The 56,297-nt window shown below is 63.9% G+C and carries 50 protein-coding genes (2 of these 50 only partly in view); 32 read left to right on the top strand and 18 right to left on the bottom strand.

All coding sequences use genetic code 11. The annotated features are described in order from the left end of the window. The 8 genes from ACQ4WR_RS10800 to ACQ4WR_RS10765 all read left to right on the top strand — a co-directional run. Positions 1–690, top strand: partial view of a substrate-binding periplasmic protein gene (locus tag ACQ4WR_RS10800; protein WP_436487187.1) — the 3' portion only. The gene continues 192 nt to the left of window position 1, outside the view; only the last 690 of its 882 coding nucleotides appear in the window; its start codon lies off the left edge, out of view; the stop codon is at positions 688–690. A 261-nt stretch (positions 691–951) separates the two neighbouring features. Then, on the top strand, positions 952–2,634 hold the full coding sequence (gene aspT / locus ACQ4WR_RS10795; RefSeq protein ID WP_436487185.1) for an aspartate-alanine antiporter: 1,683 nt from the start codon (positions 952–954) through the stop codon (positions 2,632–2,634). A 76-nt stretch (positions 2,635–2,710) separates the two neighbouring features. Then, positions 2,711–4,399, top strand: a complete 1,689-nt coding sequence (aspT, locus tag ACQ4WR_RS10790; protein ID WP_436487183.1) for an aspartate-alanine antiporter — start codon at positions 2,711–2,713, stop codon at positions 4,397–4,399. Between the two features lie 73 nt (positions 4,400–4,472). Further along, positions 4,473–6,086: a bifunctional aspartate transaminase/aspartate 4-decarboxylase gene (locus tag ACQ4WR_RS10785; protein WP_436487182.1), complete on the top strand. Its 1,614-nt coding sequence runs from the start codon at positions 4,473–4,475 to the stop codon at positions 6,084–6,086. A gap of 177 nt (positions 6,087–6,263) precedes the next feature. Next, positions 6,264–7,691, top strand: coding sequence for a TolC family protein (locus ACQ4WR_RS10780; protein WP_436487180.1), 1,428 nt, complete (start codon positions 6,264–6,266; stop codon positions 7,689–7,691). Between the two features lie 7 nt (positions 7,692–7,698). Further along, positions 7,699–8,673 carry an HlyD family secretion protein gene (locus ACQ4WR_RS10775; RefSeq protein WP_102293396.1) on the top strand — a complete coding sequence of 325 codons (975 nt, stop codon included), beginning with the start codon at positions 7,699–7,701 and terminating at the stop codon, positions 8,671–8,673. Positions 8,674–8,679: 6 nt separating this feature from the next. After that, positions 8,680–9,873: an ABC transporter permease gene (locus ACQ4WR_RS10770; protein WP_436487179.1), complete on the top strand. Its 1,194-nt coding sequence runs from the start codon at positions 8,680–8,682 to the stop codon at positions 9,871–9,873. Next, entirely contained in the window at positions 9,870–11,018 is a 1,149-nt protein-coding gene (locus ACQ4WR_RS10765) for an ABC transporter permease (protein WP_436487177.1), read from the top strand. The genes ACQ4WR_RS10770 and ACQ4WR_RS10765 overlap by 4 nt, the downstream gene beginning before the upstream one ends. 60 nt (positions 11,019–11,078) lie before the next feature. Here the strand turns inward: ACQ4WR_RS10765 and ACQ4WR_RS10760 are convergent, their stop codons facing one another. Then, the gene (locus tag ACQ4WR_RS10760) at positions 11,079–11,942 is read right to left on the bottom strand and encodes a LysR family transcriptional regulator (RefSeq protein ID WP_436487175.1); all 864 of its coding nucleotides are present in this window, start codon (positions 11,940–11,942) and stop codon (positions 11,079–11,081) included. Positions 11,943–12,041: 99 nt separating this feature from the next. Here ACQ4WR_RS10760 and ACQ4WR_RS10755 point away from each other — a divergent pair, with 99 nt between their 5' ends. The 9 genes from ACQ4WR_RS10755 to ACQ4WR_RS10715 all read left to right on the top strand — a co-directional run bounded on the left by ACQ4WR_RS10755 (position 12,042) and on the right by ACQ4WR_RS10715 (position 21,488). Continuing rightward, entirely contained in the window at positions 12,042–12,899 is an 858-nt protein-coding gene (locus tag ACQ4WR_RS10755; protein ID WP_436487174.1) for an alpha/beta fold hydrolase, read from the top strand. After that, entirely contained in the window at positions 12,896–13,501 is a 606-nt protein-coding gene (locus ACQ4WR_RS10750; RefSeq protein WP_436487172.1) for a glutathione S-transferase, read from the top strand. The genes ACQ4WR_RS10755 and ACQ4WR_RS10750 overlap by 4 nt, the downstream gene beginning before the upstream one ends. Positions 13,502–13,575: 74 nt before the next feature. Further along, entirely contained in the window at positions 13,576–15,156 is a 1,581-nt protein-coding gene (locus ACQ4WR_RS10745) for an AAA family ATPase (RefSeq protein WP_436487170.1), read from the top strand. Further along, on the top strand, positions 15,153–15,626 hold the full coding sequence (locus tag ACQ4WR_RS10740; protein ID WP_436487168.1) for a hypothetical protein: 474 nt from the start codon (positions 15,153–15,155) through the stop codon (positions 15,624–15,626). The genes ACQ4WR_RS10745 and ACQ4WR_RS10740 overlap by 4 nt, the downstream gene beginning before the upstream one ends. Positions 15,627–15,635: 9 nt before the next feature. Next, entirely contained in the window at positions 15,636–16,607 is a 972-nt protein-coding gene (locus tag ACQ4WR_RS10735) for a hypothetical protein (RefSeq protein ID WP_436487167.1), read from the top strand. Further along, a complete protein-coding gene (locus tag ACQ4WR_RS10730; RefSeq protein WP_102293234.1) occupies positions 16,604–18,367 on the top strand; it encodes a VWA domain-containing protein in 1,764 nt (587 codons plus the stop codon). The genes ACQ4WR_RS10735 and ACQ4WR_RS10730 overlap by 4 nt, the downstream gene beginning before the upstream one ends. A 126-nt stretch (positions 18,368–18,493) precedes the next feature. Next, positions 18,494–19,087: a hypothetical protein gene (locus ACQ4WR_RS10725; RefSeq protein WP_436487165.1), complete on the top strand. Its 594-nt coding sequence runs from the start codon at positions 18,494–18,496 to the stop codon at positions 19,085–19,087. Between the two features lie 2 nt (positions 19,088–19,089). Further along, positions 19,090–20,451, top strand: a complete 1,362-nt coding sequence (locus ACQ4WR_RS10720) for a phenylacetate--CoA ligase family protein (RefSeq protein WP_436487163.1) — start codon at positions 19,090–19,092, stop codon at positions 20,449–20,451. Further along, a complete protein-coding gene (locus ACQ4WR_RS10715; RefSeq protein ID WP_436487161.1) occupies positions 20,448–21,488 on the top strand; it encodes an AAA family ATPase in 1,041 nt (346 codons plus the stop codon). The genes ACQ4WR_RS10720 and ACQ4WR_RS10715 overlap by 4 nt, the downstream gene beginning before the upstream one ends. Before the next feature lie 121 nt (positions 21,489–21,609). On the opposite strand, the gene ACQ4WR_RS10710 is transcribed toward ACQ4WR_RS10715, so the two are convergent. Beyond that, entirely contained in the window at positions 21,610–22,167 is a 558-nt protein-coding gene (locus ACQ4WR_RS10710; RefSeq protein ID WP_102293230.1) for a TetR/AcrR family transcriptional regulator, read from the bottom strand. 241 nt (positions 22,168–22,408) lie between these two features. On the opposite strand from ACQ4WR_RS10710, the gene ACQ4WR_RS10705 reads away from it, so the two are divergent. Then, positions 22,409–23,218, top strand: a complete 810-nt coding sequence (locus tag ACQ4WR_RS10705) for an SDR family NAD(P)-dependent oxidoreductase (RefSeq protein ID WP_436487159.1) — start codon at positions 22,409–22,411, stop codon at positions 23,216–23,218. Here ACQ4WR_RS10705 and ACQ4WR_RS10700 read toward each other — a convergent pair. The 11 genes from ACQ4WR_RS10700 to ACQ4WR_RS10650 form a co-directional block, all read right to left on the bottom strand. Then, positions 23,215–24,501: an O-acetylhomoserine aminocarboxypropyltransferase/cysteine synthase family protein gene (locus ACQ4WR_RS10700; protein WP_436487157.1), complete on the bottom strand. Its 1,287-nt coding sequence runs from the start codon at positions 24,499–24,501 to the stop codon at positions 23,215–23,217. The two genes, ACQ4WR_RS10705 and ACQ4WR_RS10700, sit on opposite strands and share 4 nt — an antisense overlap. Positions 24,502–24,596: 95 nt before the next feature. Next, the gene (locus tag ACQ4WR_RS10695; protein ID WP_436487155.1) at positions 24,597–25,508 is read right to left on the bottom strand and encodes a carbohydrate kinase family protein; all 912 of its coding nucleotides are present in this window, start codon (positions 25,506–25,508) and stop codon (positions 24,597–24,599) included. After that, entirely contained in the window at positions 25,505–27,157 is a 1,653-nt protein-coding gene (locus tag ACQ4WR_RS10690; protein WP_436487153.1) for an alpha-amylase family glycosyl hydrolase, read from the bottom strand. The genes ACQ4WR_RS10695 and ACQ4WR_RS10690 overlap by 4 nt, the downstream gene beginning before the upstream one ends. A 1-nt stretch (position 27,158) precedes the next feature. Then, positions 27,159–28,049, bottom strand: coding sequence for a maltose ABC transporter permease MalG (gene malG / locus ACQ4WR_RS10685; protein ID WP_102293225.1), 891 nt, complete (start codon positions 28,047–28,049; stop codon positions 27,159–27,161). Positions 28,050–28,059: 10 nt separating this feature from the next. Then, on the bottom strand, positions 28,060–29,571 hold the full coding sequence (gene malF, locus ACQ4WR_RS10680) for a maltose ABC transporter permease MalF (RefSeq protein ID WP_436487150.1): 1,512 nt from the start codon (positions 29,569–29,571) through the stop codon (positions 28,060–28,062). 162 nt (positions 29,572–29,733) lie between these two features. Then, a complete protein-coding gene (gene malE, locus ACQ4WR_RS10675) occupies positions 29,734–30,954 on the bottom strand; it encodes a maltose/maltodextrin ABC transporter substrate-binding protein MalE (RefSeq protein ID WP_436487149.1) in 1,221 nt (406 codons plus the stop codon). Positions 30,955–31,064: 110 nt separating this feature from the next. Then, the gene (locus ACQ4WR_RS10670; RefSeq protein ID WP_102293223.1) at positions 31,065–32,150 is read right to left on the bottom strand and encodes an ABC transporter ATP-binding protein; all 1,086 of its coding nucleotides are present in this window, start codon (positions 32,148–32,150) and stop codon (positions 31,065–31,067) included. A 221-nt stretch (positions 32,151–32,371) separates the two neighbouring features. Beyond that, a complete protein-coding gene (locus ACQ4WR_RS10665; RefSeq protein WP_436487147.1) occupies positions 32,372–34,012 on the bottom strand; it encodes an alpha-amylase family glycosyl hydrolase in 1,641 nt (546 codons plus the stop codon). Between the two features lie 291 nt (positions 34,013–34,303). After that, complete coding sequence (locus ACQ4WR_RS10660) at positions 34,304–35,317, bottom strand: substrate-binding domain-containing protein (RefSeq protein ID WP_436487145.1); 1,014 nt, start codon at positions 35,315–35,317, stop codon at positions 34,304–34,306. Between the two features lie 441 nt (positions 35,318–35,758). Beyond that, on the bottom strand, positions 35,759–36,976 hold the full coding sequence (locus ACQ4WR_RS10655) for a maltoporin (RefSeq protein WP_102293220.1): 1,218 nt from the start codon (positions 36,974–36,976) through the stop codon (positions 35,759–35,761). A gap of 276 nt (positions 36,977–37,252) precedes the next feature. Then, complete coding sequence (locus tag ACQ4WR_RS10650) at positions 37,253–38,824, bottom strand: MFS transporter (RefSeq protein WP_436487143.1); 1,572 nt, start codon at positions 38,822–38,824, stop codon at positions 37,253–37,255. Between the two features lie 115 nt (positions 38,825–38,939). Between ACQ4WR_RS10650 and ACQ4WR_RS10645 the strand changes: the two genes are divergently transcribed. From ACQ4WR_RS10645 to ACQ4WR_RS10635, 3 genes are all read left to right on the top strand, one after another. After that, on the top strand, positions 38,940–39,872 hold the full coding sequence (locus ACQ4WR_RS10645) for a LysR family transcriptional regulator (protein WP_436487142.1): 933 nt from the start codon (positions 38,940–38,942) through the stop codon (positions 39,870–39,872). A gap of 312 nt (positions 39,873–40,184) precedes the next feature. Next, positions 40,185–41,306 carry a patatin-like phospholipase family protein gene (locus ACQ4WR_RS10640; protein ID WP_436487140.1) on the top strand — a complete coding sequence of 374 codons (1,122 nt, stop codon included), beginning with the start codon at positions 40,185–40,187 and terminating at the stop codon, positions 41,304–41,306. Positions 41,307–41,403: 97 nt separating this feature from the next. Beyond that, the gene (locus ACQ4WR_RS10635; protein ID WP_436487138.1) at positions 41,404–43,050 is read left to right on the top strand and encodes a methyl-accepting chemotaxis protein; all 1,647 of its coding nucleotides are present in this window, start codon (positions 41,404–41,406) and stop codon (positions 43,048–43,050) included. 173 nt (positions 43,051–43,223) lie between these two features. Here the strand turns inward: ACQ4WR_RS10635 and udk are convergent, their stop codons facing one another. Then, the gene (gene udk / locus ACQ4WR_RS10630) at positions 43,224–43,865 is read right to left on the bottom strand and encodes a uridine kinase (RefSeq protein ID WP_102293216.1); all 642 of its coding nucleotides are present in this window, start codon (positions 43,863–43,865) and stop codon (positions 43,224–43,226) included. 85 nt (positions 43,866–43,950) lie between these two features. Beyond that, on the bottom strand, positions 43,951–44,610 hold the full coding sequence (locus ACQ4WR_RS10625) for a hypothetical protein (RefSeq protein ID WP_436487136.1): 660 nt from the start codon (positions 44,608–44,610) through the stop codon (positions 43,951–43,953). A gap of 427 nt (positions 44,611–45,037) precedes the next feature. Here ACQ4WR_RS10625 and ACQ4WR_RS10620 point away from each other — a divergent pair, with 427 nt between their 5' ends. From ACQ4WR_RS10620 to ACQ4WR_RS10595, 6 genes are all read left to right on the top strand, one after another. Then, entirely contained in the window at positions 45,038–45,931 is an 894-nt protein-coding gene (locus tag ACQ4WR_RS10620; protein ID WP_436487324.1) for a creatininase family protein, read from the top strand. A 55-nt stretch (positions 45,932–45,986) separates the two neighbouring features. After that, positions 45,987–47,261, top strand: a complete 1,275-nt coding sequence (locus ACQ4WR_RS10615) for a YncE family protein (protein ID WP_436487134.1) — start codon at positions 45,987–45,989, stop codon at positions 47,259–47,261. A gap of 12 nt (positions 47,262–47,273) precedes the next feature. After that, entirely contained in the window at positions 47,274–47,879 is a 606-nt protein-coding gene (locus tag ACQ4WR_RS10610) for a pyridoxamine 5'-phosphate oxidase family protein (RefSeq protein ID WP_436487133.1), read from the top strand. Positions 47,880–47,951: 72 nt separating this feature from the next. Further along, the gene (locus ACQ4WR_RS10605; protein ID WP_436487131.1) at positions 47,952–48,323 is read left to right on the top strand and encodes a VOC family protein; all 372 of its coding nucleotides are present in this window, start codon (positions 47,952–47,954) and stop codon (positions 48,321–48,323) included. Between the two features lie 36 nt (positions 48,324–48,359). Next, positions 48,360–48,698 (top strand): hypothetical protein, encoded by a 339-nt coding sequence (locus ACQ4WR_RS10600; protein ID WP_102293211.1) that lies wholly within the window; start codon positions 48,360–48,362, stop codon positions 48,696–48,698. 272 nt (positions 48,699–48,970) lie between these two features. Then, positions 48,971–49,624 (top strand): phasin family protein, encoded by a 654-nt coding sequence (locus ACQ4WR_RS10595; RefSeq protein ID WP_436487129.1) that lies wholly within the window; start codon positions 48,971–48,973, stop codon positions 49,622–49,624. A 371-nt stretch (positions 49,625–49,995) separates the two neighbouring features. Here ACQ4WR_RS10595 and ACQ4WR_RS10590 read toward each other — a convergent pair whose 3' ends face one another. Continuing rightward, on the bottom strand, positions 49,996–50,958 hold the full coding sequence (locus tag ACQ4WR_RS10590; protein WP_436487127.1) for an alpha/beta hydrolase: 963 nt from the start codon (positions 50,956–50,958) through the stop codon (positions 49,996–49,998). A gap of 93 nt (positions 50,959–51,051) precedes the next feature. Further along, a complete protein-coding gene (locus ACQ4WR_RS10585) occupies positions 51,052–51,969 on the bottom strand; it encodes a LysR family transcriptional regulator ArgP (RefSeq protein ID WP_436487126.1) in 918 nt (305 codons plus the stop codon). A 203-nt stretch (positions 51,970–52,172) separates the two neighbouring features. On the opposite strand from ACQ4WR_RS10585, the gene ACQ4WR_RS10580 reads away from it, so the two are divergent. Further along, positions 52,173–52,778 carry a LysE/ArgO family amino acid transporter gene (locus ACQ4WR_RS10580; protein ID WP_102293207.1) on the top strand — a complete coding sequence of 202 codons (606 nt, stop codon included), beginning with the start codon at positions 52,173–52,175 and terminating at the stop codon, positions 52,776–52,778. Here ACQ4WR_RS10580 and ACQ4WR_RS10575 read toward each other — a convergent pair whose 3' ends face one another. Continuing rightward, positions 52,779–54,215 carry a coniferyl aldehyde dehydrogenase gene (locus ACQ4WR_RS10575; RefSeq protein WP_436487124.1) on the bottom strand — a complete coding sequence of 479 codons (1,437 nt, stop codon included), beginning with the start codon at positions 54,213–54,215 and terminating at the stop codon, positions 52,779–52,781. A 139-nt stretch (positions 54,216–54,354) separates the two neighbouring features. Here ACQ4WR_RS10575 and trxC point away from each other — a divergent pair, with 139 nt between their 5' ends. From trxC to ACQ4WR_RS10555, 4 genes are all read left to right on the top strand, one after another. Next, positions 54,355–54,807 carry a thioredoxin TrxC gene (gene trxC / locus ACQ4WR_RS10570; RefSeq protein ID WP_436487122.1) on the top strand — a complete coding sequence of 151 codons (453 nt, stop codon included), beginning with the start codon at positions 54,355–54,357 and terminating at the stop codon, positions 54,805–54,807. Positions 54,808–54,877: 70 nt separating this feature from the next. Continuing rightward, a complete protein-coding gene (locus tag ACQ4WR_RS10565; RefSeq protein ID WP_436487322.1) occupies positions 54,878–55,387 on the top strand; it encodes a MarR family winged helix-turn-helix transcriptional regulator in 510 nt (169 codons plus the stop codon). Then, entirely contained in the window at positions 55,384–56,130 is a 747-nt protein-coding gene (locus ACQ4WR_RS10560) for a HEAT repeat domain-containing protein (RefSeq protein WP_436487121.1), read from the top strand. The genes ACQ4WR_RS10565 and ACQ4WR_RS10560 overlap by 4 nt, the downstream gene beginning before the upstream one ends. An 18-nt stretch (positions 56,131–56,148) precedes the next feature. Continuing rightward, positions 56,149–56,297 carry the beginning of a DUF6616 family protein gene (locus ACQ4WR_RS10555; RefSeq protein ID WP_436487119.1) on the top strand. Its footprint extends 187 nt past the window's final position, so only the first 149 of its 336 coding nucleotides appear in the window; the start codon lies at positions 56,149–56,151; the stop codon falls past the right edge of the window.

Genomic DNA, 56,297 nt, shown 5'->3' with positions numbered 1-56,297 from the left:
CTGCGCAGTTCCACGCTGCGCATGGTGCAGGCGCGCGCCATCCATGAAATTGCCACGGACACGGGCACGGTGGACATTGTCTGGGCCGCCACCAGCCGCGCGCGCGAACTGCAGCTGCTGCCCGTGCGCATACCGATCGACCGGGGCCTGATCGGCTGGCGCCTGGCGCTGCTGCATGCACGCCAGCCGCAACTGCTGCGCCAGGCGCGCCAGGTGGCTGACCTGGCGCCGCTGACAGCGGGGCAGATGCGCGACTGGCCCGACACGGCCATCCTGCAGGCGAATGGCTTGCGCGTCGATACCTCGAGCACCTACGAAGGCCTGTTCCAGCAACTGGCCGCCGGGCGCATCGATTACTTTCCCCGCTCCGTGATCGAGGCGCAAAGCGAGCTGGCCAGCCATGCGCGACTGCCGCTGGCGCTCGATCCCCACCTGGTCATCCGCTACCCGGCCGCCCTGTACTTTTTTGTCGGCCGGCACCGGCCCGCACTGGCCCGCCACATCGCAGCGGGGCTGGAAAAAATGCTCGCCGACGGCAGTTTCAAGCAGCTGTTCCAGCGCCATTTCGGCAGCCTGGCGCAGCAGCTGCAATTGTCCCGGCGCCATGTGCTGGACTTGTCCAACCAGGACTTGCCAGAGGAAACGCCCGTGGCGCGCAAGGGCTTGTGGTACGACCCAAAAAATTACTAATAGTATTGTTGAGCAATGTCAAATAGCTCACTCAATCGTGCGCAGCATGTTTGATGAATATCAAGACGAGTTCAACAGAACACCTGTTGACAGGTATATATTTATCGCCGAATATGATTCCACGTAACAACTTTTCCCCAGCGTGAGCCTCCTTGGCAGGCCTTGCGCGGGATGCCATACGCCCGTTCCGCCGGCACGCTGCCGCCAGCCCGCGAACGTCCTGTTTCAGTAACCATCCGTCATCTTTTCGAAGGTCTGCCCATGCTCGATTCGATTGCGTCGGTATTGCACGAGGTGCCGGAACTGGCCTTGTTTCTGGCGCTGGCGCTGGGCTATGCGGTGGGGCAGATCCGCTTCGGCCCGATCCAGCTGGGCGGCGTATGCGGCACCCTGATCGCCGCACTGCTGATCGGGCAAGTGGGCATCAGTCTCGACGCCAGCGTGAAGAATGTGTTCTTCATGCTCTTCATCTTTGCCCTCGGCTATGCGGGCGGGCCGCAGTTCTTCGCCAACCTGAATGCCAAGGGCTTGCGCATGGGCATACTGTGCCTGATCGAAGTGGTGGTGGTGCTGGCGCTGGTCTTGCTGGCCACGCGCATCATGGGACTGGACCAGGGCACGGCGGCCGGCATGATGGCGGGCGCGGCCACGGAATCGGCCGTCGTCGGCACGGCCACTGATGCCATTTCCAAGCTGGCCCTGCCGCTGGAACGCATCGCCGAATTGCAGGCCAACGTCGTCACCGCGTATTCGATCACGTATATCTTTGGCCTGATCACCATCGTCATCCTCACCAGCCAGATCTTCCCGCTGCTGCTGCGCGTCAATTTGCGCGAGGAAGCGGACAAGCTGTGGGCGGGAATGGGCGGCGCGCAGGCCGGTGCGGACGACTTGCAGGCAACGCCGGAAATGGTCGGGCGCGCCTATCGCATCAGCCGTGGCGCGGGCCGCCGCCTCGATTCCCTGCAGCATATCTTCGCGGGCCGCGCCAGCATCACGCGCGTGCGCCGGCACGGCAAGGTGCTGCCTCTGGAGCCGGACCTGCGCCTGCGCGCCAACGATGAAGTGCTGGTGATCGGCCACCGTCCCGCGCTGGTGGCGGCCGAGTCCATCCTCGGCGAGGAATTTGCCGACACGACGGGCTTGAACATGGCCGTCTCCGCCGTCGAAGTGGTGCTGCAGCAAGCCGCGCTGGTGGGCCAGCCCTTGCGCCAGCTGGCCTTGCCCGCCGGCGTGCATGTGGCGGCCGTCATCCGTGGCGAGCACAGCATGCCACCGCTGCCGGACCTGGCCATGCAGCGCGACGACGTGCTGCGCCTGTACGGCACGACGGAAGGGCGCGAACTGAACACGGCGCTGGCCGCCATCGGCAAGCGCGTGCCCACGGGCGACCGCAGCAATATCGTCTACGCCAGCATCGGCATCGTGCTGGGCGTGTATATCGGCGGCTTCAGTGCCAAGCTGGGCGGCATTCCCTTTTCGCTGGGCACGGGCGGCGGCGCCTTGCTGACGGGCCTGGTGTTCGGCTGGTACCAGGCGAGAAAACCTGGCATGCCGGGCATCCACCCCAGCGCGCTGGACATGATGAAAGACATCGGCCTGGCCACCTTCATTGCCTGCGTGGGCCTGGCGTCGGGACCGCAGGCGATCGACCTGATCCGCCAGTACGGCTTGTCCTTGCCCCTGATGGGCGTGCTGATCGCCGCCATTCCCGCCTCGATTTCCCTGTGCGTGGGGCACTTTTTCCTGAAGCTGGAAGCGCCCGTGCTGCTGGGCGCCATCGCCGGCCAGCAGTGCAGCACGCCGGCCCTGTCCGCCGTGCAGAACGCGGCCGGCAATTCCACGCCCCTGCTGGGCTACACGATTACCTATGCCATCTCGAACGTCGTGCTGCCCCTGCTGGGGCCGCTCATCGTGGCCCTGGCCGGGTCCGTACACGCCTGACAGTTGCGCCTGAAGCGGGTGCCGGCCAGGCAAGCAGTAGCAGTAAAGAATTCCTTCAAAACGAAAGGCGGTCAGCATGGAATGGTTGCACGAGTTATTCAAGAAGTCGCCTGAAATTGCCTTGTTCCTCTCCCTGGCAGTGGGCTATTACATCGGCAAGATCAAGTTCGGCTCGTTCCAGCTGGGCGGCGTCGCCGGTTCACTCCTGGTGGCGGTGCTCGTCAGCCAGGTGGGCGTTGCCATCGATCCCGGTGTCAAATCGGTGCTGTTCGCACTGTTCATTTACGCGGTCGGCTATGAAAGCGGACCGCAGTTCTTCAATTCCCTGGGCCGCCAGTCGGTGCGCGAAATCATCCTGGCCGTGGTGCTGGCAGTGACGGCGCTGTTGACGGTGGTCATCATGGCCAAGATTTTTGACCTCGACAAGGGCCTGGCGGCCGGCGTGGCGGCGGGCGGCTTGACGCAGTCGGCCATCATCGGCACGGCGGGCGACGCCATCGCCAAGCTGGGGCTGGCGGCGGACGAAGTGGCGCGATTGCAGGGCAACGTGGCCGTCGGCTATGCCGTCACCTATGTGTTCGGCTCGTTTGGCGCCATCATTGTCTGCGTCAACATCTTGCCCAAGCTTATGGGCCGCACCATCCGCGAAGACGCGATCAAGGCGGAAACGGCGCTGCAGGCGGGCGTGCAGGTGCTGGGACCTGGCCAGACGCCAGCCGCGCCTGACCTCATCGGCCGCATCTATGAAGTGGGTCCGGGCGCCGGGCGTTCCGTGGCGGAAATCGAAAGCGCCAATCCGAACACGGCCATTACCATCGAGCGCGTGAAGCGCAACAGCCAGATCATCGACGTCAGCCCCGACCTGGTGCTGGAGGCCGACGACATCGTGCTGCTGGTGGGCCGCCGCGAAGCCATGCTCAGCGTATCTTCCCAGCTGGGCAAGGAATTGCATGCCGTCGAAGGCATGGAACTGGTGATGCAGCGCCGCGACATGGTGTTGACCAACAAGACTTATCACAACAAGACGGTGGGCGAGATCCGCAACGCCACGGCGCCGGGCGTGCGTCACGGCATCTTTGTCGTGCAGCTGAGCCGCATGGGCAAGATCCTGCCCATGCAATCGGAAACCGTGGTGCAGACGGGCGACGTGGTGACCATCTATGGCGCCGAGCAGGACGTCAAGCGCGTGGCGGCCGAAGTGGGTTACATGATCGTGCCGAGCGCCAAGACGGACTTCGTCTACATGGGCGCCGGCCTGGTCGTCGGCCTGCTGGTGGGCTTGCTGGTGGCGCGCATCGGCTCGATTCCGCTGACCCTGGGCAGCGGCGGCGGCGTGCTGCTGTCGGGCCTGGTGTTCGGCTGGTTCCGCGCCAAGCGCCAGACCTTTGGCTACATGCCCAGCGGCGCCGTGCAGATCCTCAAGGATCTGGGCCTGGCCGGCTTCGTCGCCGTCGTCGGCCTGACTTCCGGCCTGCAAGCGGTGGAAACCGTGCGCCAGCATGGCCTGACCCTGTTTGGCGTCGGTGTTGTCGTGACGATTTTGCCGATGATTTTGACCATGCTGATCGGCCGCTATGTCTTGCGCTATGACAACGTCGCCGTGTTTGCGGGCGCCTTGTCCGGCTCGCGCAGCGCCAATCCCGCGTTTGGCGAAGTGCTGAACGCGGCGCAGAACTCCATCCCCACCGTGCCATTTGCCATTACGTATGCACTGGCCAACGTCTTCCTGACCTTGCTTGGCCCGCTCGTCGTGGCCTTTGTATAGCCAGCAAGTGTTTGCACTACCCGAGCCGCCTGGTCGGGGCTTTCTCACTGTACGTTGATAAGGAGTAGCAGAAATGGATTTCAGTAACCCAGATAAACTCGCCCTGTTGAGCCCATTCGAACTCAAGGATGCGCTGATCCAGACAGCCAAGCAGAGCAACCGCCTGATGCTGAACGCGGGCCGCGGCAATCCGAATTTCCTGGCGACTACCCCACGCCATGGCTTCTTCCAGTTCGGCCAGTTCGCCATGACGGAAGCGGAACGTTCCTACGTGTACATGGAAGGCGTGGGCGGCTTCCCCACGCGCGACGGCATCGAAGCGCGCTTTGAAATTTTTGTCCGCAAGCATGAGGGCACACCGGGCGTGCATTTCATCGAAGCGGCCGTGTCGTATGTACGCGACCAGCTGGGCCTGAGCGCCGGCGACTTCATCTACGAGATGTGCGAAGCCATCCTGGCCTGCAACTATCCGGTGCCGGACCGCATGCTGCGCCTGTCCGAGAAAATTGTCGGCCAGTATATCCACCGCGAAATGATCGGCGAACACCCGTTCGTCGGCAACTTCGACATGTACGCGGTCGAGGGGGGCACGGCGGCCATGACCTATCTGTTCGCCAGCCTGAAATCGAACCACATCATCCAGGAGGGCGACACCATCGCCCTGGGCATGCCGATCTTCACGCCCTACATCGAAATTCCCCAGCTGAACGACTACAAGCTCAATACCGTGCACATCGATGCACCACAGTCGAACAACTGGCAGTTCACCAAGAAGGAACTGGACAAGCTGCTCGACCCGAAAGTAAAAGCCTTCTTCCTCGTCAACCCGAGCAATCCGCCGTCCGTGAAGATCGACGACGAGACCCTGGAATACATTGCCAAGATCATCAAGAAGCGCCCGGACCTGATCATTTTGACGGATGACGTGTACGGTACCTTCGCCGACAATTTCGTCTCGCTGTTTGCCATTTGCCCGTACAACACCATCCTCGTGTATTCGTTCTCGAAATATTTCGGCGCGACGGGCTGGCGCATGGGCGTGGTGGCCACGCATGAAAACAATATCCTGGACGAAAAAATCGCCAAGCTGCCGGAAACCGTCAAGAAGCAGCTCGACGCGCGCTACCACTCGATTACCACCGAGCCGCGCGAGCTGAAATTCATCGACCGCCTGGTGGCCGACAGCCGCACGGTGGCGCTGAACCACACGGCCGGCCTGTCCACGCCCGTGCAGGCGCAGATGACCCTGTTCTCGCTGTTCTCGCTGATGGACGAGGAGCAAAAGTACAAGCAGGCGATGAAGCATATCGTGCTGCGCCGCAAGCAGGCGCTGTACCGCGAACTGGGCTTGCCGATGGTGCACGATGCCAACTCCGTGCGCTACTACCATTTGCTGGACATGGAATCGCTGGCTGCGCAAATGCATGGCGAGGAATTCTCGCAGTGGCTGCTGAAAAAGCTGAAACCGAACGAAGCGCTGTTCCGCCTGGCCGAGGAAACGGGCGTGATCCTGCTGCCGGGCCGCGGCTTCGGCACTTCGCACCCGTCGGGCCGCGTCTCGCTGGCCAACCTGAACGAATACGACTACGCGAATATCGGCCGCGCCATCCGTGGCATGGCGTCCGAGTTCTTCGCCGTGTTCGAGAAGGAAAAGGCAGGCAAGGCGGGCAAGAAGGGCAAAAAATAAGCGGGTACCTGCTTAAATGACCGTCACGGGCGCTCCGCAAGAGGCGCCCGTTTTTGCGTGGAAGCCACACAATCCTCCGGTGCAGGCTGGAATGGACTTCCTTGCCTATAATTGCTATTGTGAAAGTATAAACATGGCAATCCCGTGCTTTCCCCTCATTCATTGACTGGACGCTACATGGGCAGATTGCAAGCAAAATTAGTAGTACTGGCGGCCGCGCTGGGCATGGCATTTCCCGCCCTGGCCCAGTCGCCGGCCGGCGCGCCCCTGAGCTTTAACGACGCGCTGCAGCAAGCCGCCTCCGCTTCGGGTGCCGTGCAGGGCGCCGCGCTCGACGTGCGCGCCAAGACATTAAAGGCCGAAGCCTTGTCGAATATCGACGGTCCCTCGGTGGACTTGACGGCGTTTCGCGGCCGGCTGTCGACGGATTTGAACATCGATACGAGCGGCCTGGCCGGCGTGGTGGGCGGCATCGAATCCGTGCTGCCATCGATTCCCGGCTTGCCCAAGCCACAGATTCCCAATTCCCTCAGCCGCGAAGTGGTCACGGACCTGACCTCGTTCGGCTTGCTGGGCATGTGGCCCATCTACACGGGCGGGCGCCTGGATGCCGTCAAGGGACTGGCCTCCAGCCTGACCCTGGCCGCGCAGGCGGAGCGCATCGAGGCGGAAGAACAACTGGCCACCCTGGTGGCGCAGCGTTACTTCCAGCTGCTGCTGGCCAAAAGAGTGGTGGCCGTGCGCGCCGAAGTGACGGCTGGCGTAACGCAGCACCAGCGCGACGCCGCCAAACTGGAAAAGGGCGGCCTGATTTCGCGCGCCGAGCGCCTGCGCGCCGATGTGGCCTTGGACGGCGCCCGCAGTGACGAGGCGCAGGCGCGCAGCGACGAGGAAATCGCCCAGGTGGCGCTCGACCGCCTGCTGGCCACGAATGGGCAAGTGCGTCCCAGTACGCCGCTGTTCGTCAACAGCTTGCCGGTCGGCACCTTGCAATCGTTCATCAGCACGGGCATGCGTGAAAACGCGAACTGGAAAAAGATCGACAGCAAGCGCGTGCAGGCCGACCAGGCCTTGAAGCTGCACGGCAAGGAATACACGCCCACGGTGTTTGCCGTCGGTAACTACAACCTGAACCGCGGCAGCGAAAAGCTCGTGCGCTCGAACTGGGCCATCGGCCTGGTCGTGGCCGTGCCGCTGGTGCACCGCATCAACACGGGCAAGATGATCGCCGCCGCCAAGCTGGACCAGGAACGGGTGGAAGTGGTGGCGCGCCAGGCCGAGCGCGACATTCCCACCCTGATCGAAAAGAACTGGCGCGCGCTGGAAAATGCGCGCATCCAGTACCTATCCACGGCCTCGTCGGTGGAACTGGCGCGCGAAAATATCCGCTTGCAAACGGTGGCCTTCCAGCAAGGGCAGGTGACGTCGCTGGAAGTGGTCGACGCGCGCCTGAACCTGGCCAAGATCGAGACCCAGCGCGCGCAGACGGCCTACAACTATGTGATGGGACTGGCGCAATTGCTGGAAGCGGCGGGCGAGACGCAACGCCTGGGCAGCCTGGCCGCCTCGGCCGATATCCAGTTACCACTCGATACGACTCAATGAGAATAATATGACCACCTCCAAAAAACCATTGCTGCTCGCCGGCGCCGTCATTGTCCTGGCCTTCGTCGGCTGGGGCTTGTACCAGGCTTTCCAGCCGCAGCGCCTGCCATTGCAGGGACAGATGGATGCGCAGGAAGTCAACGTATCGTCGAAAGTGCCGGGCCGGGTGGGCGAGCTGTACGTCAAGCTGGGGCAGAACGTGGCGAAGGGACAATTGCTGTTCCAGCTGACCAGCCCGGAAGTGCAGGCAAAGATCGCCCAGGCCACTGCCGCCACGCAGGCAGCCGATGCCGTGGCGAAGAAGGCGGAAGCGGGCGCGCGTCCGGAGGAAGTCGCAGCCGCCAAAGCCAACTGGGAGCGGGCGCAAACGGGCGCGGCCATCGCCAAAACGACGTACACCCGCGTCAACAATATGTACGAGCAAGGCGTGATCGCCCAGCAGAAACGCGACGAGGCGCAAGCGCAGTGGCGCGCCGCCGAGCAGCTGGCGCAAGCGGCCCGCGCGCAGTATGACATGGCGCAAAAAGGTGCGCGTCCGGAAGACAAGACGGCCGCCGCCGCCCAGGCGCGCCAGGTGGGCGCCGTGCTGACCGAAGCGGAAATCGCCCTGGCCGAAACGAAGATCGCCGCGCCCGTGGCAGGCCAGGTCAGCAAGATCCAGATCCAGCCTGGCGAACTGGCGCCGCAAGGTTTCCCCGTGATTACCCTGGTGAACCTCGATGACGCCTGGGCCGTGCTGCAAGTGCGCGAAGATGAAATGGCGGCGTTCAGCATGGGCAGCACGCATACGGCCAACGTGCCCGCACTGAAACAGCAGCTGAGCTTCAAGGTCAGTTCCGTGGCCGTGCTGCCCGACTTTGCCACCTGGCGCGCGGCGCGTCCGGGCGGCACGGACTTGCGCACGTTTGAAATCCGCTTGCGTCCCGCCATCAAGGTCGATGGCTTGCGCCCGGGCATGTCGGTCGTGTTTCCGCCGCTCTGATCGCCGATGAACGACGCGGATAAAGGGCAGGGTTCGGGGCAGGGTGGGGTGCTGGCACGCGAGTGGGCGCGCCTGCGCGGCGACTTCTGGGATCTGGGCATGCTCAGCTGGATACCCGTGCTGCTGTGCGCGATCCTGTGGCTGGTATTTTCCGCCGGCATCGCGCGCGACTTGCCCATCGTCGTCATCGACAACGATAATTCCACCTTGTCGCGCCAGCTCACGCGCTGGCTCGACGCTTCGCCCGGTGTCCAGGTCGCTGCCAAAGTGGCGTCCAGCGACGATGCCTTGCATCAGTTGCGCGAACGCACGGCCTTCGGCTACCTGGTGATCCCCGGCGACTTTGAAAGGAAATTGCTGGGCGGACGCCAAGCCACGGTGCAATGGCTGTACAACGCGCAGTTTTCCTCGCACGCGGGCGCCTTGCTGCGCGACGTGCGCACGGTCAGCACGACCTTGTCGGCCGGCATCGAGATGACGGCCCGTGTCAAGAAAGGCATGGCACCCCTGCAGGCGGCGGCCCAGTTCGAGCCGATCCGCACCACCTTGAACAGTTTGTACAACGAAAACATCAGTTATGAAGCGTTCCTGACCCTGGCGCTGATCCCGTCCATGCTGCAGATTTTCATTGTCGTCGCCATCGTCACGAGCATCGGCCGCGAGTTGCGCGACGGTACCGTGCCGCAATGGCTGGCGACGGCCCAGGGCAGCTGGCTGCGCGCCGTGGGCGCCAAGCTGCTGTTTCCCCTCATCGCCTATGTTGTGCTGGCACTGCTGTATCTGCTGTTCTTCAGCCTGGCGCGGGGCTGGGCCGTGGCGGGCAGCCTGCCGGCCTTACTATTGAGCATGCTGCTGCTGGTGCTCGCGTATTGCGGCCTGGGCACCTTGCTGATCGCCGCGACCCTGTCCATGCGCCTGGCCCTGTCCGGCGCGGCCTTCATTACGGCACCGGCGTTCGCCTTTGCGGGCCAGGCCTTTCCCTTGATGGCCATGCCGCCGCTGGCGCGGGCCTGGGCGGAAGCGTTGCCGCTCACGCATTATCTGCAGTTGCAAACCAAATACTGGCTGGCCGGCGCGCCGTGGCGTTATGGCGTGCAGGAAATGCTGATCCTGGCCGGCTTTGCGCTCGGCTGCGGCGCCGTGGGCCTGTTGCTGCTGGCGCGCCGCGCGAATGTCCCGGCCGCCTGGGGGCGCACATGAGCTGGTCCGCCTTTCTCGCCACCTGGCGCGCCATGCTGACGGACAAGGGCGCGCTGACCTTGCTGTTCATCGGCGGCATCATTTACTCGTTTTTCTATCCCTTGCCGTACTCGACGGAAATCGTCCAGCGCGTGCCCGTGGCCATTGTTGACCAGGACCGCAGCGCCATGTCGCGCCAGATGACGCGCTTCGCCATGGCCCACCCGTCGCTGGAAGTGATCGCCGTCACGCCCGACTTGCCCGTGGCGCAGGATTTGCTGTGGCGCGACAAGGTGATGGGCGTGCTGATCATTCCCGACGGCTTGCAGACGGACGTGCTGGCCGGGCGCGCCGCCCATGCGCAAGTGGCGGGCAACGGTTTATATCTGATGCTCAACAAGGTGGCCTTGAATGGCCTGGCCGAAGTGGTGGGCACGGTCTCGGCCGGCATCGAACTCAAGCGTCTGGGCGCGGGCACGCCGTCCGGCATCCAGGCCAACGAACAGCGCGCGCCCATCGCCTTTGACGCCGTGCCCCTGTTTAACGTGAAGGAAGGCTATGGCGCCTATGTCGTGCCCGGCGTGGCCACCCTGATCGTGCAGCAGACTTTGCTGATCGGCATGACCATGCTGTTCGGCACCTGGTACCAGCGTAAAAGTTTCCCGCTGGCGGGCCAGCGCACGGCCGGCGGCTATCTTGGCATGCTGCTGGCGTTCGCCTCGGTGGCGTTTTTGAACTGCTGCTATTTCTTTGGCTTTGTCTTCTGGTTCCAGGATTACCCGCGTGGCGGCAACTTTGGCGGCATGCTCTTGCTGCTGGTGCTGTTCTCCTTGGCCGAAGCGGCGTTCGGCATGCTGCTGGGCATGCTGTTCCGCACGCGCGAACGGGGCACGCAGCTGATGATCGCCACCTCGATGCCCGTGCTGTTCCTGGCCGGCCTGACATGGCCTGTGTCGTCCATGCCCGTCGTGCTGCAATGGCTGCGCTGGCTGCTGCCCTCGACGGCGGGCATCCAGGGCTTTGTCGCGCTCAACCAGATGGGCGCGTCCCTGTATGAAATCCGCCATGAAGTGGCGGGCTTGCTGGCCTTGCTCGTGGCCTGCGTGGCGCTGGGCTGGTGGCGCTGGCGCAAGGGGGAAGAAACGGCTGTTGTCACGCAAGGCTGAGCATGCAGCCAGGGAAAGAGCTGGAGTCCCAACTGCCCGTATCGTTGGCGACGGGATCGATCATGCTTTCTGCAGTGCCGCCAGCAGCAGCTGGCAAAAACCGTCACGCGCGGGGTCGGGCAGGTTGACATTGGCCCGCAGCAGGCTGGCGACGCGGGGCAGCGGTGCCAGCCGCTCCAGTGCCGCGTGCCGGTGCACGCCCTGGCCCAAGTTGCGTGCATTGACCACCGCCATGCCCAGGCCGGCGGCAACCGCGGTCAGCATGCCCGCCACCGATGGGCATTCCAGGCCCACGCTCCACGCCATGCCGGCCTGGCCCAGTTTTTCCTCGGCCAGCCGGCGGTAAAAGCAGTGCGGCCCGTAAGTGATCAGTTTGACGGTGTGTCCCGGCAAAGCCTGCTCTGCCGTGGCAGCGCACCAATGCAGCGTTTCTGTCCATAGCAGCGTGTCGCCCGGCGCCGCCTTGCCGGCAAAATCCTGGTGCAAAATCACATCGAGCACGCCGTCGGCAAAGCGTTCGCGCAATACCTGGCTTTGCTCCACCACCAGTTGCACGTCCACCTTGGGGTGGTGATGCGAGAACTGCGACAGCACCGCGCACACGTCCGCCAATGAAATCTGCTCCGTCACGCCGATGCGCAGACGGCCTTGCATCGCCGATGGCGAAAAATGGGCAACGGCGTCATCGTGGGCGTCGAGTATGTTGAACGCATGCCGCAGCAGCACGGCTCCCTGGTCGGTCGTGCCAAACAGCCCGCCGCTGCGCGCCAGCAGCTGACAATCGAGCTGCTGCTCCAGCCGCTTGATTTTCCAGCTGACGGCCGACTGGCTCAGATGCAGCAAGCTGGCGGCCTGGCTCATGTTGCCGGTTTGTACCACGGCCCTGAATACACGCAGGGCGTCGATGGATAGACGTAAATTCATGGACTATGACAAAAGTTGGATTGAAGGTTAAAAGAATGTCGCTGGCGTCATGTTCAGTCTAGCCTTAGCCTGCAGGTTCTGCAAACAAAAGGACATCTGATGACGAGTCAAGAACCGCTGTTGAATGGCCACGCCCTGATCCACGGCCAGCGTATCGCCACCGGCATCCATGGCGCAGGCACGCCGCTGGTGCTGGTGCATGGCACGCCGGCGCACAGCATTATCTGGCGCGAACTGGTGCCGCTGTTCGTCGATGCCGGTTTCCACGTGCACCTGTATGACTTGCTGGGTTTTGGGCAATCCGAGCGGCCCGCCCAGGCCGATACCTCGGTAGCGGCGCAGGTGACCTTGCTGGCGGCCTTGTTTGATCACTGGCAGCTGCCGGCCACGCATTTGTTCGGGCACGATATCGGCGGCGCCATTGCGCTGCGCCTGGCGTTCGACCACGCGGCGCGCCTGCGCAGCTTGAGCATCGCCGACGCGCCCAGCTACGATTCCTGGCCATCGCCCACCTGGAGGCATCTGCGCGATGACTTCGCCCGGTATGCCTTGACGCCGGCCAGCGAGCATCGCGCCACGATGGCGCGCCAGCTGGGCATGGCCGTTTTTCACAAGGACAGGATGCAGGGCGAGCTTTTGCGCCGTTACCTGGAGCCGCTGTGCGGCGTGGTGGGGCAGCCCTCGTTTTACCAGCACCAGGTGGCGCACTATAACGCCTGCCATACGATGGACTTTGCCGAAAAACTGCCGCGTTTAGCCTTGCCGGTACAGGTATTATGGGGCAAGCAGGACGAGTGGCAGCCGGTGGCTTATGCTCATCGCCTGCAGCGCGATATTCCCGGCGCCACCTTGCACCTGTTTGACGAGGCCGGGCACTTTCTGATGGAGGATGCGCCAGCGGCCGTTGCGGCACAAGTGATCGCGTTTATTCATCAGCTGGAGAGGAGAAAACCATGATATTGATCGGAATGCTCGATTCGCCTTACGTCAGGCGCGTTGCCATTGGCATGAAAGTGCTGGGTCTGCAGCACGAGCACCGGCCCTTGTCGGTGTTTTCCGATTTCGACCACGTACAAGCCATCAATCCTGCCGTCAAAGTGCCGACCCTGGTTACCGGTGACGGCCAGGTGCTGATGGACTCGACCCTGATCCTCGCGTATCTGGAAGAACTGGCAGCGGATGCTCCCCGCATCAGGCCGGAGCCGGGGCCTGCACGCCTGCGCGCGCTGTGCCAGACCAGCTATGCTTTGGCGGCCTGCGACAAAGCCGTGCAGATCGTCTATGAGCGGCGCTTGCGCCCGCAGGAAAAGCAGCACCAGCCCTGGCTGGACCGGATCCAGCTGCAGTTGCATGGCGCCTGGCGGCAGCTGGACGCGTCATTGCGCGAAGAGGCGCCGGACTGCCTGAGTATTGCCGGCATCACCATTGCCGTGGCCTGGAGTTTTGCTCGGCAGATGGTGCCCGACGTGATGGCGGCCGGCGACTATCCGGCCGTGGCCGCGCTGACGGCGCTGGCCGAGCGGCAGCCGGTGTTTCTGACTACGCCGATGGCCGGCTGATCCGCTTTCATCCGAACCGGTATTTGCAGGCGGCTTGTGCAATAATTTCATTTCCTTAACGGAAGAGTATTGCCATGCCGTCTTTTAATCTGTTCCAGCGCCTGTCCCAGGCCCCCACCAAGCCCAAGTCCGCGCCCGTTGCGCGGCAGTTTGACGTGGCCGACCTGTACCAGGGGCCCATTGCGCTGGGAGCGGAAGGCGAGGCGCAAGCGCGGCCTTTCGATGAAAAGCTGCGCCAGGCCTATTTCTGGATCGTCAACCACGCCATCATCAGCCCCCATTACGACATCGAATACAACGATGGCCCGTCGCAGACGTATGCCGTGGGCGACAGCCGCCGCACCCTGAATCTGCCGTCGGCGCAAAGCTATTCCAGCTTCATTTTGCTGCCCCTGCTGACCTTCGCCACGCGCCGCAAATGCCTGTTCGTCGGCGGGCCGGGGCGGGGCAAGACGGCCAGCGCCTTGCTGATGGGCGTGCTGGCAGGTTCCACCGTCAAGGAAGTCAAGCGCGCCATGCAGCACGGCCACCCGCAGATGACGGTGGCCGACCTGCTGGGCAACCCGCTGCCGGCCGATCTGGTCAACGCGCAAAGCATGGACGATATCCGCATCGCCTGGCGCGCCTGGCTGGGCATGCGCGTGAAAATCGTCGATGAATACAACCGCATTCCCACGCGCACGCAAAGCGCGCTGCTCACCGTGATGGGCGACAATTACGCGGAAGTGCTGAACCATATTTACGAGTGCCCGGAAGCGGCCTGGTATCTGACGGCCAACGATGACCAGGGCGGCGGCACCTACCAGGTGATCGAGGCGCTGCGCGACCGGGTCGACGTGACGGTGCAGGCGCTGGCCTTCAACCCGCGCTTCCTGAACGAATTGCTGCTGCGCGTGGAAGAAAACGTGCGCCCCGAAGAATTGGTGCCGCCCGACATCATCTTCACGGAAGGGGAGGTGGACCAGATCGGCGAAGCGATCCGCCAGGTGGCCGTGCCCGACGCCGTGCGCCGGCGCCTGGAATTTTTCGCCAGCCAGTTCGAGCTGTTCGAGACGGCCGGCGGCCAGTTTGAATACATGACCAAGGATACGGCACGCCTTGCTGGCGCTGACCGGGGGCAGGCGCAGGCCGCCGACAATGGGCGCGACCGCCTGAAGGACCTTGGCTGCCAGACCTTGAACGGCATTTCCGTGCGCACCCTGATGGCGCTCCTGATCTACGCCAAGGCCATGGCCTATTTCCGCGGCAATGATGAAGTGGCGCTGGACGACTTGCGCCAGGTGCTGCCGTTCGTCCTGCATAACAAGCTGCAGCCGGACCCGGACGCGCCATTCTTCGCGCTGCCGGAAAACGCCGCCTACCGCAGCGACAGGCTGGGCTGGCTGCGCCGTTTGTTCGATCTGTCGAACGATGAATTCAACCGCCTGGACCTGGACCGCGATGACCCTGTTGGCGTGTTGTCGGCCGAATTCGACCTGGGCCTCGACGGCGTCAGCGAACGCGAGACCCTGGCGCGTTTGAACCGCATCGAAAAGCTGATCGGCGAACGCACGAAAGGGAGAAAACTGTATGGTCCCCTGTACGACGACCTGTTGAAACTCAAGTACCTGCACCAGCGCTATACCAACTACCGCAGCTGGCTGCGTTCTCAATGAGCGTGCTGCGTTGTCAAGGCTTCCTGGAAGCGCTGTCCCTGCTCAATGGCGAAGCCAGTGACCTGTGCGCCAGCTATGAGCTGCGGCGCCTGCCCGATGCGCCCGATTTGGTCACGGCGCTGGGCTTGCGCGTGGAAGATTACGCCTTGCGCGTCATCGCGCCCGCGCGCGACTTGCCTGCGCCGTTGTGGGATATCAAGCTGGCGCCGTGCGGGCGCGCGCAGCTGGAGCAGGTATGCCAGCGCTGGTTTTTCTCGTCGCGGCACATGCAGGCGGCGCCGCCCGGGCGTTTTCGGGCGCAGCTGGTGGCCGCCTTCCTGGAATCGCTTGACGACGCGCTCGGTGGATTTTCCCTGCACGCCGTGACGATGACGCCGCCATCCGGCTTCTGGTATGCGATCCACTGGGACGAGATCGCGTTCGAATCCGGGAGTGAACGCTATCTGCTGCACTTTTCGCACAGCGACTGAGGAAGAACGATGATTTCTCCTGCCTTCGCATCGATACTCGCCAGCGGCCGCGCCCAGTTCAACGGCCGCGCCGTGGAAGCGCGCCGGCGTTTTCCCGCGCTCGACATGGCAGCCTTTGGCGCCTTTTTGCACGATGGCGTCGATCCGCTGGTGCTGGCCGTGGCCGCCGCCGCGCCCGAGCGGGTGGGCGGCGTCACCCTGGCCGCGTATGACATGGCCCTGGAACTGGTGGGCCATGGCCTGGCGGGACCTGCCGCGAAAAATCCCTTGTTGAACAGCGTATGGCGCGAGCTTGCGCCATCGTTTGCGCCAATGCTGGCGACGGCGCCAGTCGACGTGCTGGGCATGCTCAGCAACGCCGCCATCCACCTGGGCGGCGTGGCCGGCGCGCGGCCCGCGCAATGGCAGCGCGAGCTGGCCGCCCTGGCGCCGCAGGTGGCGACGGTGGCGCAGTTGCGCGCCATGGGCCAGGTGCTGGCATGGCGCGCCGGCGTCGCGCATTTTCGGATGGGGGCGATCGCCGCCGCCGACACCTTGCCACCGGTGCTGGCGCTGGCCGCCTTTGGCGAGCCGGGTGCGCAATGGCCGCAGGTGCGTGATCAGTTATTGGCCAATCCCTGGCGCGGCAATGCAGACGGCCGCGAGTTTGGCAGCTTCACTGGCCTGGGCGGCCACTTCGGCACGCCGCCGCAGGTGCGCGCCACGGCTGACGGTTTTGTCGTGCGCAGCGCCGAGCGTCATTATCTGCTGGTGGCCGACGCCTACGGCGCCGTGCTGCACAGCGCCACGGCGGAGGAATTCGCGCAGGCGCCGGCTGGCGTGCCCGCGTCCGTGCGCCTCGATGGCGCCACCGTGCACGTCGGCGCGCGCAGCATCGCACTCGACCTGCCGGAAGGCGACATCGCGCTGGCCGCGAATGCGCATACCCTGGCCATCACCTCGCCATGGACGCATGCCATCCGGCTGCTGCCGCTGGCATGAAGCAGCATGCCGACAGCGCGCTGATCGACGCCTGGCGCGCCGCCTGGCCCGAGGCGCTGGCCGTGTGGAGCAAGTTCACGCGCTTGCGCGACCCCAGCCTGTGCGCCAGCCGCGTCGAGGCCAGCAAGCAGGGCTTGTCCGGCAGCTTCGCCATGATCCGGCTGCTGGACCAGAGCGTGGTGGTGGACTTGCCGCTGGTGACGGAGCTGGGCCTGGACGACTACGCGCTGGAAATCCTCGCCCATGAAATCGGCCACCACATCCTTGCGCCGGGCAGCGCCAGTGACCAGTTCCGCCTGCTGGCCCGCATGCGCCGCGCCTTGCCGACCCTGGAGCAGCACGCGCCCATGGTGGCCAACCTGTACACGGACCTGTTCATCAACGACCGCCTGCAGCGCCAGGCGAATCTGCGCATGGCGGACATCTACCGCAAGCTCGAGCAGGGGCGCTCTGTGGAAGCCAAGGCCAGCGGCGGCGTCTGGACCCTGTACATGCGCATCTATGAAAACCTGTGGCAGCTGGAGAAGGGCGAACTCGGTGGTGGCCAGGCCGACGAGCGCCTGGACACGGATGCCTGGCTGGGTGCGCGCCTGATCCGCGTCTACGCGAACGACTGGATGCTGGCGGCGGGCCGCTTCGCCACCCTGCTGCTGCCCTATCTGGTGGAAGACACGGACGCTCTGAGCCCGAGCCGCTATCTGCTCGACACGCGCGACGCGGCCCGTGGCTGCCAGACGTATGGCGCGCAGCAGATCGAGGATGACGAGGAGGGCGGCGCCATCCATCCCGTGCACGATCAGCGCATTTCCGGCCTGGATGGCGACGAAGCGCCTGCCGAGACGGTGGCCAGGCAGGGCGGCGGCCAGCTGCGCGAACCGTTCGAACTGGGCGACATTTTAAAGGCGTCTGGCGTGGACCTGAGCGACCATGAAATCGCCATCCGCTACTACCGCGAACGGGCCTTGCCGCACCTGGTGGCCTTCCCCAGCCGTCCCGCACCCGAATCGCAGGAGCCGCAGATGGAAGGGTTGGAGCCGTGGGAAATCGGCGACCCGCTGGAAGACATCGACTGGCTGCAATCGGTGATGCAGTCGCCGCGCCCCGTGCCCGGCGTGACCACCGTGCGCCGCGTGTATGGCCGTGAACCGGCGCGCGCCAGCGACGCCGTGCCCGTCGACCTGGACATGTACGTGGACAGTTCCGGTTCCATGCCGAACCCGCAGGCACATACCTCGTTTTTGACACTGGCTGGGGCCGTCATCGCGCTATCGGCCCTGCGCGCCGGCGCGAAAGTGCAGGTGACCCTGTGGAGCGGCAAGAACCAGGTGATGCAAACACCGGGCTTCGTGCGCGACGAAGACCTGATCCTCGGCGTGCTGACGGAATTTTTCGGCGGCGGCACCTGCTTCCCCATCCACCGCCTGCGCCAGACGTATGCGGCCAAACGGGAACGGCCCGCGCATATCCTGATGATTTCAGACGATGGCATCACCACCATGTTCGACAACGATGAACTGGGCAACAGCGGCTGGGATATCTCGGCAAAAGCGCTGGCCCAGGGCGGCGCGGGCGGCACCATGGCCCTGAACCTGGAACGCGGCTGGGAGGGCGCGGCCAGCCACACGTGGCTGCAGAAAACCTATGACGACTTGAAACGCGCGCGGCGCGAGCAGGGCTGGGATATCCACGCCGTCGAACGTTACGAAGACCTGCTGGACTTCGCGCGGGCGTTCAGCCGCAGGCATTATGTGAAGAGCTAAATAAGATGACTATGTGCAGCAAAATTCCGGGGTCAGAGCCGGCGGGGCAATACGGTCCAATGGAACGTATAGCGATTCCGAAGAAACTGACCCCAGCATTTGCCGTTGGGTTAAGGTAACGACATCATGATGCAAATCGGTCCTCACCTCGAAACCCTGACCCACCGCCTGGCCGACATCCCCGTCGAATTCCTGGCCGAACCGCGCATCGCCGGCGTCGCCAACGCGCAGGCCGTGTCGGTGGCGGCGCTCGTCAACGACATTTTGCTGCTGCATGGCGCCCGCGCGCCGTCCGCTTCTCTGCAGGGCTTCATCGGCGCGCAGGTGAAGGCGGACCGCAACCGGCTGGCGCTGGCCATGATCGCGTGCTGGCTGCTGGCCGACGAGTGGTTCATCGCGCAGCGGCTGGCGCAGCAGGATGTGCTGCAGCTGCTGGGCGAGGCGGCGCGCGAGCTGGCCGCTGCCACGCCCGCCCACCAGTTTACGCAAGACCCCGAGCGGCGCGAAGAGCTGGCGCGCATCGTGCTGGCGCGCCTGGGCTTTCGGCCCCGCGACGAAAGCGTGGCGCAGGCCACGGACCGATTGTCCGCCATCAGCGGCACGGAGCGCCGCCGGCTGCTGGAAGCTAGCCGCCTGGCCGAGCAGCGCGCGCGCGAAATCCGCGAAGCGCTGGCGAAAAAGGCGGCCGAGGAATCGGCCGACAAGTGGTCGCGCGAATGAGCGTGGAGAGCAATCTGGCCGCTGGCGCCTGGGAGTCCGACTACGAGTACTGTCCCACCCTGACGCCGGCGGGCGCGCGCATGCTGGAAAAACTGCGCAGCCATCCTTGCGCGCCACAGTACCGCAACCGCAGCGGCAACAAGCTGCTGGCCGGGGAAGTGGAGGCCTTGCGCGCGTATGAGCAGGAAGTCATGGAGGCGGCAATCGGCTGGAGCGCCGCCGCGCCGCCCCCATGGCTGGCCGCTTTCCTCAAGGCCACCTACGCCACGGTGCCGCATTACCGCGCCTGCGGTTCGCCGCCGGCGCGCTTGCAGGATGTCGCGCCGATCAGCCGCGCCGAGCTGGCGCACGACATCGCCGCATTCGTGCCCGACGATGCGGATCTGGCACGCATGATCAATTTCCAGACCACGGGCACTACGGGCCATCCGCTGCTGATCGCTTCGCACCCGCTGGTGGCGGGGCGCTACCTGGCTTTCCACAAGCGCGCGCTGCGGCGCTTTGGCGTGACCCTGCGCCATGGCGCGGGACAGGTGGGCGTGATGCTGCTGGGGCACCAGCGCCGCTGCTTCACCTATGTCTCCGTCACGCCGACGATGGGCGAATCGGGACTGGCGAAGATCAACCTGCACGTGGACGACTGGCGCGATCCGGACGACCGCGCGCGCTACCTCGATGCCATGGCGCCGGAGCTGATCGCGGGCGACCCCATCTCGTTTGCCGAACTGCTGACCCTGCCGATGGCGCACAAGCCGGCCGCCTTGATGTCCGTGTCGATGATGCTGTTGCCGGGCATGCGCGCCCGCCTGGAGCAGCGTTTCTGCTGCCCCGTGCTCGATATCTATTCGCTCAACGAAGTGGGGCCCGTTGCCGTCTACGACGAACAGGCGGGCGGCCACGTGCTGCTGCAGCACCGGCTGTACGTGGAAATCCTCGATGGCGAAGGCAAGGCCGTGCCTGAAGGGGAGCGCGGCGAAATCACGGTGACGGGCGGCTTCAATTTCTGCCTGCCCCTGGTGCGCTACCGCACGGGCGATTACGCGTCGCTGATCCATGGCCCGCACGGTCCCGTGCTGGCGGGACTGGCAGGGCGCAGTCCCTTGCGCTACCGGACGGACAACGGCGCTTGGATCAATAATATCGACATCACGCACGCCTTGAAACCGCTGGCCATCGCCGTGTTCGGCGTGCACCAGCACGCTGACGGCGTCGTCACGCTGCGCCTGGCGCCACATGCGATGCCGCAGGCGGACCAGGCACGCGCTTTGCTCGCGCCATTTTTCGGCGCCATCACGGTCGCGGTCTTGCTGGAGGAAGACAAGATCATTCAATACACCTCGGATTTGCGGGAAGCGGCAGTATGAGCAGCTATAAACGGGGTCTGGTGGTGGGTAAATTCTGCCCGCTGCACCTGGGCCATGAACTTTTGATACAGCGGGCTACGGATGCCTGCGAAGAACTGCTGGTGGTCAGCTATACCAAGCCCGAGTTTCCCGGCCTGGAACCGGCGCGCCGCGAAGGTTGGCTGCGCACGCGCTTCCCGCAGGCGCAGGTCGTCGTGCTAGATGATGGCAGGCTGGCGGACCTGTGCGCGGCGCGCGGCGTGCCGGCGCGGACCTTGCCGCACAACGACGATCCGGGCGACGCGCATCGCCACTTCATGGGCTGGCTGTGCTGGATGGTGCTGGACCTGCCCGTCGACGCCGTGTTCAGCAGCGAAGATTATGGCCCCGGCTTTGCGCAGCTGCTGCAGCGCCATTATGCGCTGGGCGCCGTCGCGCATGTGAGCGTGGACCAGGCCAGGAGCTTGATCCCCGTTTCCGGCACGCGGGTAAGACAGGACCCGCACGCCCACGCCGCCTTCCTGTCGCCGCCTGTGCGCGCCAGTTTCGTCACGCGTGTCTGCGTGCTTGGGGGCGAGTCGAGCGGCAAGACGACCCTGGCGGGCGCGCTGGCGGCGCATTTCGGGACGGGCTGGGTGGCCGAATATGGGCGCGAGCTGTGGGAAAGCCAGGACGGTGTGCTGGCCTACGACGATCTGCTGAAGATCGGCCGGGAGCAGCTGCGGCGCGAAGCCGCCGCCGCCGGGCAGGCGCGGCGCTGGCTGTTTTGCGACACTTCGCCCATGACCACGTATTTCTACTGCGTCGAGATGTTCGGCAAGGCCGAGCAGGAATTGGCCCAGCTGGCCGAACACCGCTACGATCTGGTGGTGCTGTGCGCGCCCGACTTCCCCTTCATCCAGGACGGCACGCGCCGCGACGAGAATTTCCGCGCGCGCCAGCATGCGTGGTATCAGCATGAACTGGCACGGCGGGGGATTGCATTTATCAATGTGTCCGGTTCCGTCGAGGATCGGATCGGGCAGGTGGCCCAGTTGCTCGCGCGTAGGTCGGATTAGCGCAGCGTAATCCGACATCACCGCATACGTCAGCAATGTTGTCTGATTAGCGCAGCGTAATCCGACATCACCGCATACGTCAACAATGTTGTCGGATGACGCGCTTGCGCGCTAATCCGACCTACGTCGTAAAAGCCGTGTTCACCGCTTTCAGTATCTCGTCCGAAAACGCGTCGTCATCGACGGCGCGCGACAGCGCCACGGCGCCCACCATGGCCGACAGCATGACGATGGCTTGCTGGCGCGGGTCGCGTTTTTTCTGCCACGGGAAATGCGCCGCCAGCTTGCCGATGATGGTTTTCAGGTGAAAGGTAAAAGCGGGGCGCACGGCGGGCTGCTTGCGCACATCGCCGGCCAGCGCGGCCAGCAGGCAGCCGTCGCCGGGCGCATCGCGGTGGGCCGTGCTCACATAATCGCGCACATACTGGCGCATGGCTTCCGGGCTGGCGCTGGCCGCATCGAGGGCCACGCGCGAGTGTTCCGAACCATGCAGGGTGCTTTCCGCCATCAGCGCTTCCTTCGAGGCGAAGTGGTTGTAGAAGGGGCCGTGCGTGAGCCCCGTCGCCTGCATGATCTGTCCCACCGTGACGCCGTCAAAGCCCTGTTCGCGGAACAGGCGCGCCGCTGCCGTCAGGATGCGCTGGTGTTTTTCTGCCGTTTCGGCTGCCGGGTATCGCATGCTGTTCTCCGTTTGCGCAAATAATTTCTGTTGACATCATACATGATGTTCGTCATGCTAGCGACACTATGCATGATGGTCGTCATGTTTAGCGCCGTTTCAAAGCATGATGGTTGTCATGTTTAATTCGTGATTCTTCTAAACCCAGTAACAGAATCCGGTGTCGGACCCTCAGGGGCCAGGCCCGGTCTTTGCAGCGGGCTTAAGCGGACACAATAAAAATCTCAGTAAAGGAATCACCATGAGCACAAGCAACACACAAGGCACGGCCCTCATCACCGGCGCATCGTCTGGCCTGGGCGCCATTTACGCAGACCGCCTGGCGGCGCGCGGTTTTGATTTGATCCTGGTGGCGCGCAGGGTCGAGCGCCTGGGCGTGCTGGCCAAGGCGCTGGCGGAAAAATACGGCGTGTCCGTGCGCGCCATGGCGGCGGATCTGTCCGCGCCAGGCGACCTGCAGCGGGTGGCCACGGAACTGGCCACCAATCCCGCCATCACCATGCTGGTGAATAACGCGGGTGCCTCGACCCTGGCGCCGGTGCTCGATACTTCCCCGGAAAATATCGCCATCATGGACAAGGTCAACGTGACGGCCGTGGCGGAACTGAGCTACGCCGTGCTGCCGCAGTTCAAGCAGCGCGACAGCGGCACCATCATCAACATCGGTTCCGTGCTGTCCTTCCACATCCTGCCCGTCAGCACCGTCTACAGCGCCACCAAGGGCTATGTGATGAATTTCACGCGCGGCTTGCAGCAGGAACTGGCCGGCACGGGCATCACGGTGCAGCTGGTGCTGCCCGCGTCGACGGCGACGGAAATCTGGGAATTGAGCGGCGTGCCGCTGGCGCAACTGGACCAGGCCACCATCATGCACGCGGAAGACTGCGTCGATGCGGCGCTGGCGGGCCTGGACCAGGGCGAGCTGGTGACCTTGCCCTCCGTTGAAGACCAGGCCTTGTGGGAGCAGTTTGACGCGGCCCGCCTGGCCCTGTTCGCGGGCGCGATGCGCGGCACGCCGGCATCGCGCTATGGCGTCAAAGCCCGCGTTTAAGCAGCGTTGAGCGCCTGTTCCAGGTCTTCGCGCAAGTCGTCGATATGCTCGATGCCGACGGACAGGCGCAGCATGTCTTCCGACACGCCCGCCTTCGCCAGTTCCTCGGGATTGAGCTGGCGGTGCGTGGTGGAGGCCGGGTGCGTGGCCAGCGACTTGGCGTCGCCGATGTTGACCAGGCGCGTGAACAGCTGCAGTGCATCGAGCACGCGGGCGCCGGCCGCGCGCGGATCTTCCGCACTGGCCAGTTTTAGGCCGAAGGACAGGATGCCCGAGGCGCGGCCACCCATGTATTTTTTCACCAGCGCGTAATCGGGGTGGTCTTCCAGGCCCGCGTAGTTGACCCACGCGACTTTCGGATGGTTTTTCAGGTGTCTGGCCAGGGCCAGCGTGTTGTCGCAGATGCGGTCCATGCGCAGGGCCAGGGTCTCGATGCCCTGGATCAGCTGGAAGGCGGAGAGCGGAGAAATGGCCGCGCCCATGTTGCGCAGCGGGACGACCCTGGCGCGGCCGATGAAGGCGGCGGGGCCGAAGGCTTCCGTGTAGACCACGCCGTGATACGACACGTCCGGCTCGTTCAGGCGCTTGAAGCGCTCCTTGTGTTCGGCCCACGGGAATTTGCCGCTGTCGACGATGGCGCCGCCCACGGTGGTGCCATGGCCGCCCAGGTATTTGGTCAGCGAGTGGACGACGATGTCGGCGCCATGCTCGATCGGGCGGAACAGATAGGGGCTCGGTACCGTGTTATCGACGATCAGCGGGATGCCGTGCGCGTGCGCGATCTCGGCCAGCTTGGCCACGTCCGTTACATTGCCCAGCGGGTTGCCGATCGATTCGCAGAAGATGGCCTTGGTGCGGCTGTCGATCAGCGCGGCGAAGGTCTCGGGCTGGCGCGCGTCGGCGAAGCGCACTTCGATGCCGATCTGCGGCAGGGTGTGGGCAAACAGGTTGTAGGTGCCGCCATATAGCTGGCTGGCGGAGATGAAATTGTCGCCCGCTTCGGCGATGGTCTGGATCGCGTAGGTGATGGCCGCCATGCCCGAAGCCACGGCCAGCGCCGCCACGCCGCCTTCGAGCGCCGCGACGCGCTTTTCCAGCACGTCCTGCGTGGGGTTCATGATGCGCGTGTAGATATTCCCGGCCACCTTCAGGTCGAACAGGTCGGCGCCATGCTGGGCGTTGTCGAAGGCGTAGGCCACCGTCTGGTAAATGGGGACTGCCGCCGCCTTGGTGGTGGGGTCGGGGCTGTAGCCGGCGTGCACGGCCAGGGTTTCGATTCTCATGAAGGTCTCCGGTTGCTATGGTATGCGGTGGTGAAATCCGCAGCCATTGTGCCATGCGACCATTGGCGCGTTGCTACGCTTGATAGAATATTAAGTCATAAGCTAGTGCGGGCTTGATATAAGTCATGCAGTTCTTCGCGTCCGATAAACCGTTCATGCGTGCCATGCTGGGTGCAGGCAAACGCGCCGGCGATGGCGCCGCGGTGCATGGCCTCGTCCAGCGGCCGTCCATCCAGCCAGGCGTGCAGGAAAGCGGCGACAAATGAATCGCCGGCGCCGTTGGTATCGACCACGGCTTGTGTCAGTGGCGCCGCAGGGAAGTGGCGCACCACATCAGTATTCCGTTCCAGCAGGTAGGCGCCGTGCGCGCCCGCCATGGCCACGACGAGCTGCGCGCGGCCTTCCGAACGAATCGTACGCATGACGTCGTCCCGACGCTCCCCGAGTGCCGCCGTGCTGAGGAACACCAGGTCGGCGCGCAGGGCAAAGGCCTTGTGGTGCGGGTTGACGCCATCCCAGTCGTGCAAGTCGGTCGATACGGTCGTGCCGCACACCAGGGCGTCGTCGAACAAATCGGCGACCCAGCCCATGATGGAAAAGTGCGCGTGGCGCGCCGGACCCAGGTAGGGCAGATAAAACGCGGCCGGCATGCGCACGTCTTGCGGGTGGCGGCCATCGTACAGCGACAGCCGGCGCCCTTGCGGGTCGACCAGGTTGACGCTGCGGCGCGTGCCGGACGGCTCGACGATGTGCGAGAAATCGAGCTTGGCATCTTTATAGCGCTGCAGGATGGCCGCGCCCTGCGCATCGTCGCCGATGAAGTCGATGAACTTGCAGCGCAGGCCCAGCGCATGGCAGCCCAGCGCCACGCCATTGCCCGTGTGCGCCACGTAGTCGCGGATGGGCGGCACGTGCACGGAATCGGCGACCGGCAAGGGCAGGCCAGGGACGCGCACGATGGTGTCGATGCCGGCGCCGCCGACCACTAACATGTCATAGGTACTCATGGTGCAGCTTTCTCCAGCAGAACGGTGCCTGCCGCCTGTACCGCGACGGCGCCGTCTTCGACTAAGTAGGTTTGGTTTGTGTAGGCGTCGCGCAGCGGGGTGCCGTCGGCGAACACGCCGTGGACTTTCAAGGAAACCGTGCCTTGCGCTTCCGGCACGGCGATGATGGCATCACCGTCCAGCACGCGGGCAAACGCGTATGGTGTTTCTTCGATCAGGCGATGTTCGCCGCGCGCCAGCGCGGGGTGGCGCAAGCGGAACTGGCCCAGCTTGCGCGCATGCGCCAGGGTGGCGGCGTCCAGCGAGGTCCAGTTCATGTCGGAGCGCGTGGCCTGCTGCTCGTCGCCGGCGGGCGCCGCGCCAGGCTGGCGCGCGCTTTCATCGCCGTAGAACAGCTGCACGCCGCCCGGTGCCAGCAGCAGGGCGCTCAAGCCGTGCTTCAATCGCTCGCGCGGGAACAGGCTGGTGTCGTGCGAGGAGATATACGACAGGATGTCGTAGCGGGGTTCATTGCCAGCGCGCTTGCCCAGCAAAGTCGCGTACTGGCGGTAGACGCCGTCGATGCTCTTCCAGTCGCCGCCCGCGCGATTCTGGAAATCGAAATTGATCATCGAATCGAAGCCCGCGTCATGCCAGCTGCTGCGTTCGGGGCCATGGCCCCACGCTTCGCCCGTCATCCAGAACGGCGAGTCGTCGATTTTCTGCTGCGGATGGCGCGCCTTCCAATCCTTGAGCGCATCGGTGGCCGCCGCGCGCAGGGCCAGCCAGCTGGCCGGCTCCACATGCTTGACGGTGTCGGCCCTGAAACCGTCGACGCCGAATTCTCGCACCCAGTCGGCCAGCCAGCTGACAAGGTAAGTGCGCACTGTCGCCTCGGGCAGGGCCACGGCACGTGTGTCGCTTTTACGTTGCAGGATTGGCGGCAAGCCCACGGCCTTGCCGCTCTCCGTGCGGAAGTCGGGCAGGTAGGCCAGTTGCATCGTGTAGTCGTCCTTGCCGCCATCGGAATAGCCGGGCAAGCCGGCGCGCACCCAGTCCGGACCCCACCACTGGGTGAACTCGAAGTTGTTGTAGTCGATGAAGCTGTGGTAATCGCGCAGGCCAGCTTTCTCATGGCCGGGCCACAGAACCGGCACCTTGTACTCTGCCAGGGTGCGCAGGTCCGCGTAGCCGGGGTGATTGAGCACCACGTCGAACAGCACGCGGATGCCTTGCGCGTGGGCTGTGTCTATCATTTCGCGCAATTGCTCGCGCGTGCCCATGTTGGCATCCATGGTGGTGTAGTCGAGTGCCCAGTAGCCGTGGTAGGCGTAGTGCTGGAACTGCTGCTTGCCGCCCACCACCCAGCCGTGTATCTGCTCGTACGGCGCCGTGATCCACAGGGCGTTGACGCCCAGTTCGCGGAAATAGCCGGCTTTCAGCTGCTGCGTGATGCCGGCGATGTCGCCGCCATGGAAGCTGCCGACATCGCCGCCTTGCGGGTCGGCGGCGCGGCCATAACTGTGGTCGTTGCCGGGATTGCCGTTGGCGAAACGGTCTGTCACGGCGAAGTAGACGATGGGGTTATCCGCGAATTTATCTGTAACCTTGCCCGCCTGCGCCGGCAGGCTGACGAGCAAAGCGGCGAGGGCGGTCAGCACGGTCTGCATGTCAGCCCTTCACGCCGCCAGCCGTCAGGCCGGAGATCATCCATTTTTGCGCCAGCAGGAACACGGCCGTGATGGGCAGGCCGGACAAAATCGCCGCCGCGGCGAAGTCGCCCCACAGGTATTTTTGCTCGTACAGGAACAGTTTGGAGCCGACGGCCAGGGTCAGGTTGTTCTGTTCATGCAGCAGCACGGAAGCGATCGGGTATTCGATGATGGCGCCAATGAAGGACAACAAAAACACCACCATCAGGATGGGCACCGTCATCGGCAGCAGCACGTAGACAAAGGCCTGCCACTGCGTGGCGCCATCGACCTTGGCCGCTTCCTCGATTTCCACGGGGATGGTTTGATAGTAGCCCTTGATGGTCCAGATATGCAGGGCGATGCCGCCCGTGTAGGCCAGCACCAGGCTGCCGTGGTGGTCGATGCCCAGCCACGGCACGTAGCTGCCCAGCACGTCGAAGATGGCGTAGATGGCCACCAGGGCCAGCACGGCGGGGAACATCTGCAGCAGCATCAGCGCGGACAGCGTCTGCGACTTGAAGCGGAACTGCATGCGCGCGAACGCATACGCGCAGGTGGTCGAGAGCAGCACGGTGACGGTGGCGCTCATGCTGGCCACCTTGATGGAATTCCATAGCCACAGCAGCACGGGGAAGTCCGGCTCGACCAGCGCGCCATTGGCGTCCTGGTAGGACATGCCCAGCGCCAGACGCCAGTGCTCGAAGCTGATCTCGGGCGGTATCAGACTGCCCGAGGCGAAATTGCCGGGTCGCAAAGAAATCGACAGGATCATCAGGAAGGGGAACATCACCAGCGCGATCAGCGCGATCACGGCGACGTGGGCCGCCAGGATGCGCCAGCGGTTGGAACGGTCGACAACGATAGCCATGGTCTGTCCTTTATGCTTTGTTCATGCGCGTCAGGCGCATGTTGACCAGCGAAATCGCGGCCACGAGGAAGAAGATCAGGGTCGAGATGGCGGCGGCCAGGCCAAAGTTCTGGCCGGAATCCTCGAACGCGATGCGGTAGGTGTAGGACACCAGCAAGTCCGTCGTGCCGGCAGGCAGGGTGGTGTCGAGGAAATCGGGACGCCCGCCCGTCAGTAAGCTGATCAGCACGAAATTATTGAAATTGAAGCCGAGGCTGGCCACCATCAGCGGCGCCAGCGGCTTGATGATCAGGGGCAGGGTGATCTTGAAGAAATTCGTCAGCGGTCCGGCGCCTGCCAGGGCCGACGCTTCGTACAGGTCCGCCGGAATCGCCTTGATCAGGCCCATGCACACCACCATCATGTAGGGGTAGCCCAGCCAGGTATTGACGATCAAAATCATGGCCTTGGCCAGGGTGGTGTCCGAGAACCAGGCGGGCTTGATGCCGAACAGGGCATCGAGCACCAGGTTGATTTCACCAAAGTTATTGTTGAACAGACCCTTGAAGACGAGGATGGAAATGAAGCCGGGCACGGCGTACGGCAGGAACAGCAGGGTGCGGTACAGGCCGCGGAAGCGCAGCGCATCCCAGTTCAGCAGCACGGCCAGTACCATGCCCAGGCCCGTGGTGGTGGCCACGCTGATCAGGGCGAAGACGATGGTCCAGACGAAAATGCGCAGGAAGGGGCCGCGGAACGCTTCATCGGAGAAAATCTTGACGAAGTTGGCGAAGCCCACATTGACCTTGAAGCCCGGTTCCAGTTTCGTGCCGTCCGGCATTTCATAAAAGCCCGTCTTGAAGTTCGGCGTCACCAGTTCACCGGTGGCGATCTTCTTGAGGTTCTTGTCGGGCAATTGCTTGTAGACGTGCGCGACGGGGCCGAATTCGCGCAAGCCCACCATGCGCAGCTCGATCTTGTTCGGCAGCACGAGGGTCAGCAGTTTCAAGTCTTTTTGCAGGGCGATGATGTCCTTGATGGGCAGCGGCGGGGCCAGCACGGGCGCCTGCACGGGATCGAGCGGCGCCACTTCCACGTTCAGCGGTACGGCGCGCTTGAGGGCCAGCGCTTCCGTCAGCAGCACTTCGCCCGTGTCCGGGCTTTCCAGGCGCAAGCGGTATTCTTTATTGTCCGGATGCACGGTCAGGGCGTAGCCCGTGCTTTCCACGCGCTGTGTCTCGTCCAGCAGGTATTGCGTGGCGCGCTCATAGGTGAGCAGGTTGCGCGAACTGAAATTGGTAAAGCCGATCGACACCGTGTACACCATCGGCAGCAGCACGAAGACGATGACCGCCGTGATGCCGGGAAACAGATAACGGTAGGCATAGGCGCGCGGCGACGTGAAGACAAACGTCGTCAATGTCAGCAAGCCGAGGAAAACGGCGGCCAGCATGGTCTGGCCGGAAATGTACAACATGAAAAGCAGATACAGACCCAGCGCCATGCTGATGGTCAATACCGTAGGGCCGATAAACTTGCGCACGATGGATACCTGTGAAGATGGATGCTGGATGAAGGCGTTGTGGTGCAGGTCGGATCAGGCCCGAAGGGCCGTAATCCGACAACATTGTTGGCTGCACATGTCGGATTACGCGCAAGCGCTAATCCGACCTACGTGAAGTCACGTGATGCAGCGCGATACTGATTAATTCGCCGTCGTAATCCGCTTCGCCGCCGCATCCAGGCCATCCTTGGTCGTCTGGCGGCCTTGCGTGATGTTTTCCAGCGCCGATTGCATCGACGACCAGAAGCGGCCCATTTCCGGGTTGTTCGGCATCGGGCGGCCCGCTTGGGCGCTTTCCATCGTCGCCTGGATGTTCGGATTGGCTTTCAGTTCCGCGAACAGCACTTTATTGGCTGGCGTGCCCAGCGGGACGTCGGCGTTGATGGTTTTCAGGCCATTGAGCTGCAGCATCTGGTTTTCCAGGAATTCCGTCGCCAGGTCCTTGTTCGGGCTGGCCTTGGAAATCATCGCGCCCAGCACGCCGACGAATGGCGTGGCCGTCTTGCCTGCCACGGTCGGGATCGTTGCCACGCCGAAATTGATCTTCGACTTGCGCGAGTTGTCCCACGACCAAGGGCCGTTGATCATCATGGCGATCTTGCCCTGGTTGAAGCCCGCTTCCATTTCCGCGTAGCCGGCGCCCTTCGGCATGGCGCCGCTGTTGATCAGGGTCATCAGCGCATTCACGCCGGCTTGCGAACCGGCATTGTTTACGCCCGTCTTCGCCGCATCGTAGCGGCCGTCGGCCTTGACTTCAAACGGGAAACCGCCGCCCGCGCCCAGCAGAGGCCAGGTGAAATAGGTATTCGTGTAGTCCCACAGGATGGCCTTCTTGCCTTGTCCCGACAGTTTCTTGTCCAGCGCGGCGATTTCCTCGAAGGTTTTCGGCGGGTTCGGCACCAAATCCTTGTTGTAGACAAGGGCGACGGCTTCGATGGACATCGGGTAGCCCCAGGTCTTGCCACCGACCGTGAAGGCATTCCACGCCAGCGGCAGGATGGCGGCGCGCGCTTCCTTGCTTGGCGTCAATGGCTGCAGCAAGCCGGCGTCGATCCAGGTGCCGATGCGGTCATGCGGCCAGATCCAGATGTCCGGACCCTTGCCGGCGGCCGCCGCTTGCTGGAACTTGTTTGGCGCATCTTCCGGATGCTCGACGACGACCTTGACGCCCGTCTTCTTGGTGAATTCCTCGCCGACCTTGGCCAGGCCCTTGTAGCCCTTGTCGCCATTGATCCAGATCAGCAGGGTGCCCGCTTCGGCCGCGCTGGCCAGGCTGACGGCGGCCAGGTTGCCGATGCCGGCCAGGGCGGCGGCGAGCACGGTGGTTTTGATGAAGCTGCGTTTCGTGTGGGTGTAGGACATGTCAATCTCCAGTATCTTTTTTTATGCTAAGTTTATGTTGAATATCAAGGCTGAAATCATGCAACCAGGCCAGGCGGCGCCTGTAGCGCCTGGCCCCTGAAACGGGTGGATCAGGTGCGGGTCTGGCCGTGCTCATCGAACACGTGGACGCGCGCGGGCGCCACTTGCAGGGCCACGGACTGGCCAATGGCCCAGTCCGTCTCGGCATCGGCGCGCACCACCAGCGGCTCGTCGCCGCCCGGTACCTGCACGTACAGATAGCTGATGTCGCCCAGTTTCTCGACCGCCTGCACGCTGGCCGTAATGGCGGCCGTGGCGCCGGGCGCGCACGCCTGCACGTGTTCGGGACGCGCGCCGATGGTGACGGGGGTGCCGCTGGCCAATGGCTGCGTCAACACGGCCTGCAGCATGCCGCCCGCGTTGGTGGCGATGGTGGCCACGCCGTCGGCGTAGCTGTGGATCTTGCCCTTGAGGAAGTTCATGCGGGGCGAACCGAGGAAGCCGGCGACGAACAGGTTGGCCGGGTGGTGGTACAGCTCCAGCGGCGCGCCTACCTGTTCGATGCGGCCCGCGTTGAGCACGACGATGCGGTCGGCCAGGGTCATCGCTTCGACCTGGTCATGGGTGACGTAAATCATGGTCGAACGCAATTCACGGTGCAGATTCGCCAGTTCGATGCGCATTTGCACGCGCAGCGAGGCGTCCAGGTTGGACAGCGGTTCGTCGAACAGGAAGACGTCGGGCTTGCGCACGATGGCGCGGCCGATGGCCACGCGCTGGCGCTGGCCGCCGGACAGATCCTTGGGTTTGCGTTCCAGCAAAGGCTCGATGCGCAGGATTTGTGCGGCGCGCTGCACGGCATCGGCAATTTGCACCTTGCTCATGCCGGCCAGTTTCAGGCCGAAGGCCATGTTCTGCGCCACGCTCATGTGCGGGTACAGCGCGTAGCTCTGGAACACCATGGCGATGCCGCGCTTGGCCGGCGGCACGTCGTTCATGCGGGTCTTGCCGATGAACAAATCGCCGCCGCTGATTTCTTCCAGGCCGCAGATACTGCGCAGCAAAGTAGATTTACCGCAACCCGATGGCCCCACGAAGACCATGAATTCGCCATCGGCGATCTCCAGGTCGATGCCGTGCAGGGTTTGCACGTCGCCATATGCCTTTTTCAGGCCTGTTAACTTCAGTCCAGCCATGTCTGTCGTCCTCAATCTCACTGAATGTGCCTGGCCAAATCTACTGCGCGTCGAACTGGCGGCTGGCGATGCTCACTGTGCATTCGCACAGCTGCGCTTCTCAGCCACAGCTTTCATCCGCTCGCTACGATTTTGCCAAGCACTGATACTCTGTTGTTCGGCCCCGCTGATGCGCGGGGCTCGTTATTGTAATTGGCGGCATGTCCGCCAAAGCCTGCGATTTATGCCAGGGTGCCGAACCAGCCGCCATGGGCGGGCAGGGTGACGCTGCCGCCTTGCTGGCTGCCCGGCAAACCGTGGCCTGCCAGGTCGGTCGCCTGCGCCGCGTCCGGCCAGGCGAAGGTGACGGCTTGCGTGCCCAGGTTGAAGGCGGCCAGCACGGATGGTTGGCCTGGCAGGTCGCGGCGCAAGGCCAGCACGGGTTCCGGGGCATCGAAGAAGACGATGTCGCCACTCAGCAGTTGCGGCTGGGTGCGGCGCCAGGCGAGGATGTTCTGGGCAAAGCGCAGCGGCGAGCCGCTATCGCGCTCCTCGGCGTCAACGGCGCGCTCCAGGTGCTCGGGCGGCACGGGCAGCCAGGGTTTGGCCGTGCTGAAACCGCCATGCGGCGCGTCGGCCACCCACGGCATCGGCGTGCGGCAGCCGTCGCGGCCCTTGAACTGGGGCCAGAACGGGATGCCGTACGGGTCTTGCAGCGCTTCGAAAGGAATGTCCGCTTCCGTCAGGGCCAGCTCGTCGCCCTGGTACAGGCACGGCGTGCCTTTCAGGGCCGCCTGCACGGCCAGCACGACCTTGGCCAGGGATGGCGACGGGTTTTCGCCGCCCCAGCGTGTCATCACGCGCACGCTGTCGTGGTTGCCCACGGACCAGGAAGCCCAGCCGTCGGCCACTTTGGCTTCGAATTCCTCCACCTGGGTGCGGATGTGGCCGGCCGAGAATTCCGCCGTCAGCAGGTTGAAACTGTAAGCCATGTGCAGCTTGTCGCCGCCCGTGGTGTAGGCGGCCATGGTAGCGAGCGCGTTGTCGTCGCCCACTTCGCCGATGGAAATGGCCTTGTATTCGTCGAGCACGGCGCGCACGCGCTGCAGGTAGGCGATGTTTTCCGGCTGCGTCTTGTCGTACAGGTGCGACTGCATGCCGTAGGGATTGATGGCCGACACGCTGCTGGCATCGCGCTGGGCGGCCGGCGGATTGTCGCGCAGCAGCTGGTCATGGTAGGGGAAGTTGCACGAGTCAAAGCGGAAACCGTCGACGCCGCGCTCGAGCCAGAAGCGCAGGTTGTCCAGCTGCGCCTGCTGTACGGCCGGGTTGTGGAAATTCAGGTCGGGCTGGCTGGCGAGGAAGTCGTGCAGGTAGTACTGGCCGCGGCGCGGCTCCCATTGCCAGGCCGAGCCGCCAAACACGGACAGCCAGTTGTTCGGCACGGTGCCGTCCGGTTTCTGGTCGGCCCACACATACCAGTCGGCTTTCGGATTGTCGCGGCTGGCGCGGCTTTCCACGAACCACGGGTGGATGTCGGACGAGTGCGACAGTACCTGGTCGATCATCACTTTCAAGCCCAGCTCATGGGCGCGCGCCACCAGGCGGTCGAAATCGGCCAAAGTACCAAACATGGGGTCGACGTCGCAGAAATCGGCCACGTCGTAGCCGAAGTCTTTCATCGGCGACGTGAAGAAGGGCGAGATCCAGACGATGTCGGCGCCCAGGGCGGCGATGTAATCGAGTTTCGAGGTAATGCCGGGCAAGTCACCGATGCCATCGCCATTGCTGTCGAGGAAGCTGCGTGGATACACCTGGTAGATGACGGCGCTGCGCCACCAGTCGGCGGGCAGGGTAGCGAGATTGTTCTGGATGGTCGGCATGAATGATTTCTTAAAAGTTGCCTGTAGCCTTGGCTATCAGGACGGCGCTGCTGGTTGGTAGGCGAACGTCTTATTTTAAAATTCAAAGCGCTTTGGGTATGAAATGAGTATAGTTCAAAGCGCTTTGAAAAGTAAAGCGATACACGTGCCAGACATACGATTTTTTTATGGGGGTGATTCAGGGAAGGGATGTGCATCCCCTGGGCGAAGACGAAACCCCATGCAAGGGCCGGGGTCAGAGCCTCAGGGCCTGACCCCGGTAGTCAACGGGTTTCGCAATGAAGAGGTAAATCAGGTGCTGAGGACAGGCCCGGCCGACTCGCCCGGCAGCAGCTCGCACGGCCACAGTTCCTGCAGTTCGGTGACGGGCGTGCCGTCCATCAGGGCCAGCAGCATGTGGATCATCTTCGCGCCGGCGCCGCGCGGGTCGGGCTGGACCACGGTGGTGACGTTGTGGCCGGCCAGGGAATCTTCCATCACGCCCCAGACGATCAGCGACATTTCGCTGCCGATGGCGATGCCCGCGTCGAGCAGGGCGCGCACGGCGCCCACGCCGGACATGTGATTGTCGACTATGACGGCCGTGGGGCGGGGCGAGCGGGCCAGCAGGCGTTGCATGGCCTGGTAGCCGGCGCGGCGGTCGTGCGCGTTGTCGACCAGGTTGTCCGGATCGACGGCCAGGCCGCCCGCCTGCATGGCGCTCTGGAAACTCTCGACGCGCTGGCGCACGAAGTTCAGGTCCGGCGTGGCGCTGATCAGGCCGATACGCTGGTGGCCCAGCTGCGCCAGGCGCTCGACGGCCAGGCGCATGCCGGCCTCGTTGTCGTAGTCGAACCAGGCGTGCGGCTGGTTCAGCTGCGTGCGGCCATGCGCGACAAACGGCATGCCCTGCTGCGCCAGGTAGGCGATGCGCTCGTCGAACGGTTTCGTGCGCCCGACCACCAGGCCATCGATGCGGCGGCCCTTGACCATGCGCTCATAGGTATGGAATTCGTTGGTGGCCGAGGCGGGCGCGATCATCATGTCCATCTGCTGCGCCTCCAGCGCTTCGGACATGCCGCCGACGATCTCGATGAACATCGGGTCGGCCAGGTCGTTGGGCATCAGCGGGTAGATGATGCCGACGATATTCGTGCGCCCCACGGCCAGGCTGCGCGCCATGGGATTGGGCCGGTAGCCGGCCGCCTGCGCGGCGGCCATTACCCGTTCGCGCGTGCGTTCACTCACTTCCGGATAGCCATTCAAGGCGCGGCTGACGGTGGTTTCGGAAATTCCTAGCGTTTTGGCGAGATTTTTGAGGTTCATGGATGCTGCAGTCGGGAGCTATCTTGGGTGAGTCCAGCCGCTGCCGGCGTCCGGCGGGTTGGCGGAGGCGGCGCGGTGCGATGTCGGGTAGTTTATCTGATAAATGCCAGAACGATCAGGCTAACGATCGCCGGCGGCGCGGCCAAAAAAATACGCGGGCAAACCCAGGGGCGCCCGCGCTAAAAGAGGATACTGCTGAATCACTACATTGAAACTGCCGGCCATCGCGTGCAGCGGCGCGATGGTGGGTCCGGATACTGCCTGCCCCTGTACAAGCAGGCGGTGTTGCTGCCATTGGCTGCTGCCTTGCGGCATCAGCCAGTGTTGGATGCCGCTGAATAAGGCGCGTGCGGCAATACGTTCAGGGCAAGGTGCGCCGTCGCAAACTGTACGCCGGTACGGCAAGACCGTGCAACGCCGCCAGCGACGTTTTCGGTGCTCTTACCACCAGGACTCGACCTGGACGCCGATCGAGCTGCCATTGGTCTTGCCGCCAAACACGCCCGTCGACGACAGCGCCGATTCCGCGGCGGCCGCCGACTGGGCCGCCTTGTTCCATTTGGCATAGGTGTAGAAGGCGCGCAGCACGGGGCGCGACCAGAAGCTGTTGCCGGCCGACAGTTGCGGCGCGAAGGTCAGCTTGGTCAGGTTGCGGCTTTCGCCGCCTTCCGGCTTGACGATGTCGTGGCCCAGTTCCACTGCCAGGCTGTAGTTGTCGCTGAAGTGGTAGACGGGACGCGCGCCGATCGACGTCCATTTGCTGCTGACGCCCGCCGTTTCCTTGTCTTCGTAGACGAAGGTGGCCATGCCCGACCAGGCGCCTTTCGGCTGGATCATCAGTTGTTCCGTCAGGCGCACCACCTTGTCGTCCTTGCTGGCGCCCAGGCTGAAGCCGCCCGTGTTGGCGCCGCTGCCTTTGCCGAACTGCAGCGCCACCTTGTTGAAGCCGCCCAGCAGGTTGCCTTGCGTATGCATGATGGTCAGCAAATGGCCGCTGGCGATGGGCGCGGCGCCGTCCGCGTTGCGCTTCTGGTTGTACTGCACGCCCAGGGTCAGTTCGCCATCGGGGTTGACCTTGATGCCGGAAAAGCGCAAGTCGTGGGACAGGCCCATGCGCTTGCTGTCCGTGTCGTCGGCCGTGCGCACGATGGCGTAGGCCAGCTTGGCGGCGCCCAGGTCGATGTTTTCCAGGCCGGCGCCAGGGCCGCTGTTATTCCAGAAGTAGTAATCGGTGATGTGCACGTCCTGGCGGTCGTAGTAGCGCTTGCCGACCCAGGCGCGCGCTTCGGCGAAGGCGCCCGTGCCGATCTTGTCGGCCACCACGTTCATTTCACGCCACGACGGGTCCGACTGCTCCCAGTCCTGGTTCTGGTTGACGGAAAACGCCACCAGGGTATTGATGCGGAAGGTGGTGCCATTGGCTGCCTTGAACGCTTCGCCGCCGAACTTCAGCTCGCCGTAGGTTTCGCACTCATTGCCCAGGCGATACTTGGACGAGGCGCCGGCCAGGCCGAAGCAGGCTTCCTTGCCGCCTTCGCTGCTGGTGCCGAAGCCCGAGCGGATATAGCCGCCGAAGTCGATCGGCAGGGCAGCCTGGGCCGACGCGCTCAAGGCCATGAGCACTGCCGCTGGCAACGCTTTCAAGAAAAATGTGTTCATTGTGTCTCCAGTGTTTTTATAGGTTTATAACCGCAGGATCGGCGTGCATCACTTTGCACAACCAAAGCGCTTTAACTATGTTTCAAAGCGCTTTGAGTATAGTTCAAAGCGCTTTGATAAGTAAACTCGTTTTATTCCTTGCATCTTCCGGAGACATCGAAGGTGTTGCGAAGAAACATCAATGGCAGGGGGCGGCGCGTGGCCGCCGCCATGCACGGGATGGGAAGCCGCGCCGTGCTTTCAGCGCGGCGGGGGAGGTGTTGCGGCGCGTGCCGCTCAGGTGGATGTGTTGCAGGCGGGCAGGGTCGACGTGGACTCCGCGGACGGGCTGCCGGCCGGATGGCGCAGGAATGCCAGGATCAGCAGGGCCGATGCCGTGGTGATGCTGGCCAGCACATACAGCAAGTGGCGGAAGGCCGTGCCATACGCTTGTGCCAGCTCGGCGGCGCCGGCCTGCGGCAACAGTTCGCCCGCATGGCGCAGTTCGCCCAAGGCCAGGAAGGGGGCGGCCAGTGACGCCTGTTGCGCGGCGATGCCGGGAACCTTGCCCAGCGCGGCCACGGTGAGCGTACCCAGCAGGGCGCTGACGATGGCCAGCGCCAGGCCTTCGCCTGCCACGCGCGTGGTATTGAAGATGCCGGCCGCCATGCCGGCCCGCTCGACGGGCACGACGCTGATGGCCAGGCCATCCATCAAGCCCCACGGCAGGCTGATGCCGCAACCGATCAGCAGCAGCGGCCCCAGCAGGGTTGCGGCGGGCAAGCCTGGTGCGCACATTGACAGCCACAACAGGCCGCCCGCCGCCAGCAGCAGGCCGCTGGCGCAGATGTGCGCGGCGGCGATGCGCTGCGCCGCCAGACCGGCCAGCATGGGCAGCACCAGCATGGGGGCGGACAGGGCGATCATCATGCGGCCCGCATCAAAAGCGCTGTAGCCCTCGATGCCGATGAAGCGGGCCGGCAGCAGCACCAGCAGCACGACGAAGGAAAACGCGGGCGCGGCGGCCAGCAGCTGCACGCCGGCAAAAGCGGGCAGGCGGAACAGGGACAAGTCCAGCATGGGCCGCGCGGCGCGGCGCTCCACATAAATGAAAGCGGCCAGCAGCAAGGCCGCGCCACCGAACAGCCCCAGGCTGGCCGCGCTGCTCCAGCCACTGTCGGGCGCCTGCAGCAAGCCATAGGTAAACAGGGAAAGGGCGCCCGTAAACGTCAGGGCGCCGGGCCAGTCCACGCCACGTGCCTGCGGGTCGCGCGATTCGCGCATGGCGCGCGCGGCCGCCAGCAGGGCGGCCAGGCCAGCCCCGGCTGCCACGATAAAGATGGCGCGCCAGCCCGTGCGGGCGATCAGCACGCCCGCGAGGAAGGGGCCAAAGGCCAGGCCTATGCCAAAGGCCGTGCCGATCAGGCTGAAAGCGCGTGCGCGGGCCGGGCCGTCGAATTCCTGCGCCAGCGCGGCCAGGCCGCTGGACAGGGCCATCGCGCAGCCCAGTCCCTGCACGGCGCGCAGCACGTCGAGCAGCACGATGGAGGGCGCGGCCGCCAAGGCCAGCGCGGCGGCGGAAAATACGCTCATGCCCATTAAAAACACGCGCTTGCGGCCATAGCGGTCGGCCAGCGCGCCGGCGGCCATCAGGCAGCCGCCAAAGCTGAGCATGAAGGCATTCGTGATCCAGGCCAGCGCCAGCGGGCTGCCGCGCAGTTCGGCGGCGATGGCGGGAATGGCGATGGCCGGACCCGTAAAGCTGAGCGGCATGCACAGGGCGGCCAGGCAGACGGCGGCCAGGACCAGCGCGCGCCGGGCCGGGGCCGGGCCCTGTTCAGGGCTTGCTGCGGGGAGATTCGTATCCATGGGAGTGATTCCAGAAAGAGGGAATTCGATGATAATATGGACGCAATGCGTGAAAAAGTGGTTGAAAATCCGCTCATAGCGGACAAATATTCCTTAATTGAGCGATCGGGGTGGCATGGATAATCTGAACGGCATTACCGCCTTCGTGCGCGCGGCGGAAACCTCCAGTTATGTGGCGGCCGGGCGGCTGCTCGGTGTGTCGGCCTCGGCTGTGGGCAAGAGCGTGGCGCGGCTGGAAGAAAAGCTGGGCGTGCGGCTGCTGAACCGCAGCACGCGGCGCATCAGCCTGAGCAACGAGGGCGCACTGTTCTACGAGCGCTGCCAGCGCATCCTGGCCGACCTGGGCGATGCCGAGGCGGAACTGTCGCACCTGGCCGAGGCGCCGCGCGGCAAGCTCAAGGTGAGCTTGCCCGTGATCGGCTACCGCATCATCCTGCCCGTGCTGGCGGACTTTACGCGGCAGTATCCCGAGATCGAACTCGATCTGGACTTCAATGACCGCCTGGTCGACGTGGTGGCCGAGGGCGTGGACGTGGCCGTGCGCAGCGGCACGCTCACCGATTCGCGGCTGATGGCGCGCGAACTGGGGCCGTTCGCCTTTGCCATCGTGGGATCGCCCGCGTATTTCGCCCGCCACGGCGTGCCGGCCACGCCGCGGGCGCTGGAAGGGCACGCCTGCGTGCGCTATAAATTTCCTACCACGGGCAAGTTGCAGGAATGGATGCTGCAGCATGGTGAGGGCGGGGGCGACGTCGGCGGCGAGCCGCGCCTGCCGACCGCCTTGACCTGCAACAATATCGAAGCCCTGATCGGCGCCGCCGCGCAGGGCGTGGGCCTGGCCTATCTGCCGGACTTTATCGTGCGCGACGCCATCGCCCGTGGCGAGCTGCAAGCCGTGCTGGGCGACTACCTGCAAGCGGCCAGCAAGTTCTGGGTGCTGTGGCCGTCAAGCCGCCATTTGTCGCCGAAAATCCGCGTCTTTGTTGACTACGTGTGTACCCATCTGCATTTTTCCACGCCACTTCCTGTGCCACGCTCCGCCTCCTGAGTGCTCTGGACGCCGCCGTGGCAGCCAGTTGAGGAATATTCCTACCCAAAAGAGATTTTTCCTAACATTGCGGATTTTTTATTTGCTGCGATGCACCACGCTACGCCGCGTGCTGTCAGCTTATGGCCTTTCTGAATACCCGTTATGCGTTATTGAAATTGCCATATGGCATTTATTTATGTTAATTTCATATCTGTTTCTGCAACATTGTAACAACGCGGCAGTTGCGGGAACATGAAGATGATTAAGCGTCATAAGCGCGTAGTAACCAACAATTAGGGGCGCGAGCCCGGTTCCATTCAGGGAGTGAGCATGAAGACAGTCACCACGACGCCGCCACATCAGGCCGCCGCCGCGACGCTAAAACCAGCCCGTAAAACGGGCTTGCTGCTCGGTGGCGGCGCACCAAATTCCACCTTGATCGCGGGCGCCCTGGCGGCGTTTCTCGACGAGGGCATCGAGTTCGACGTCATTTCCGCCTCCGGCGCGGGTGTCTTGATGGGCTTGCTCTACACGACGCCGCACGAAGCGACGCCGCGCCAGGCGCTGCAGAGTTGGGCGGACACGGGCGTGGCCGACAGCATCTACAAGATGATCCCGATCAACTACAAGGTGTTCCAGAAGCCGGGCATGCACGCGAGCACCTTCCGCGACGCCTTCCAGCCACCGGCCAACAATCCTTTCTTCCAGGCGTTCAAGCAAACGTTTGCGGGCGTACCGACGGCCTGGTCGGACTGGGGCAAGCTGATGGTGTCGTCGCTGTCGCCATCGGACCTGTCGGCGAAAAGCCTGGGCCTGTGCGCGCATTTGCCGTTCCTGGAAAAGGCCGTGGATTTCTCGGGCGTCGCGCACATGCGCCCCGCTTTCTACATCAACGCCTACAACCTCAGCGCGCACCGCATGCAAATCTGGGGCAAGCACGAGATCGAACCCATCCACGTGCGCGCGGCGTTGTCCTTTCCCTTCCTGTACGCGCCCACCACCATCGATGGCGAGGACTACATCGAAGGCGCGGCCCTCGACACGCTCAATTTCGAGCCGTTTATCGAAGGCAAGGGCGAGCACCATGACGCCGACACCCTGGTCATCCTCGACATCCTCGGCGACGAGCGCCTGCTGCGCAAGCCGCGCAACCTGTACGACGCCTGGGTGCGTTCCATCATCACGCCGCTGGTGAAAATTTCCAAGAGCGAACTGCGCCTGTTCGAACTCGAGCACAACACGGATGCGCGCACGGGCCAGCCCAAGCGGCGTTTGCTGAAGCTCGACCTGATGGGCTGCATTCCCGAGCAGCACTGGCCCGACACCCTGGACTGGTCCAGCTCGAACATGCAGCTGCTGTTCGACGTGGGCCACAAGGCGGGCCTGGCGTTTTGCCTCCAGCACGGCGACTTGCTGCGCCGCACGCCGGACGCCGCGCCGCTGGCGGCGTAAGTCCGCCCGGCCGGTTCCCAACTGCGATTTCCGGCCACCTGATCGGCAGCTTTTATCCTGCCTGGCCTTGCCAGGCTACTTTTTACTGTGAAACACCATGAATATTACCAAGCAACTAATACTGACCCTTTCCATCGCCTTGCTGGCCCTGCTGGCACTGGGGGCAGGCGGCGCCATGCAGCTGCAGCGCGCGCAGGAGCGTTTTGACACCGTGCAAAACCGCATCATTCCCAGCATCCAGGGCTTGAATGCGGCCAAGGGTTTCCTGGCCGACTCGCGCCTGGCCGGCTACCGCCTGTCCGTGTTCTCGAACCTGGCCGACAAGACGGCGCTGGACAAGGCCGTCGCCGACGCCAACACGAATTTCGACAAGGTCATCGCCACCTACCGCGCCGAGCGCCTGTACGACGCCACGGACAGCAAGATGCTCGACGCCGACAAGGCCGCCATGGAAGCCTACCGCCGCGCGCTGGTGCCGTTCTTTGCCGCCGCCTACGCGGGCGACATGGATGGCGTGCGCGCCACCTTGCTCGCTGGCACGCCGCTGGCCATCACGGCCGCCGCCGCCAAGAAAAGCATGGATGACCATATTGCCTACAACAACAAGCTGGTCGATGACGTGAAGGCCGAGAGCCTGGCCGCCTACGACACGGCCTTCAACACCATGCTGGCCGTGCTGGGCGTGGCCGTGCTGCTGACGGGCGCGCTGGCCTGGCATATCTACCGCACCATCAGCGGCGGCCTGGGCAATATCGAACATACGCTGGAGCGTGTCAGCGCCTCGCTGGACCTGTCCGCCGCCATGCCCGTCGAGCGCATGGATGAAGTGGGCCGCACGGCCACGGCGTTCAATAAATTCCTCGAACGCATCGTCGACGTGATCGCCACCGTGCGCACTTCGGCCGATACGGTCAGCGTGGCGGCCGCGCAGATTTCCGCCGGCAATGCGGACCTGTCCGTGCGCACCGAGCAGCAGGCCTCGTCGCTGGAAGAGACGGCCTCCAGCCTGGAAGAGCTGACCTCGGCCGTGCGCCAGAATACGGACAATGCGCGCCAGGCGAATACCCTGGCCGTGTCCGCCTCGGACGTTGCCCGCAAGGGTGGCGCCGTGGTGGCGCAGGTGGTGGGCACCATGGGTTCCATCAATGAATCGGCGAAGAAAATCGCCGACATCATCGGCGTGATCGACGGCATTGCCTTCCAGACCAATATCCTGGCGCTGAATGCGGCCGTGGAAGCGGCGCGCGCTGGCGAGCAGGGCCGAGGCTTTGCCGTGGTGGCCACGGAAGTGCGCAACCTGGCGCAGCGCTCGGCCGCAGCCGCCAAGGAAATCAAGGGGCTGATCGAGGATTCCGTTGACAAGGTCAACACGGGCAGCGTGCTGGTCGATCAGGCAGGCGCGACGATGGAAGAAATCGTCGCCAGCATCCGTCGCGTCACCGACATCATGGGCGATATCGCCAACGCCAGCCACGAGCAGAGCGCCGGCATCGAGCAAGTCAACCAGGCGATTTCGCAGATGGACCAGGTGACGCAGCAAAACGCGGCCCTGGTGGAAGAGGCTGCCGCAGCGGCGTCCTCGCTGCAGGACCGCGCCGTGGAGCTGGTGGATGTGGTGGCCGTCTTCCGCCTGCGCGGCGACGCGCAAGGCAAGTCGTTGAAACTGGCGGGCGGCTTGCCGGCCCCGGCAGCGGCGACAGCCAGCCGGCGCCTGGCACTGCCCGGCCGCAGCGCCAGCGCTTGAACGCTTGAACGGTGAAACATGAAAAAACCCCGGCATGCCGGGGTTTTTCTGATGGATAGGTCAATGGTGGGAACGCCGCCAGCGTTGCCTTCAGTGATTACTTTGGCAAACGCCTGCGCCCGGCACCGGGTAGCAGGCAAGCCGGGCCAGCGCCCGGCCGCCATGGCATGACATCAGGGGCGCTGCATCCGGCCGATCACGCTGGCCACCTTGGCGGTGATCATGTCGACCGCAGGGCCGTTGGCGCCGTGCGGCAAGATGACATCGGCATTGCGCTTGGTCGGCTCGATGAATTGCTTGTGCATCGGGCGCACTGTTTCCAGGTACTGCTCGATGACGCTTTCCACGGAGCGGCCGCGTTCGGTAATGTCGCGCTGCATGCGGCGGATGAAGCGCACGTCGGAGGCGGTGTCGACGAAAATCTTCAGCGACATCATGTCGCGCAAGTCTTCGTCATACAGGGCAAACAGGCCTTCGATCACGATCACCGGGGCTGGCTTGACGGAAATGGTCTTGTCGGAGCGGTTGTGCAGCGTGAAGTCGTACACCGGCATCTCGATCGATTCGCCGTTGCGCAAGGCCTGAACATGTTGCACCAGCAACGGCCACTCGAACGCCTGCGGATGGTCGTAATTCTGCTGGGGACGGACGTCGGGGGACAGGTGGGTCTGGTCGCGGTAGTAGTCGTCCTGCATCACGACAGAGACCATGTCGGCGCCAAACGACGCGAGCACTTGCTGGGATACGGTTGACTTGCCGCTGCCGCTGCCGCCAGCGACACCAATGACAAATGGTTGGAAAGGAATATTATGCATGCCGAATGATACCGGAAACGCGCCCGGGCCGACAGGGGGCGCCTGATCGCAATGGGCATTCGGCAAGCGGGCGGCACCCGTGCGCCTAGCGCTTTTCCTTGTTGATCTGTTGCAGCAGCTTGAATGCTTCGTGCTCGATCGCCGCTTCCGCTTCCGCCAACTCCTTGCTTGCCTTGACATAAGCGGCGCGCTTGCGCTCCTTCTTTTCCTCAGGCGAAACGGCCGCCGTCATCCCCGGCATGATGAGCTGGGCGCCGGAATTGTACTTCTTGTGGATGACCTGCTTGCCGTAAGGCGTGCTGTAAAAACGGCTCATTTCGGTCGCCGTCTCGGCGGAAATGCTGCGCGCCAACGCGGGCGCCAGGCGCTGGTAAATCTCTGCCGGCGGAACTTTCGCCAGCTTGGCGAGCACGGCCTGCTTCTGGGCTTCGCTGGCGTAGCGGCTGCGGGCGGCGACACCATTGAGTACCTTTTCAATCTGCATCGTGCCCAGCAAATCCTGCACGGCTTTCAGATGTGCCGGGCTGGGTGCAGCAGCTTGTGCTGCCGGCGCCGCGGGCGTCGTGGTGGCGGCAAAGGCGGGTGCGGCGAAGGCCAGCGAGAGACCGAGTACGGCGTGGACTGCAAACTTCATAAGTTCCCTTTGGATGAGGAGGTAAGCGCGAACCGCGCGGTGCATGAACCAGGCATGCCGGGCGAGGCGATACTGCGCAAAATGACAGGGCGGCAGGCTGCTTCCGCCCATTTTTAGTTCCGTAATTGTAATTTAATCATTTTCATGCGGATGCCAAGTGAGTTCCGCATTGCGTGATGGACTCGCTTTGCATTGCTCCGTTGCCGCGTGTTACGCAAGGCAAGATTGCGCAATCGTTGTCACGCTGCACATGGAACGCTCCGGAAATGACACCGCACAGCCATGCTTTATTGCCAAGGATATCATCTTGCTCGCATAGCAAGCGCATTGCTTCCTGCCGTTGCCGTTCCGTCCCGGCATGTCGCCATCGAATCAGCGCCTTGTGGTTTGCCGCCCACCGTCAATTCTTTGTCAGCCGGCGCGCCAAATTAACGTGCCGATCCCGTCATGATGGAATACAATTCTTGCGTGGCAGCCAGCTTGCCTGGCCAGGCCGGGTACGGCGTCACGCTAGACGACCACGGAAAGATGTTTGCTTATGACTCTGCAGTTCCCCCTGCCGGATGTGTCCCCCGCGCCCCGCGCGCACTCTGTTCAGTCCTTGCCGCTCGGCGCCCTGTTTGCCCTGACCCTGTTCTGCCTGGTGCCTGCCGCGCCTGCCATTGCCGCTACGGCTGCCAGCGGCAGTGTCATGCTGGAAGAACTGACCAGTACGGAATTGCGCAGCCGTATCGAGCATGGCGCCACCACCGTGCTGATCCCCATTGGCGGCGTGGAGCAGAGCGGGCCCTACATCGCCCTGGGCAAGCACAATGTGCGCGCGGCCATCCTGGCGCGGCAGATCGCGCAAAATCTGGGTAATACGATTGTCGCGCCCGTTGTTTCCTACGTGCCGGAGGGCAGCATCTCGCCGCCAGCCGGCCACATGCGCCACGCGGGCACGATCTCGATTCCACCGGCCGCCTTCGAGGCCGTGCTGGAAGGGGCGGCGGCCAGCCTGCGCCAGCATGGTTTCCGCGACATCATTTTCCTCGGCGACCATGGCGGCTATCAAAAGAATGAACAAAACGTGGCCAGCAAACTCAACCGCGCCTGGGATAAAACGCCCGCTGGCAAGGAGGCGCGCGCGTACGCCTTGCTCGACTACTATGACATCACGCAATCGGCATATGTTGCCGAGCTGCAAAAGCGTGGCTACAGCGGCGCCGAGATCGGCCTGCACGCGGGCTTGGCGGACGCGGCCCTGATGCTGGCGACCGATGCGTCGCTGGTACGCAGCGAAGCCATGGCGCACGGCGGGAAACCAGGCGTGGCGGACGGCGTGCGCGGAGATGCCACGCGGGCCACGAAGGAATTGGGGCAGATCGGCATCAAGCTGCAGGTCGACACCTCGGTGGCGGCCATCAGGCAATGGCTGCAACGGCATAAATAATTTCCGCTGGAAGTGTATAAATTCCGGCATTTGCAACGAAACGACGCGAAATCACATGAAAAAATCTCAACGACGCACCATCGTCACCTTGTCCGCCCTGGCTGCCGCATTGGCCGGCCTGGGCGTGGCCAGCCAGGTCATCGGCGCCAGCACACCCGCTCCGGCCGCTGCCGCGGCACCGGCTGCCGCGTATTCGCCGCTGCCCGGCATGCCGCCGCTGGTCGACCCGAAAAACGTGTATGGCAGTATTGCCAGCAGCAACATGAGTCCCGTGGTCAAGGATCACCTGCGCAGAGTCTATGTGCCGAACCTGCGCTCGAACGACGTCTACGTGATCGACCAGGACAGCCTGAAAGTGGTGGACAAGTTCAAGGTCGGCAGCGGCCCGCAGCACGTCGTGCCATCGTGGGACTTGCGCACCCTGTGGGTGGCGAATAATGCCGAGCGCACGGACAAGGGCAGCCTGACGCCGATCGACCCTTTGAGCGGCAAGCCGGGCAAGGAAGTGCCGGTCGATGATCCCTACAATATGTATTACACGCCGGACGGCAAGTCGGCCATCGTCGTGGCCGAAGCGCGCCACCGCCTCGATTTCCGCGATCCGAAGACCATGGCCGTGCAGTATTCGATCGATACGCCCCAGTGCGGCGGCATCAACCATGCGGATTTCTCGAACGATGGCCGCTACGCCATGTTTACCTGCGAATTCGACGGCACCATCGCCAAGATCGACCTGGTGGGCCGCAAGGTCGATGGCTACCTGAAATTGCAGATGCCGGCCAAGCGCTTTGCCGAATCCGGTCCCGTGGGCGGCCCGGCAAATGAAATCTGCAGCGTCAAGAAGGGCATGCCGCAAGACATACGCATCTCGCCGGACGGCAAGAAATTCTTTATCGCCGACATGGACGCCGACGGCGTGCACATCGTCGATGGCGCCAGCCTGAAGGAAATCGGTTTCATCCAGACGGGCGTGGGCGCGCACGGCCTGTATCCGAGCCGTGACGGCAAGAAACTGTACGTGGCCAACCGCGGCACGCACCGCATCCATGGCAAGCCGAAGGGCAAGGGCAGCGTCAGCGTGATCGATTTCGCGACGGAAAAAGTCGTGGCGAACTGGCCGATTCCCGGTGGCGGCAGCCCCGACATGGGCAACGTTTCCGCCGACGGCAAGTACCTGTGGCTGTCCGGCCGTTTCGACGATGTGGTGTACCGCATCGACACGAATACGGGCGACGTCTCCAAGGTGAAAGTCGGACAGGAACCGCACGGCCTGACCGTGTGGCCGCAGCCGGGCCGCTATTCGCTGGGCCATACGGGCAACCTGCGCTAAGCCGGGAGGCGCATGGACATCGATACCTTGGAGCAACTGCGCGAGCACTATCCGCCCGCGCAGGGGCGGGCCTTGAGCAAGCAGCTTGACCACCTGGATCCGCACTGCATCGCCTTTATCGGCCTGTCGCCGTTCGCCGTGCTGGCGACGGGCGGGGCTGCAGGCCAGCTGGACGCTTCGCCGCGCGGCGGCGCGCCCGGCTTCGTGCAGGTGCTGGACCGGCATACCTTGCTGTTACCCGATGCCAAAGGCAATAACCGTCTCGACAGCTTCAGCAATATTGCCGAAACGGGGCGGGCAGGGCTGCTGTTCATGATCCCCGGCGTCGATGAAACCTTGCGCGTGAACGGCGAGGCCAGCCTCAGCGACGATGCCGCGCTGCTGGCGCTGTTTGCCGGCGAGCGCAACCCGCCATGCCTGGTCATGCGCCTGCGCGTGGCGGAAGCCTACCTGCATTGCGCCAAGGCCCTCATGCGTTCGCGCTTGTGGGACAGTGCGGCGCAGGTCGAACGCTCAGTGCTGCCGAGCATGGGCCAGATGATCAGCGATCAGACGGGCGGCAGCGCGACGCTGGAAAGCCAGGCGCAGATGCTGGCCCGCTATGCGGCCGATTTGTAGTGCTCTCTTGGCAAGTATGCAGCGCTGGCGCATACTATGCTTTCCTCTAACACACTGTCATCCTTACTTATCATGATTCTTGATCACATCGGTTTGTGCGTCAGCGATACGGCGGCCAGCAAGGCCTTCTTTGCAGCAGCTCTGGCGCCTCTGGGCGTTTCGGTCGTCATGGAAGAGCACGGCTGGGTAGGCCTGGGCAAGGATGGCAAACCTGATTTCTGGTTCGGTGCTGGCGGCACGCCGCATGCCGGCATGCATCTCGCCTTTGCGGCAGGCAACCGCGAGCAGGTGCGCGCGTTTTACGCGGCGGCGCTGGCCGCCGGCGGCACGGACAATGGACCGCCAGGCATCCGTGAAATCTACCACCCGAACTATTACGGCGCCTTCGTGCTGGGCCCGGATGGCCACAATATCGAAGCCGTCTGCCACCTTGCCGAGGACTGACATCACTTACACCACTTATTACCTGAAGAGAACGGCATGACGCACGGCGCCACCCTGTTTGCCAACGATGCTGGCGGCTATGTCTACGTGAAGTCCGGATTTTCCTGGCCGGCACTCTTGCTGGGCTCCTTCTGGGCCGTGGCCAAGCGCCGCTGGTGGCTGTTGCTGCTGATGCTGGCGATGGATGTCTGCCTGTGGTTTGGCAGCCAGCTGGCAAGCGGCTTGCAGATCGGCCCGATGGTGCTGCTGATGGGGGCGGCGGAGCTCAGCTACCTGCTGGCGCGCGGCTGGTATGGCAACCGCTGGCTGGAAGCGTCGCTGCGCAGCCATGGCTACAAGCCTGTCGTGCCGGCCACCGATGCCGGCCTTTCCTGACATAGTTTTTTCCTTCTGATACTGACGCTCGCCAATGGCGGGCCGTCCAGCCAAAACTTTCTGCGCAGCCTCGCGCACCTTTGATCCAGATCATCCCTCGCGGACTGTGCTCACGTAGCCTTGGGACTCGCGTTGCAAAGCATCTCTCCACCAATCGGATATGTTTTTCGCGTCTCGTGGCACAGCCCGGCCGTCTGCCCAACCGTTCGACAGCCGGTGGTGTCGCCATATATTTTTATGTCCACCCAACTGTTCTTTAATGAGGAAACTCCATGTATCCATATTCCCGTAGTGTTACCCCTGCCGCCAAAAACCATCTGGAAGCCCAACTGGCCTTTTTCAACGGCCTGTCGAAGTCGCTGTTCCAGTCGGCACAGCAATTCAATGACCTGAACATGCAGCTGGCGCAAGGCTTGCTGGAAGAAAGCTCGATCACCGGCCAGAACCTGCTGACGGTCGAGCGCGCGGAAGATGCGTTCCAAGTGGCGGCCGCCTCGGGCCAGCCGGCTGCCGAGCATCTGCGCAAGTACCAGCAGCAACTGTCGCGCCTGGCCGCCGATACCCAGGTCGAACTGGCCAATGTCGCCGAGCAGCATGTGAATGAAACGAGCCGCACGGCCAAGGCACTGGCTGAAGAAGTGGCCCGCACGGCGTCGGAAGAAACGGAGAAAAACGTGCGCAAGCAACAGGAAGCCATGCAGCGCATCGCCGAACCGTTCCAGTCGTATCACCAGAACGGCGCCAACCGCGACCAGCAGCGCGGCGCGCAAAGCCGTGACGGCCAAAGCCTGCAAAGTGCCGGCCAGCAAGGCAGCCAGCAAGGTAGCCACCAGTCGGCCGGTAGCGAAAGCTCGGCCAGCGGCAGCGCAACGCAAGCAGGCGGCGCACAAGGCAAAAGCAGCAGCAGCGCCAGTCGTAAAGAGTAAGCCTGCCGTTGCCGGCGCCTGAACCGTCCCCCAAGGGCCGAGCCTTGGGGGGATGGCGAGTGTGCCGCGCAACGCTTTGCTGGCCGTAGTGCAGGCAGTGGCTCGGAGCGGGGTTTGCGCTGCATGGCAGGCTGTATTTCAGAGCATGTTTCAGGCCCTGTTTCAAGCCAGGTGGCAGGCTGTCTTTCCGCCTGCGCGGCGGCGGGCAATGCCGTTCTTGCCGGTCGTCGTTTGCGCGCACTGCTTGCGCGTCCTGCTTGCGTGTTGCCTGCCCCCTGTAGCCTGCCGCTAGTTGTTACTTGTCACTTGTCACTTGTCACTGCTACTTGTTACTTGCTGCTTGTTACTTGCCCGGGCAGAACGCCCGTTCCTCAGGGGACGGGCGTTTTGCTGTCCGCGGCTTGCATGGTGGTGTTGGCGGTGGCGCTGGTCGTTGGCGAGGCGTTTGCGGTGACTGGCGCGCTGTTGGCGTTGATGAAAGCGCTTACGGCATCGAGCGTAGGCGCCAGCATGCGCAAGGGGCCGGCCAGCGAGGCGACCAGGGTGGTGTGGCTGACGGTATCGAAATACGTTTCCGTCACGGGCCGCTGTCTGGCGCGCAAGGCGGCAGCCAGGCCCCCGGTGTTGCGTTGCGGATTGACCAGCTTATCCTTGCCCGGTACCGGCGCGATCAGCAGGGCGGGCGGGGCTTCGGCCGTCACGTGGTGGATGGGTTGCGAAGACGTGGGCGTATCCGGGAAGAAAAAGACGGGGCGGGCCGTCGGGTTTTCAATGGGCAGGAAGTCATAGGGCCCGGCCAGCCCTATCCAGCCGCGCAAGTCGTGCGGGTGCATGCCGTGGCGGGCCAGCAGGCTGGCATCGAGCGCCACCATGGCCGCATTGTAGGCGCCGGCGCTGTGGCCCATGATGAACAGGCGCGCCGGATCGCCGCCATGCCGGCTCGATTCCATGGCGGCCCAGGCCACGGCGCGGGCCGCATCCTGCAGGATCTCGGGATAGTGCACGTCCGGATACAGGCGATAGTCGGCGATGACGGCCAGATAGCCGCGCGATGCGAGCGCATGGCCGACAAAGGCGTAGTCGGCCCGGTCGCCCGAGGTCCAGTTTCCGCCATAAAAGAAAACCACCACGGGCACGGGTCCCGCATGGATTTTCGGCGCATATACATCGAGTTTTTGCCGGGGCAGGGGGCCATACGCGAGGCCGTGGGTCACTTGCGAAGCGCTGCCCGACGACAGGGTGTTGATGGCCGTCAAGGGTGAGCAGGCAATCAGGCCGGCCGCCAGCGGAATGCTGGCCAGCAAACCGAGCAAGGTGGTGCGCAGGATCGTCATGCTTGCCCCTGGTGTGGATGGATGATGTGTGCAGTGTAGGCCAGGCAGGGCAGGGTATGCACGAGGAAGTTGTATTCAAGCATATTTAATTGGTTAAAGTGTTACATCCGGCTTGCTCTGGCCATCTTGCAGCAGCCATTTGCGGGCCGTGGCGATGACGGCATCCGACAGGGTGCGCGTCAGCGGCGTCTGGATATCCCAGGCATGCCAGATCAATGGCACGTCAAGCGCCTGGCCGGCTGCCACATCGACCAGCCGGCCGGCTGCCAGCGCCGTTTCCGCCTGCAGCAGCGGCACCATGCCATAGGCATAACCCGCTTCGATGAAGCGCACGAAGTCGCGCGCCGAGCCCAGCACGTGGTGCGGATAGCGTCCCGCATAACCGAGGCGGTGCTGCAGATAGCGTTCATGCAGCGCGTCCTTGCTGCCGAAGGTGATGGCGGGCGCCAGGCTGACGGCTTCGACTGTAAAACCCTCCGGAAACCATTGCTGCGCGAATGCGGGCGAGGCCACGCACAGATAGCGCATGCCGCCCAGCGGCGTGGCCGTGGTGCCGGCCACCAGGTCGGTGGCGCTGGTGACGCAGGCAAACACGCGCCCTTCGCGCAGCTGGCTCAAGGTGTGGTCCTGGTCGTCGAGGCGGATGTCGAGCAGGCAGGACGGCGGCGTCAGCAGCGGCCCCAGCGCTTCCGGAATCCAGGTGGCGGCGCTGTCGGCGTTGACGGCGATGGCCAGTTCCGGCAATTGGGTGGTGGGTCCCGGCTGGGCGTCGAGCGCCGCTTCCAGCAGCTTGACCTGGCGGTAATGGGCGATCAGGCGCTGGCCCGCCTCCGTCGGCGCGGGCGGATGGCTGCGGATGATCAGCAAGGTGCCTTCCAGGTTTTCCAGGGTACGGATGCGCTGCGACACGGCCGGCTGGCTGATCGCCAGCGCATGCGCGGCCTTTTCAAAGCTGCCCAGGCCGATGACGGCGTCGAGGGCGGCCAATCCACGGTAGTCCACGACGCGCATAAGTTTCTCTTATATATGTTTAGAATCATTCATTATACTTATATTTACTTTTTCTTTACACTGTTGAAATAGGGTAACAACTCCACTCCTCGCGCGGTCCTGCTGGTACCGCTACACCCTCCACCTACCTCTGATGACTTTGCCGTTCGCGGCAGAGCGTGGGCGGCCGTGCGCGTGATGGAAAGCAATAGAAAGGAATCGATATGGACAGCGCAATTTTCTTGAAAGGCATGGGACTCGGGGCCAGCCTGATCGTGGCCATCGGCACACAAAACGCCTTCCTGCTCAAGCAGGGCTTGAAACGCCATTACGTGCTCACCTGCATCCTGGTGTGCCTGGTGTGCGACGCCATCCTGATCACGGCCGGCGTGGCCGGCATGGGCACCTTTATTGCCGACAACCCGAATTTCCTGCTGTGGGCCAAGGCCGGCGGTGCCACCTTCCTGATCGCGTACGGCTTGCGGGCCGCCAAATCGGCCTGGCGTCCTTCGGCCATGACGGTCTCGGCCGCCAAGTCGCCGGAAGGCTATTGGGCCGTGATTGGCGCGGCACTGGCGTTCAGCTTGCTGAACCCGCACGCCTTCCTCGACACGGTGATACTGCTCGGTTCGATCGGCGGCCAGCATGAAGGCATGGGACGCTTCTACTTTGCCGGCGGCGCCATCATGGCCTCGGCCCTGTGGTTCTGCCTGCTGGGCTTTGGCGCCCGCTACCTGGCGCCCGTGTTTGCCAAGCCCATGGCCTGGCGCGTGCTCGACGGCATCATCGCGCTCGTCATGTGGGCCATTGCAGCCTCGCTGTTCCTGTAATCAGCGGGTCAGGAAGGCCAGCATGCGGCTGGCCAGCTTGCCATATGGCGGCCGTAGCAGCGTCAATGGGCTGTAACGGGCCTGGTAAAACACGGGCCGCAGCTTGCTGAACGTGTGGAAACCTTCGACGCCGTGGTAGTGGCCCATGCCGGACTCGCCCACGCCGCCAAACGGCAAGTCGTGCTGGCCTACGTGGAACAGGGCGTCGTTGACGGAGACGCCGCCCGACATTACCCGGTCGATCAGCCGCTGCACCGTCCGTGCATCGTTGCTGAATGGATAGATGGCCAGCGGACGCGGTCCCGCGTTGATGCTATCGATCACGCTTTGCAAATCGGTGTACGCGCGCAGCGGCAGGATGGGTCCGAAGATTTCGCGCGTCAGCAGCAGGCTGTCCTCGGGCGCGCCGAGCACGATGTGCGGTGCGATCTTGCGCGTGGCGCGGTCATATGCCGGGCCGGGCAGCAGTGAAATCACTTTTGCGCCCCGCCCGCGCGCCTCGTCGAGTGCCTGCAGCAGGCGCTCGAACGCAGGCTGGTCGATGATGGACGTGTAGTCGGGCGTGTCCAGCCGAGGGTAGCGTGCCGGCATGATGGCGCGGGCATGCGCGACGAAGGCGGCGATGCTTGCCTTGGGCAGCCAGGCGTGGTCGACGCTGGTGCAGATTTGCCCGGCGTTCATGTATTTCACGTACAAGATGCGCTCGGCTGCCGTGCGCACGTCGAAGTCGGTGCAGACGATGGCCGGCGCCTTGCCGCCCAGTTCCAGTGTCACGGGGCACAGATTCTGCGCGGCGGCCGCCATGACGGCGCGTCCCGTCTGGCCGGAGCCCGTAAACAGCAGGTGGTCGAAAGGCAGTTGCGAAAACGCGATGCCGACGCCACCCGTCTCATCAAAAAACTGCAGCTTTTCCGGCGCGAAATAGGCGGGCATCTTTTCGATCAGCAAGCGGGCCAGGTGGCGTGAATTCTCGCTCATCTTGACCATGGCGCGGTTGCCGGCGGCGAAGATGTAGCTCAAGGGTACCAGACTCAGGTTCACTGGAAAATTCCATGGCACGATGACGCCGACCACGCCCAGCGGCTGTGGGATGACGCGGTTGCGGGCGCCGGGAAAGTTGCGCCAGTCCACGCTACGCCGCTGCGGCCGCATCCATTTTTTCAAGTGCTTGAGCACATGGTCGATGCCATCGATAGCGGGAAAGATCTCCGCCAGCAAGGTTTCGTGCCTGGAACGGTTGCCGTAGTCAGTGCTGATGGCCTCGCACAAGGCCTCGGCATGATCGCGGATGAAGCGCTGCAAGGCCAGCAAGTCGCGCTTGCGTTCGGCGAACGTGGGCGCGGGGTGGGCCAGGCAGGCGGCGCGCTGCGCGGCCAGGGCGGCGTCCAGTTGCGCGTGTGGCGGGATGTCGGGCAAGTCGTGTGCGACAGCGCGCATGTTTCTCCTTTGCCGGCTCAGCAAACCGCAAGCCGTTGCGGGCTACTATAGTGGAGTATTTGCAAGCGTGCCAACGGCGCGCGGCGTTACGCCGTAAAATATTCCGCATGCACTTTCCGGCACGCTTACCAGGATCACCATGACCACTACCACCACAGACTCCCTGCACATCGTGTGCCCCCATTGCGACGCCGTCAACCGCCTGCCGCAGAGCCGTCTGCGCGAACAGCCTGCGTGCGGCAAGTGCCAGAAGGATTTATTTACGGGCCAGCCCGTGGACCTGGCCAGCGCGCGTTTCCTCAAGCATGTCGAGCGCAGCGATATCCCTGTGCTGGTGGATTTCTGGGCGCCGTGGTGCGGACCGTGCCGCAGCATGGCGCCATTCTATGCCCAGGCCGCCAAGACCCTGGAACCCGCGTTTCGCCTGGTCAAGGTAAATACGGAAGCGTCGCCCGACCTGGGCGCCCGCTTCAATATCCGCAGCATTCCCACGCTGGCCCTGTTCGTGGGTGGCGTGGAAGTGGCGCGCCAGCCGGGTGCCACCGATGCGAACGGCATCATTGCCTGGGCCAGGGACAAGGCCCGCCTCTGAAGCGGCAGGAAAACCGCTGAGGTTTTCCATTTGACATTTAATATGGCGCCATATTATATTGCGCCATATGATAAAACTTGAACAGAAATATACGGCCCTGCTGGGCGACGTGCAGCGCCGTGCCAGCGGCCTCGACATGGCACAGTCCACGGCGCGCTTGCGCCTGTGCTTTGAAGTGCTGGGCCTGGCATCGGCCATCGATGGCGATTGCGCCACGCGCCTGGGCCGGTATGGTTTGTCGGAAGGCAAGTTCGTCCTGCTGTTCCTGCTGCGCGGCGAGCCGCAGGGCTTGCCGCCGCATGTGCTGGCTGAACGGGCAGGCGTGACGCGCGGCACCGTCACGGGTTTGCTCGACGGCCTCGAACGCGACGGCTTCCTCACCCGCCACGCGGACCAGCTCGACCGGCGCAAGCTGCTGGTACGCCTGAGTGTCAAGGGCGAGAGCGTCGCCGCCACCTTGGTGGATGAACATGCGCAATGGATCGCCAGCCTGTTTGCGGATTTCACGGCGGAAGAAATGCAGTTGCTGAGTTCGTTACTGGAAAAAGCCTGGCGCAAGACGGACCGGGGCGTGCAATGAGCCGGGGCGTCGCCGATATCGATCCCGCACGGCTGGCTTTGCTAAACCTGGGCAGCGTGCCCAGCACCACCCTGACGGAAGGGCTGGCCATCGATTTTGCCGTGTTGCTGGAAGCTGCCGCGCCTGCCGTCGGCAGTGCCCGGCTTGCCTGCATGCGCGCGCAAGCGGATGCCGGCATCACCCGGCGCATGGCGCTGGCGGCGCAACTGCTGCTGGACGCTGAAATGGACCTGTCGCCGTTGCAGGCGCACGCGTCCGATACGGTACGCGGCTGGGTCTGCTTCGCCATCGCTGCGCAAGCTGATCTGGATTTGCCGCGGCAGCTGGCCGCCATGCGGCCCTTGGCCGACGACGGGCATTTCGGCGTGCGCGAATGGGCCTGGCTGGCGCTGCGGCCCCGGCTGGCCGGAAATCTGGCACAGGCCATCACGCTGCTGGCATCCTGGACGGCGGATCCATCGGAACGCCTGCGCCGTTTTGCCTGCGAAGCGCTGCGCCCGCGCGGCGTGTGGTGCGCGCATATTGCCGAGCTAAAACAGCAGCCGCAGCTGGCCTTGTCCCTGCTGCAGCCCTTGCGCGCCGATCCGGCCACCTACGTGCAGGATTCCGTCGCCAACTGGCTCAACGACGCGGCCAGGAGCCAGCCGGATTGGGTGCGCGCCCTGTGCGCGCAATGGCTGGCGGAAAGCCCCCATGCCGCCACCGTGCGCATTTGCAAGCGCGCCCAGCGTTCGATTTCGTGATTCTTTGGAGGAAACAATATGCATTATCTGCTGGAACTGTATAGCCCGAAACCAGCCTGGCTGGCCCTTGACGTCGCCGCGCGCCAGGCGTATTTCGCCACCGTGGGTGAAGGCACGGCGGCTTTGTCCGCCATGGGAGCGGAAGCACTGGCCATGGGCGCCATCGA

This window comes from Janthinobacterium amylolyticum (assembly GCF_051380655.1).
GTDB lineage: Bacteria > Pseudomonadota > Gammaproteobacteria > Burkholderiales > Burkholderiaceae_D > Janthinobacterium.
The sequence above is the reverse complement of the archived record's forward strand: the minus strand, read 5'-3'. Positions and strand labels throughout refer to the sequence as shown.

Bases quoted from the DNA above. Each gene is read 5' to 3' on its own strand.
- ACQ4WR_RS10770 (WP_436487179.1), top strand. From the start codon at position 8,680: ATGAACGACGCGGATAAAGGGCAGGGTTCGGGGCAGGGTGGGGTGCTG.
- ACQ4WR_RS10640 (WP_436487140.1), top strand. From the start codon at position 40,185: ATGAAGACAGTCACCACGACGCCGCCACATCAGGCCGCCGCCGCGACG.
- aspT (WP_436487185.1), top strand. From the start codon at position 952: ATGCTCGATTCGATTGCGTCGGTATTGCACGAGGTGCCGGAACTGGCC.
- ACQ4WR_RS10705 (WP_436487159.1), top strand. From the start codon at position 22,409: ATGAGCACAAGCAACACACAAGGCACGGCCCTCATCACCGGCGCATCG.
- ACQ4WR_RS10760 (WP_436487175.1), bottom strand. From the start codon at position 11,942: ATGAATTTACGTCTATCCATCGACGCCCTGCGTGTATTCAGGGCCGTG.
- ACQ4WR_RS10715 (WP_436487161.1), top strand. From the start codon at position 20,448: ATGAGCAGCTATAAACGGGGTCTGGTGGTGGGTAAATTCTGCCCGCTG.
- ACQ4WR_RS10660 (WP_436487145.1), bottom strand. From the start codon at position 35,317: ATGAACCTCAAAAATCTCGCCAAAACGCTAGGAATTTCCGAAACCACC.
- ACQ4WR_RS10785 (WP_436487182.1), top strand. From the start codon at position 4,473: ATGGATTTCAGTAACCCAGATAAACTCGCCCTGTTGAGCCCATTCGAA.
- ACQ4WR_RS10635 (WP_436487138.1), top strand. From the start codon at position 41,404: ATGAATATTACCAAGCAACTAATACTGACCCTTTCCATCGCCTTGCTG.
- ACQ4WR_RS10560 (WP_436487121.1), top strand. From the start codon at position 55,384: ATGAGCCGGGGCGTCGCCGATATCGATCCCGCACGGCTGGCTTTGCTA.
- ACQ4WR_RS10650 (WP_436487143.1), bottom strand. From the start codon at position 38,824: ATGGATACGAATCTCCCCGCAGCAAGCCCTGAACAGGGCCCGGCCCCG.
- ACQ4WR_RS10625 (WP_436487136.1), bottom strand. From the start codon at position 44,610: ATGGGCGGAAGCAGCCTGCCGCCCTGTCATTTTGCGCAGTATCGCCTC.
- ACQ4WR_RS10775 (WP_102293396.1), top strand. From the start codon at position 7,699: ATGACCACCTCCAAAAAACCATTGCTGCTCGCCGGCGCCGTCATTGTC.
- ACQ4WR_RS10670 (WP_102293223.1), bottom strand. From the start codon at position 32,150: ATGGCTGGACTGAAGTTAACAGGCCTGAAAAAGGCATATGGCGACGTG.
- ACQ4WR_RS10600 (WP_102293211.1), top strand. From the start codon at position 48,360: ATGACGCACGGCGCCACCCTGTTTGCCAACGATGCTGGCGGCTATGTC.
- malE (WP_436487149.1), bottom strand. From the start codon at position 30,954: ATGTCCTACACCCACACGAAACGCAGCTTCATCAAAACCACCGTGCTC.
- ACQ4WR_RS10595 (WP_436487129.1), top strand. From the start codon at position 48,971: ATGTATCCATATTCCCGTAGTGTTACCCCTGCCGCCAAAAACCATCTG.
- ACQ4WR_RS10610 (WP_436487133.1), top strand. From the start codon at position 47,274: ATGGACATCGATACCTTGGAGCAACTGCGCGAGCACTATCCGCCCGCG.
- ACQ4WR_RS10740 (WP_436487168.1), top strand. From the start codon at position 15,153: ATGAGCGTGCTGCGTTGTCAAGGCTTCCTGGAAGCGCTGTCCCTGCTC.
- ACQ4WR_RS10655 (WP_102293220.1), bottom strand. From the start codon at position 36,976: ATGAACACATTTTTCTTGAAAGCGTTGCCAGCGGCAGTGCTCATGGCC.
- ACQ4WR_RS10780 (WP_436487180.1), top strand. From the start codon at position 6,264: ATGGGCAGATTGCAAGCAAAATTAGTAGTACTGGCGGCCGCGCTGGGC.
- aspT (WP_436487183.1), top strand. From the start codon at position 2,711: ATGGAATGGTTGCACGAGTTATTCAAGAAGTCGCCTGAAATTGCCTTG.
- ACQ4WR_RS10725 (WP_436487165.1), top strand. From the start codon at position 18,494: ATGATGCAAATCGGTCCTCACCTCGAAACCCTGACCCACCGCCTGGCC.
- ACQ4WR_RS10605 (WP_436487131.1), top strand. From the start codon at position 47,952: ATGATTCTTGATCACATCGGTTTGTGCGTCAGCGATACGGCGGCCAGC.
- ACQ4WR_RS10585 (WP_436487126.1), bottom strand. From the start codon at position 51,969: ATGCGCGTCGTGGACTACCGTGGATTGGCCGCCCTCGACGCCGTCATC.
- ACQ4WR_RS10695 (WP_436487155.1), bottom strand. From the start codon at position 25,508: ATGAGTACCTATGACATGTTAGTGGTCGGCGGCGCCGGCATCGACACC.
- ACQ4WR_RS10735 (WP_436487167.1), top strand. From the start codon at position 15,636: ATGATTTCTCCTGCCTTCGCATCGATACTCGCCAGCGGCCGCGCCCAG.
- ACQ4WR_RS10745 (WP_436487170.1), top strand. From the start codon at position 13,576: ATGCCGTCTTTTAATCTGTTCCAGCGCCTGTCCCAGGCCCCCACCAAG.
- ACQ4WR_RS10665 (WP_436487147.1), bottom strand. From the start codon at position 34,012: ATGCCGACCATCCAGAACAATCTCGCTACCCTGCCCGCCGACTGGTGG.
- malG (WP_102293225.1), bottom strand. From the start codon at position 28,049: ATGGCTATCGTTGTCGACCGTTCCAACCGCTGGCGCATCCTGGCGGCC.
- ACQ4WR_RS10645 (WP_436487142.1), top strand. From the start codon at position 38,940: ATGGATAATCTGAACGGCATTACCGCCTTCGTGCGCGCGGCGGAAACC.
- ACQ4WR_RS10765 (WP_436487177.1), top strand. From the start codon at position 9,870: ATGAGCTGGTCCGCCTTTCTCGCCACCTGGCGCGCCATGCTGACGGAC.
- ACQ4WR_RS10750 (WP_436487172.1), top strand. From the start codon at position 12,896: ATGATATTGATCGGAATGCTCGATTCGCCTTACGTCAGGCGCGTTGCC.
- ACQ4WR_RS10755 (WP_436487174.1), top strand. From the start codon at position 12,042: ATGACGAGTCAAGAACCGCTGTTGAATGGCCACGCCCTGATCCACGGC.
- ACQ4WR_RS10615 (WP_436487134.1), top strand. From the start codon at position 45,987: ATGAAAAAATCTCAACGACGCACCATCGTCACCTTGTCCGCCCTGGCT.
- ACQ4WR_RS10575 (WP_436487124.1), bottom strand. From the start codon at position 54,215: ATGCGCGCTGTCGCACACGACTTGCCCGACATCCCGCCACACGCGCAA.
- ACQ4WR_RS10690 (WP_436487153.1), bottom strand. From the start codon at position 27,157: ATGCAGACCGTGCTGACCGCCCTCGCCGCTTTGCTCGTCAGCCTGCCG.
- ACQ4WR_RS10620 (WP_436487324.1), top strand. From the start codon at position 45,038: ATGACTCTGCAGTTCCCCCTGCCGGATGTGTCCCCCGCGCCCCGCGCG.
- trxC (WP_436487122.1), top strand. From the start codon at position 54,355: ATGACCACTACCACCACAGACTCCCTGCACATCGTGTGCCCCCATTGC.
- ACQ4WR_RS10590 (WP_436487127.1), bottom strand. From the start codon at position 50,958: ATGACGATCCTGCGCACCACCTTGCTCGGTTTGCTGGCCAGCATTCCG.
- ACQ4WR_RS10700 (WP_436487157.1), bottom strand. From the start codon at position 24,501: ATGAGAATCGAAACCCTGGCCGTGCACGCCGGCTACAGCCCCGACCCC.
- udk (WP_102293216.1), bottom strand. From the start codon at position 43,865: ATGCATAATATTCCTTTCCAACCATTTGTCATTGGTGTCGCTGGCGGC.
- ACQ4WR_RS10730 (WP_102293234.1), top strand. From the start codon at position 16,604: ATGAAGCAGCATGCCGACAGCGCGCTGATCGACGCCTGGCGCGCCGCC.
- ACQ4WR_RS10710 (WP_102293230.1), bottom strand. From the start codon at position 22,167: ATGCGATACCCGGCAGCCGAAACGGCAGAAAAACACCAGCGCATCCTG.
- ACQ4WR_RS10580 (WP_102293207.1), top strand. From the start codon at position 52,173: ATGGACAGCGCAATTTTCTTGAAAGGCATGGGACTCGGGGCCAGCCTG.